This window comes from Alloyangia pacifica, assembly GCF_020524285.1.
GTDB classification, from domain to species: domain Bacteria; phylum Pseudomonadota; class Alphaproteobacteria; order Rhodobacterales; family Rhodobacteraceae; genus Salipiger; species Salipiger pacificus_B.
In genome coordinates this window covers 55788-112158 of the sequence record NZ_JAIVKX010000001.1, presented here as the reverse complement: position 1 = coordinate 112158, position 56371 = coordinate 55788, and the positions used below count along the sequence as shown (strand labels likewise).

Genomic DNA, 56371 nt, shown 5'->3' with positions numbered 1-56371 from the left:
ACCTTCACCGGATAGGCATAGGCCGTCGAGATCGCGCCATTGTGGGCGATGTCCTCGTAGAGCTTGACGTGCATCAGCCCGTATTCCTCGAGCGCGTGCATCTTGCGGGTCTCGGTTTCGCGCGGTTCCAAAAAGCGCAACGGCTCGGGGATCGGCACCTGGTAGACGAGGATCTGCCCCTCCTCGAGCGGCTGCTCGGGGATGCGGTGGCGGGTCTGGATGACCGATGCCTCGGCGGTGTGCTCGGTGGTCTCGACCTCGGCGGTGCGCTCGAAGAACTTGCGGATCGAGACGGCGTTGGTGGTGTCATCGGCGCCCTGGTCGATGACCTTGAGCCGGTCCTCGGGGGTGAGGCAGGCGGCAGTCACCTGCACACCCCCCGTCCCCCAGCCGTAGGGCATGGGCATCTCGCGGCTGGCAAAGGGCACCTGGTAGCCCGGCACCGCCAGCGCCTTGAGCAGCGCGCGGCGGATCATCCGCTTGGTCTGCTCGTCGAGATAGGCAAAGTTGTAGGCCTGATCGGTCATGACTCGGGCTCCTCGCCGAAGAGATAGATTTCACCCCAGACGATCTCGTCGCCCAGTTCGGGGTCGCTGAAGGCTTCCAGCAGCCCCTCGTCCGGCGCGCCGTCCTCGTCGAGCGGCAGGTCCGAGGGGGCCGCGATCAGCTTGATGTCCTCGATGCTGCTCGCCACGCCGCCGCATTCCGCGACATGCTCCGAGAGCTGCACCTCGACCTCGGCCAGCGAATTGGCCGAGAGGCAGATCCACAGCACCGCCAGCACCGCGTCCTCGTCGACAGCCTCTTCGTCGTCCCCGAAGAAGGGACAGGGCGTGCCCGGCATGCGGACCACCTCGACCAATGCGCAGTACCAGTCCTGACCCTTGCCCAGCTCGGGCAGTTTCGCCCCGTGATATCCCTTGCTCATTCCGCAGCCTCCTTGACGCTTGCCATGCCCATCGCCTCTGCCCGCATCTTGCGGACCAGTTCCAGCTCGGACTGGAAGTCGACGTAGTGCGGCAGCTTGATGTGTTCGAGGAAGCCTGTCCCCTGAATATTGTCGGAATGTGCCAGAACGAACTCCTCGTCCTGCGCCGGGGCGCCGAGGTACTCCTCGCCCAGTTCCTCCCAGCGCAGCGCCCGGTCGACCAGCGCCATGGAGATCGCCTTGCGCTCGGTCTGGCCGAAGACCAGCCCGTAGCCGCGGGTGAACTGCGCGGGCTCGGTCTTCGATCCGGCGAACTGGTTGACGGTCTCGCATTCGGTGAGGGTCAGCTCGCCGATGCAGACGGAGAAGCCCAGCTCCGGCACCTCCATCTCGACCTCGACCGCACCGATGCGCAGCTCGCCGACGAAGGGGTGGTTGCGGCCGTAGCCGCGCTGGGTGGAATAGGCCATGCCCAGCACGAAGCCCTCGTCGCCGCGGGTCAGCGCCTGCAGGCGCAGCGGGCGGCCGGCGGGGTATTCCATCGGCTCGCGGGTCATGTCGGGGGGCGTGCCGTCAGAGCGCGGCTCGTCCTGGATCAGCCCGTCCTTGTTGAGAAACTCGGTGACCCGCGGCGTCGGCTCGCGGCGCGGCTCGGAGGTCCGCGCGCGGGGCGCCTCGCCCTCTGCTTCAAGTGCGAAGTCGAGCAAACGGTGCGTGTAGTCGAAGGTCGGCCCCAGCACCTGCCCGCCCGGCACGTCCTTGAAGGTCGCGCTGATGCGGCGGTCGCAGCGCATGGCGGTGGTTTCCACCGGCGCTGAATGCCCCAGCCGCGGCAGGGTCGTGCGGTAGGCGCGGATCAGGAAGATCGCCTCGATCAGATCACCGCGCGCCTGCTTGATCGCCAGCGCCGCGAGATCGGGATCGTAGAGCGAGCCTTCGGCCATCACCCGGTTCACCGCCAGCGCCATCTGCTCGCGGATCTGCGGCACGGTCAGCTCGGGAACGGTGGCATCGCCGCGCCGCTCCTCGGCCAGCCATTCATGCGCCGCGTCGATCGCGCGCTCGCCGCCTTTCACAGCCACATACATCAGAGCGCCTCCACTTTGGTTGTCCGCGGCAGCGCCGCCAGCCTGTCCCGCGCGGTGAAGTAGCAATCCCATCCCAGCGGGAAGAGCAGGCGGTTGCGCGCGAAGCCGTCGGTTTCGGGCAGGCTCAGCGCCGCCTCGGTCTCGATGCCGGGGCCGGTGAGCTTCATACCCGCGCTCTCCAGCGCCTCAACTTCGACGATCAGCGTCACCGAGCGGTCGGGGTATTCGGCGGTGCCGATGCGGTAGCGGTCCAGCGGCTTCAGCGCCTCCCAGCCGCCGAGGGCGAACATCGCCTCTTCGGCGGCCACGACCGGCGCGCCGATGTGAAAGGCGATCCAGCGCTTCAGCGCCTCACTGTCGCAGCCCGGGGCCAGGTGGATCGGCGTCTCGCGGTCGCAGAGGGTCAGCAGGAGCACCGCCGCCGCCGTGGAAATCCCCGGCGCCTCGGCACCCGCGACCGTCTCGATCTTGCCGGGCCGCGCCATGACCTCCAGCGCCGCGCGGAAGGCCCGCGCCGCCTGCACCGGGGCGTCGGCAAAACCGCCCGTGAGCACGTCGCCGTTCAAAACATCTGCCTGCATCATTCCCCCCGCACCATGGTGAAGAAGTCCACCTTCGTCGCCGCGGCCTTCGCCGCCCGGCCCTCGCGCCGCGCCGCTTCCTCGGCGGCCAGCGGCGCCAGCACCGAGCTCTGCATTTCGTCCGCACGCGCGCCCTGCATCAGCGCATCGACCAACGCGGCGCGCTCGGCATGGGCGCGGTTGCGGCCCTGCACATGCGCGTGCCCCACCTCGCCACTCGCCAGCCGCAGCGCGCAGCGGGTCACGGTCATCTCGCCGAGGTTGAAGGGCGCACCGGTGCCGCCCATGCGGCCGCGCACCATGACGCCGCCCGTTTCCGGCACGCGCAGCCAGTCGAAGCCGGGCAGCTCCGCGCTCTCGAGCAGCGCTGCCAGCCGCTGCGCCGGGGCGCGGGCCAGGAGGCCCATCCAGCCCCGCCGCGCGGCGATTTCCTGTTCAGGAGTTTCCATCTGGACACCTTGCCGATTTGTCTAGATAACTATACAACTATACATGTGATACGCCCAGCACCCCGAGTCGGGCAAGGGTTCATTGCATGAAGTTTCGGTGACAGAGGTTCCCTATGCCCCGCTCCCCCGTCTGGCACGCCATCGCCACCACGCTCGAAGCCGAGATCTCGCGCGGCCACTACCGCCCCGGCGACAAGCTCCCGACCGAGGCCGAACTGGCCACCCGCTTCGGCGTCAACCGCCACACGGTGCGCCACGCGCTGAAGGATCTCGGCGATCGCGGCCTCACCCACTCGCGGCGCGGCGCGGGCGTCTTCGTGCGCATGGCGCCGATGGACTACCCGATCGGCGGGCGCACCCGGTTCAGCCAGAACGTCCGCGCCTCGGGCCGCCTGCCCGACCGCCGCCAATTGCGCATGGAGACCCGCCCCGCCGACGAGGCCGAGGCCGAGGCGCTGCAGCTTGTCCCCGGCGAGGCGCTGCTGGTGCTCGAGGGTATTTCGCTGGCCGGCGGCGTGCCCATGGCGCATTTCGTCTCGCTCTTTCCGATCACCCGCCTGCCCGGTCTCGACGCGACCCTTCGCGAGGTGACCTCGGTCACCGAGGCGCTGCGCCGTCACGGCATCACCGACTACACGCGCGCGCAGACGCGGCTCACCGCCGAGCCGGCCTCGGCCACCCAGGCGCTGCACCTGAACCTGCGCGAAGGCGAGCCGCTGCTGCGCTCGTCCTCGATCAACCTCGGGCCGGACGGCGCCCCGGTGGAACAGGGGCACACCTGGTTTGCCGGGGACCGCGTGGCGCTGACGATCAACCACGAGGATATCGCTCCCGTCACGTCACGCCCATGACACAGACGCGGGGTAGAACCGCTTGAAACCCCAGAGCAGCCACGGCGGGTAACGAGCATGACAGCCCTTCTTCCCCCCTTGCGCCTGACCGGCGCGACCCTCCTGCGCGACGGCGCCCTGCAGAAGCGATCTCTGGTGATCGAGGACGGTGTGATCAGCAAGGGGCCGCGGCCCGAGGTTGACCTCTCGGGCTACCTCGTGCTGCCCGGCATCATCGACCTGCACGGCGACGCCTTCGAGCGCCATATCGCGCCGCGCCCCTCCGCCCCCTTCCCGATCATCGCCGGCCTGCGCTGGACCGACCGCGAGGCCGCCGCCCATGGCGTCACCACCGCCTGGCTGGCGCAATGCTGGAGCTGGGAGGGCGGCATGCGCGGCCCCGACTTCGCCGAAGAGGTGATGGCCGCCCTCGCCGCCTACCGCCCGCTGGCGCATACCGACCTGCGCCTGCAGATCCGCTGCGAGACCCATATGCCCGACACCCGCGAGCGCATGCTCGCCGCGATCCGCGCGCATGGCGTGGATTACGTGGTGTTCAACGACCACCTGCCCGAGGCGCTCGAGGTGGCCGACCGCGATCCGCACCGCCTTGCGCTCTGGGCCGAACGCGCCGGCGAGACGCCCACAAGCTTCGTCGCGCGCCTGCGCGAGGCCCGCGCCCGCTCGCGCGACGTGCCGCGCCACCTCTGCGCGCTCGCCGAGACCTTCGACAGCCACGACATCCGCTACGGCAGCCACGACGACCCCGACGGCGACACCCGCGAGTACTACCGGCTGATCGGCGCCCGCATCGCCGAGTTCCCCACCACCGTCAGCGCCGCCAAGCTCGCCCGCGCCTTCAACGACCCGGTGCTCATGGGGGCGCCCAACGTGGTGCGTGGGCGCAGCCAGGCGGGCAATGTCTCGGCCCAGCACCTGATCGCCGCCGGGCTCTGCGACGCGCTTGTGTCCGATTACCACTACCCCTGCCTTGCCGAGGCCGCCTGGACGCTGGTCGACAAGGGGCTGAAGACGCTGCCCGAGGCCTGGGCGATGATCTCGACCACCCCGGCCGAGATCATGGGGCTGGTCGACCGTGGCAGCCTCGCGCATGGCAAGCGCGCCGACTTCGTCGTGATCAACGAAGACAGCCGCGCCATCGAGGCGACGGTGAGCGGCGGACGGCTGACCTACCTCGCCGGCGAGGCCGGGGCACGGCTGGTCTCGGCGATGCAGGGCCAGCGCATGGCGGCGGAATAGCGCGCGCCCCGGAAAACCCCGGAAACGGCGGCCTTAAACGGTTGTTCACCCCTCCTGTCGTATGCCCCGGACAGCCGCCGCACCGCCGCGGCGGCTGTCCGGAGATCAGCTCCCCAGGAGGTCGTCCCATGCCACCGAAGCTGCGGCCACGGCGCCACTCTCTCATCCGTGCTCTCCCAGCAGCGCTCGGACTTGTCCTTGCCGCGCTGCTGGTCCCGCACCAACTGCACGCCGAAGGCCGGATCAGCATCATCGTCAACGACCCCGAGAATCCCTTCTGGGCGGCGGAGGGCGAGGTCGCCAGCACCACGGCGGCCGAGCTGGGCTACCGCGCCGTGGTCACCGCGCATGAGGGCAACGCGCTGATAGAGGGCGCGAAAGTCGACAGCGCGATCGCCGCCGGGGTCGACGCGATCATCCTCGATCCGGCCGATGCCGAGGGTTCCACGGCCTCCGTCGCCCGGGCCGGGGCCGCCGGCGTGCCGGTGTTCGTCGTCAATTCCGGCCTGGCCCGCAGCGGTCTCGCCGTGGCGCAGCTGCTGTCCGACAACGCCCAGGGCGCCGAGCTCGGGGCGCGCCGCTGGCTGGCAGAGATGGGCGAGCACGCCGCCTACATCGAACTGCTCGGCGCCCCGGGCGACCCGAACGCCGCCATCCGCTCGAACGCCTATACAGCGGTGCTCGGCGCCGCGCCGGGCCTCAGCCGGGTCGCCGCCGTGGCCGCCGACTGGAGCCGCGACCAGGGCTACGAGCAGACCCGCAAGCTGCTCGCCGAGCGCCCCAGGGTCACCGGCATCCTCGCCGGCAACGACGAAATGGCGCTCGGCGCGGTCGCCGCCCTGAAAGAGGCCGGGCGGCTCGACAGCGTCACCGTCGGCGGCTTCGACGGCACGCCCGAGGCGGTCGCCGCCGTGCTGGCAGGCGAGCTCGCCTATACCGTGCTGCAACCCGTCGCGCGTTTTGCCGACGAGGCCGTGCGCCAGGCCGATCACTACATCCGCACCGGCACGCCGCGCGAGCATCGAGAGATCCAGCTCTTCGACTGCCAGCTGATCGACCGGGAGGCCGCCGCGCGGATGCGCGCGCCCTTTGTCCTCGGCGAGTGACGCCCCGGGCGAACGAGCCGCGCCGGAATTAGGCGCTTGTTCAGGCTTTCGTGGTTGAAAGTCCTCATCCGGCGGGGCCGCCCCCCGATCTTCGCGAGCAACCACAGGAACACGCCATGCCCCGCCTGCGCAGCCTTTCGGTCGCCATCAAACTGCCCGCCCTGATGATCGCCATCGCCTTCGGCTGCCTGGGGGTCGCCGGCGCCATCGCCTACCGGGTCTCCTACGACCAGTTGATGCAGGAGGTGTCGTTCCGTCTCTCCGCCGTGCGCGACACCCGCGCCGCGCTGCTCGAGGACTGGTTCGACGACAAGCTCGAGGCGCTTGGTGATTTCGCGAAGGAGCCGCGCACGGTCGAGGCGGCCAGCGGGCTGCTGAGCGCCTATCGCGGCCTCGGCCCCGACGCGAATGATCACCTGCGGCAATACTACGTCGACGAGAACCCGAACCCTCCCGAGGCCCGCGACGCCCTGGAAGAGGCCGGCGACACCACCGCCTACTCGCTCTTTCACAAGAAATTCCACGCCGCCCTGCGCAGCGAGGTCGAGGCGCTGGACCTGCGCGACCTGCTGCTCGTCTCCGCCACGGGCGAGGTCTTCTACTCCGTGCGCAAACAGGGCAGCTTCGCCATGACGCTCGAGGAGGACGGCGGCGCGCTCGGCGCGGCGGTCCGCGGCGCCCTGGCCGAAGGCGCTGCTTTCGGCTTCGGGGATTTCGCCCCGGACCCGGCCCTCGGCGGCGAAATCGCCGGCTATCTCGCCCTGCCTCTGGCGAACGAATGGGGCGATGTCACCGCGGCGCTGGTCTTCGAGCTCGACGAGGCGGAAGTCGCCTCGATCCTCGCCATGCCCTCGGCGCTCACGCCCACGACCCGCATCGCGCTGGTCGGTCCGGATTTCACCCGCCGCAGCAGCACCGACCTCGCCGGGCAGACCGGCGCCCTGGGCACCGCGGCGCCGGAGAACCCGGCCCTGGCCGCAGCGCTGGCGGGCGAGCGCGGCGTGACCGGGCTGACCCTGCCGGATGGCGCCAGCGTCACCGCCGCCTACCAGCCGGTGCTGTTCGGCGCTCCCGGGACGCCCGGCAGCACGACCTGGGCGCTGCTCGCCGCCGAGCCTGCCGAGGTGATCGCCGCCGGTCCGCGCGCCATGCTCGCAAAGCTCGCCCGCGCCGCCCTGCCGGCGCTGATCGTGGCGCTGCTGGTCGCCTGGCTCGCCGCGCGCAACCTTTCCCGTCCGCTGGGCCGGATCGCCGCAGCCGTGGGCGAGGTCGCGGCGGGCAAGCTTGACCGCGACGTCCCCGCGCAGCGCCGCGGCGACGAGATCGGCCGCATCGCACGGGCGCTCGACGCGCTGCGCGAGGATCTGCGGCAGAACCGCGATGACCTGGACTCCGGCGCCAGCGCCCGCGCCGCCATGCAGAGCGCGCAGTCGGACGTGGTCGAGGCACTGCAATCGGCGCTCTCCCGGCTCGCCGACGGCGATCTCGCCAGTTCCATCGCGCAGCAATTCCCCGAGGAATACGAACGGCTCCGCGCCGATTTCAACCGTGCCACCGACCGGCTGCAGCAGGCGATGATCGACGTGTCGCAGAGCGCCGAGGCGATCCACCATGACGTCGACCACATCGCCCAGGCCTCCGAGGACCTCGGCCAGCGCACGGAACGCCAGGCCGCCACCGTCGAAGAGACCGCCGCCGCGCTCGACCAGCTCACCGCCTCGGTCTCCGAGGCGGCGAAGAATGCCGCAGAGGTCGATGCCATCGTCGGCCAGGCCCGCGAGGGCGCCCAGGCAAGCGGCGTGGTGGTGCACGAAACCATCGAGGCGATCGGTGTCATCGAAGCCTCGTTCCAGCAGATCTCCGGCAATATCAAAGTGATCGACGACATCGCCTTCCAGACCAACCTGCTGGCGCTCAACGCCGGGGTCGAGGCGGCGCGCGCCGGGGATGCCGGGCTCGGCTTCGCTGTGGTGGCCTCCGAGGTGCGGCTTCTGGCGCAGCGCTGCTCCGAGGCGGCGAGCGAGATCAACACGCAGATCACCGCCTCCTCCGACCATGTGCAGAACGGCGTCCGGCTGGTCGGGCGCACCGGCGGCGCGCTGAAGGACATCATCGAGTCGATCCGCACCATCGCCGACCGGGTCAGCGCCATCGCCGAGTCGGCGCGCGAGCAGTCGACCGGCCTGTCGGAACTCAACAGCGCGGTGAGCGAGCTCGACATGACCACGCAGAAGAACGCCGCCATGTTCGAGCAGACCTCTGCCGCCAGTTCCGACCTGCGCTCCGCCGCAGAGGGGCTGCGGCAGAACGTGGGCAGGTTCACCCTCGGCCGCCGTGGCGAGAGCTGGTCGGAAGACGCGCCGCGCCACGACGCTCCGAAGGCCGCCTCCGCATGAAGCTGCGCGGCCTTACGCGCCGCTGCCGATCCACCGCCCCCGCCGCGACGGCGGCGGTTGACTGGCACAACCCCGGCGCGCCATGCGCCGGGTCAGGCGGGCTCAATGGTCGCCCCCTCGTATGTCTCGAGAAACGCCTCCGCCGGCATTGCCCGGAAATCCGCCAGCCGCGCGCGCAGCACCTCGTGCGGCCAGTCCCACCAGGCCAGCGCGATCATCCGCTCGGCCAGCGCCGGCGCGAAGCGGGGGCGCAGCGGCTGCGCCGGCACCCCTGCGACGATGGTGTAGGGGGCGACGTCCTTGGTCACCACCGCCGAGGAGGCGACCACCGCGCCATGGCCGATGGTCACCTCCGGGCGCACCACGGCACCATGCCCGATCCAGGTGTCATGGCCGATGCAGGCGCGGCGCGCGTGGCGGGCGGCGAAGAAGTCCTCGTCGCGCCCGCTGTCGTCCCAGTAGTCCTCGGACCGGTAGAGGAAATGGTGCAGCGAAGCGTTGCCCATCGGGTGGTCGGTCGGCCCGATGCGGGTGAAGCTGGCGATATTGGCGAACTTGCCGACGGTGACATTTGCCAGGTCGGCGTAGCGGTCGCAGTAGGAATAGTCGCCCATCTCAACGCGGTTCAGCCGCGAGCCACGGCCGATTTCCACGTAGGCGCCCAGTTCCGAGCCGCTGACCTCGCAGTCCGGATGCAGGAAGGGGTCAGGTCCAAGACGCGGCATTCAAAGCCCCTTGATGAGTTTGCGGCGCAACCAGCCCGAGGCGCTGTCCATCGCCATGACCATGAGGATCACCAGGATGATGTAATAGGTCACCTCTTCCCAGTCCTTCTGGGTGATCATCGCCTGGGTCAGCAGCAGGCCGATGCCGCCGCCGGTGATCGCGCCGATGATGGTTGCCGAGCGGGTGTTGGATTCCAGGAAATAGAGCACCTGGCTGACCAGCACCGGCACGACCTGCGGGATCACCCCGAAGCGGTAGCGCTGCAGCGGTTTGGCCCCGGTCGAGGCGACGCCCTCGATCTGCTTGCCGTCGACATTCTCCAGCGCCTCCGAGAAGAGCTTGCCGAACGATCCGGTGTCGGTGAGCAGAATGGCCAGCGCGCCGGTCATCGGCCCCGGGCCGAAGGCGCGGCTGAGCACGATGGTCCAGATCAGCCCGTCCACCCCGCGCAGGAAGTCGAAGACCCGGCGGGTGGCGAAGCGCAGCGCCATGAGCGGCGCGAAGTTCTTCGCCGACAGGAAGGCCAGCGGCAGCGCGACCAGCGCCGCGCCCATGGTGCCGAGAAAGGCCATGAGAAGGGTCTCGAAGATCGCCCAGGCGACATCCTCGTGGCGCCACATGGCGTTGCCCCAGAAGTCCTGCCAGGCGCCTGCGAGATTGCCGCGCGCCGGGTCGATCTGCGCGCCGAAGAGGATCTCGCCCAGCCCGCGCCCGTGGTAGGGGCTGTCGAGGGTGAAGAAGAACAGCTCCCAGCCCGGGAAGTAGCGGAAGAGCTCGGTCTTCGAACGGGTCAGTGCCACGCGCGCGCCGTCGGTGGTGACCTGGAGGCGCGAGGAAGAGGTGGAAATCCAGTCCGGCAGACCGTCTTGCGGCAGGTTGCTGACGATGCTGCGGCCCTCGAGCCGCGCCTCGATCAGCCCGTAGCCGGGCACGTCCCAGCGGAAGCCGTTGCCGGGCAGCAGGATCACCTCCTGCCCGCCCTTCAGCGCGACGCGGACCGAGCCGTCGTCCTGCGCGGCCACCCAGTCCGGCGCGCGGCCCTCTGGGTATTCGCCCTTGCGCTCGCCCTCGATGGCGACCTCGAGGCCGCCGCCGCGGTTGTCGCGGGTGACATGGGTCTTGTAGCTCCAGGTGTCGGCGAGCAGCGTGCGGGCGTTGTCCCAGCGCGCCCGCTCGGCCAGCCCCGGCAGGTCAAAGGCGAAGAAGATATAGGCCAGGTACACGAGGACCAGGGCAGGCAGGCCGAAGGCGACGATCTTCTTGCGGCGGAAGACCCGGTCGGCAGAGGCGTAGAGCGCGGCGTCGGCCATCTCACTGGCCTCCTTTCTTGGACGAGATCATGGCGTTGCGCACATGGCTCGAAAGCTGATCGAAGACGACGATGGTCAGGAAAAGCAGCAGGAAGATCGCCGCCGCCTCGTCGAAGCGGCCCTTGCCCCAGGCCATGGCGTTGCGCAGCTCGTAGCCGATGCCCCCTGCGCCGACGAAGCCGAGGATCGCCGAGGCACGGATATTGATCTCGAAGCGCAGCAGCGCGTAGCTGAAGTAGTTGGGCGAGACCTGCGGCACCACGCCCAGCCACATGCGCTGCAGCCAGGTGGCGCCGACCGAGGAAAGCCCTTCGACGGGCTTGAGGTCGGCGTTCTCGTTGACCTCGGAGAAGAGCTTGCCGAGCGCCCCGGCGGTGTGCAGCGCGATGGCCAGCATGGCGGGCACCGGCCCGCCGCCCAGCACGAAGATCAGCACCAGCGCCACGACGATCTCGGGCACCGCGCGCAGGATGTCCATCAGGCGGCGGAAGACCGTGATCAGCCGCGGCCAGCGCGCCAGCCCCCGGGTCGACAGCAGCGAGAGCACGATCGCCCCGGCGGCGCCCAGCAGGGTCGAGACCGCGGCGATGTTGATCGTCTCGACCAGCGCCGGGAAATAGCGCAGCAGGTGGCCGGGCAGCCGGTCGAGCTTGGGCAGCGTGTCGGCGATCACGTCGGCCGGGAAGTCGAAGACCTGCGGCAGGCCGCTCCAGAAGCCGCCGGCGTTGCGCGAGTCGGCCAGCATGAAGCCGGAGATCATCAGCAGCGCGAAGATCGCGAGGGTCAGCCCGCCGTAGAGGCGCCTCTGCGCCATCAGGGCCAGGTAATGGCCGCGCGGATCGTGGGGGGCGTCTGGGGTCTGGGTCATCGGCGGGTCCTGCGGCGCGCTGAGCGGGCCGCGGCCGCGGCCCGGTCAGGCGGGAATTTCTGATGGGTGTGTCCCGAAGCAAGCTCGGGCGGGAAACCGAAAGGGACCCCGAGCGGCGGCGGGGTCCCCCAGGGTCTTGCGATCAGTTGATCTTCGAGCGGCGGGCCGCGACGATCGACTCGTACTCGGCGTGGGTCACCGGGATGAAGTCCTTGGCATCGCCCGCCGCCACGCCGTAGGCGCACTCGGAGTCTTCTTCCCAGAGGTTGGCGGTCAGTTCGGTGACGGCATCCTTGACGTCCTGCGGCAGCGCCTTGCGGAGCACGAAGGGACCCTCGGGGATGATGTTCGACTGCCAGATCTGCACCAGCTCGTTCATGTCGACGAGGCCTGCGTCCACGGCCTTGCGCAGCGCGCCCGAGTTGTAGCCGTCTTCCCAGTTGCCCTGGCCGTCGGCCCAGGTCACGCCGCCGTCGACGTCCCCGTTGTTCACCGCCACGATGGTCTGCTCGTGGCCGCCGGTGAACACGACGTCGCCGAAATAGCTGCCCGGGGTCATGTCGTAGCCGGCCGCCGCGATCTCGATCGAGGGGATCAGGTAGCCCGAGGTCGAGTTCGGATCCCCGAAGCCGAACTTCTTGCCCTGCAGGTCGTCGAGCGTGGTGATGCCGCTGTCGGCGCGGGCAAACCCGATCGAGTAATAGCCGATGGAGCCGTCGAGGTTCTGCTTGACCAGCACCGGCTCGACCGCCTCGGGGTCGGCGATATAGGTGCCGGCGTATGAGGAGGCGCCCATCCAGGCCGCGTCGATGGTGCCGCCGAGCAGGCCCTGCATCACGCCGTTGTAGTCGGCCGGGGTGAAGACCTTCACCTCGACCCCGAGGGCTTCGGCGATCTTGTCGGCGAAGCACTGGTTCGAGGTCATGCGGTCCTGGGCGTTCTCGCCGCCGAGGATGCCGAGGCGGAACTCGGTGATCTCCTGTGCCTGGGCGGCGCCCACGAGCACGGTGCTGGCCAGAGCGGCTGCGATCAGTTTCTTCATCTTCTGTCCCTCATGTAAGGAGTTGGGCCCGTCCCGATGGGCCCGGGTGATCAGACCGCGACTTCCGCAGCCCGAATTTCCGCCGCGACCACCGGGTCGCGGATCTCGGTGGAGGTGGCGTTCTCCGAAAAACCGGCGCCGGCCCCGTAGATGTCGCGCGCCACGCCGGTGGTCAGCTGCGCCGGGGTGCCGTCGAAGACGATGCGCCCGTCGCGCATGCCGATGACCCGGTCGCAGTAGCGCCGCGCCGTATCCAGCGTGTGCAGGTTGGCGATGACCATGCGGCCGTCCTCGTCGTGGATGCGGCGCAGGTCGTCCATCACCAGCTGGGCGTTCATCGGATCGAGCGAGGCGATCGGCTCGTCGGCCAGCACCACCTTGGGGTTCTGCATCAGCGCGCGGGCGATGGCGACGCGCTGCTGCTGGCCGCCCGAGAGCGCCTCGGCGCGCTTGGCCGCATGGGCCGCGATGCCGAGCCGCTCGAGAATGTCGATGGCGCGATGGATATCCTCGCGCGGGTAGAGGTTGAACATCGTGGCCAGCGAATTGCGCCTGGCCAGCGTGCCGTGCAGCACGTTCGACACCACGTCCATGCGCGGCACGAGGTTGAACTGCTGGAAGATCATCGCGCAGTCGGACTGCCACAGGCGCTTCTCGGAGCCCTTGAGCTGCAGCACGTCACGGCCCTCGAAGACGAGCTTTCCCTCGGTGGCATCGGTGAGGCGGTTCATCATCCGCAGGAAGGTCGACTTGCCGGCGCCGGAGCGTCCGATAATGCCGATCATCATCGGGCGGTCGACCGTGAAGCTCGCGTTGTCCACGGCGGTATTTGCGCCGAAGCGCTTCGTCAGGTTCTCGACGGTGAGCATGGTTCCCCCAGACTGTCCGAGGCGGCTTCTCGCCCCGAACCGTTGCGAGGCTGTGACGTCCCGGATTCGGTTGCGTGTCATTTCGGTGAAGCTTTCGTGACAGGCAGGCGGGACACTCAAATCCGGACCTTTGCCCCGGCGATGCGCCTGATTTTCCCGCGGAACGCGGCGATCCACGCCTGCCCCAGGGGCAATCCGGCACAAGAAGACTGACGCCGGGGCATTGCCCTCGCCCGGCAAGGATGGTCTATGTCCGTACAAAAGCCCGCACGAGACTGGAAACCGCACCGTGCCCACGACCCCACCCGTGACACCGACCCCCCTCACGCGCCTGACCGGCCTTCTGATGGTGCTGATCACCTGCCTCGTGATCGTGCAGGAATGGCACCTTTCCGGTCCTCTCGACTGGCTGGTCGTACCAGCGGTGACGCTGCTCGTCGGCCTGCTGACGCTGCAGGTCGCCCCCGGACGGCGACTCTTCGTCGTCACGGCGGTGCTGCTCGGCCTCGCGCTGGCCTGGCGCGTGGAAGACTGGCAGACGGTGCTGCTCAAGGCCTTTCACTCCGCCGCCTTCATCGCCGCCTTCTTCGCCGCGCTGGCCACGCTGCGCAGCGCCGCGCAGCAGGCGCGCTCGATCCGCGCCGCCGGGAATTTCCTTGCCCTGCAGCCGCCGGGGCGGCGCTACCTGGCCCTGACGCTTGGCGGGCAGGCCTTTGCGCTGCTGCTCAACTACGGCGCCATCGCGCTGCTCGGCAGCCTCGCCACCGCCGCCGCGCAGGACGAGCCCGACGCCGAGATCCGCGCCCATCGCACGCGCCGCATGCTGCTGGCGATCCAGCGCGGCTTCGTCGCTTCGCTGCCCTGGTCGCCGATGTCCTTCTCCGTCGCCATCACCACCTCGCTGATCCCCGGCACAAGCTGGGGCTCGGTGGTGCTGCCCGCGCTCGGCACCTCGGCGCTGATCACCCTGGCGGGCTGGGCGCTGGACACGCTGTTCAAGCCGAAGCTCTCGCAGCCGCTGACGCCGCGCGCCGCGCCCGAGGGCAGCTGGGCGCTGATGACGCCGCTGCTGGTGCTGCTCGGCCTGCTGGTGGTCTCGGTGCTGATCCTGCAATCGCTCACCGGGCTGCGGATCATCGCCATCGTGCTGCTGGTGGTGCCGCTCATGGCCGCGGTCTGGGTGCTGCTGCAGAGGCGCGAGGGCAATGCCCCGCTGCGCACCCGCGCCGCCGAGTTCGTCTTTCACGAGCTGCCCTCCTACCGCGGCGAGGTCACGCTGCTGATGATGGCCGGCTTCATCGGCACCGTCGGCGCGCCGCTGCTGGCGCCGCTGGTCAAGGCCTCGGGCTTCCACCCCGAGGACCTGCCGCCCGCGCTGGTGATGGTCAGCTTCGTCTGGATCATCCCGCTGCTCGGCCAGCTCGGCATGAACCCGATCCTCGCGGTCACGCTGATCGCACCACTGGTGCCGCATGCGGACCAGCTCGGAGTCGCGCCCGAGGCCGTGGTGGTGTCGATCACCGCGGGCTGGGCGCTCGGCGGCATCAGCTCACCCTTCACCGCCACGACGCTGCTCACCGGCAGTTTCGGCAACGTCAGCGCCCGCCACGTCGGTCTGCGCTGGAACGGCGGCTACATGCTGTGCATGCTCCTGCTGCTGTCGGCCTGGGTGCTAGTCCTGGGCTACCTGCTGCTCTGACCCTTCCCGCTCACCAATGAAAGACCGCTCATGACGCTCGCCACCACCCCGCCCATCTTCGACGGCCACAACGATCTCCTGCTGCGCCTGCTGGGTGGCGCGGTCACCGCGAGCGGCGTGACCAACGGCCTCGGCAGCGGCCACATCGACCTGCCGCGCGCGCAGACCGGCGGCTTCGGCGGCGGCTTCTTCGCCATCTTCGTGCCGAGCCCGGCCAAGTCCGGCGACGACATGGAGGCGATGAGCCGCCCGGAATACGACCTGCCGCTGCCCGAGATGGTCCCCCAGCCCGAGGCCCTGGCGACCACATGGCGCGGCGTCGAGGCCTTCGAGGCGCTGACGGAGGCGGGCGCCATCACCCCCTGCACCACCGCGGCCGAGATCGAGGCGGCGCTCGGCGGGCCGAAGATGGCGGCGGTGCTGCACCTCGAGGGCGCCGAGGCGATCGGCCCCGACCTCGAGGAGCTGCACGCGCTGCACGCCCGCGGGCTGCGCTCTCTGGGCCCGGTCTGGTCGCGCCCGACGATCTTCGGCCACGGCGTGCCCTTCCGCTATCCCTCGACGCCGGACACCGGCGCCGGGCTGACCGAGGCCGGCAAGCGGCTGGTCCGGGAATGCAACGCGCTCAAGGTGATGATCGACCTCTCGCACCTCAACGAGAAGGGCGTCGACGACGTCGCCAAGCTCAGCGACGCGCCGCTGGTCGCCACCCATTCCAATGCCCACACGGTGACCACCCACGCCCGCAACCTCACCGACCGGCAACTGGCGATGATCGCCGAGAGTGACGGCATGGTGGGCGTCAACTTCGCCTCGGCCTTCCTGCGTCCCGACGGGCGGATGGATCCCTCCTGCAGCCTCGACGTGGTGCTGCGGCACTTCGATCACCTGATCGAGACCCTGGGCGAGGACCGCGTCGGCTTCGGCTCGGACTTCGACGGCGCGACCGTGCCCGAGGGGATCACCGACATCGCCGGCCTGCCCAACCTGCGCGCCGCGATGACCGCCCATGGCTACGACGCGGCGCTGGTGGAAAAGCTCTGCCACGGCAACTGGCTGCGCGTTCTGCGCAAGACCTGGGGCGCGTAAGGCGCGGCTGAGGGCCCGCTTCTTCTAGGGTCAAATATCCCGGGGGTCCGGGGGCAGCGCCCCCGGCTCTCCTCTCTCCGGGCCGTGCCCCGGCCTTTCGCTGCGCGGGCGATGCCTCGCCCGAAAACCCGCCTCCCCCTTTCCCTCGCCGGCCCGTCTGCTAGGGTGCCCCTCACCTAGGGGGGTCCCGGCAAGGGGCTGAGATACTGCTGGCATCGATGCGGCGCAGTGACCCTTCGAACCTGATCCGGGTCATGCCGGCGAAGGGACAGGTGGAGCTGACCGCATGCCCTCGCCGGCCTCATTTTGGAGGCCGAGCCCTTGAACACCCCCGCCTCTGCGCCGCGTGCGCGCATCCCCAACCTGCTTACCATCGCCGGCACCGATCCCTCGGGCGGCGCCGGGATACAGGCCGATCTCAAGACCTTTTCCGCCCACCGCGCCTACGGCATGAGCGTCATCACCGCCGTGGTCGCGCAGAACACCCAAGGCGTGCGGGCGGTCGAGGCGCTGGCGCCGGCGTTCGTCGCGGCGCAGATCGACGCGGTGTTCGACGACGTGCGGGTCGACGCGGTGAAGATCGGCATGGTCGCCAACGCGGGCATCATCCGCGCCGTGGCGGACCGCCTGCGGGCGCATGGCCCGCGGAACATCGTCTTCGACCCGGTGATGGTGGCCAAGAGCGGCGACGCGCTGCTCGACCCCGAGGCGGTGGCAGCGCTGCGCGAGGAGCTGGTGCCGCTGGCGACGCTCATCACCCCCAACCTGCCCGAAGCCGCCGTTCTGCTCGAGCGCGGCGACGACTGGACCGCCGAGGAGATGGCCGCGGAACTGCCCGCGCTCTCCGCCATGGGGCCCGAGGCGGTGCTGCTCAAGGGCGGGCACCTGTCGGGCAGCCCCGAGAGCACCGACCTGCTGTGGTGGCAGGGCGCCACCCGCAGCTACAGCGCGCCACGCATCGCCACGAAGAACGACCACGGCACCGGCTGCACGCTCTCCGCCGCCATCGCCGCGCTGCTGCCACGCACGGCGCTGCCCGAGGCAGTGGCCGAGGCGAAACGCTACCTGCAAGGCGCGCTCAAGGCTTCGGACCAGTTGGAGGTGGGCGGCGGCCACGGGCCGCTGCACCATTTTCACGGGATCTGGGCCTAGGCGGCGCCCCAGGCGCGGGCAATCTCCCGCGCCGCTAGCGCGGGGTCGCGCTGGCCGCAGATCGCCGAGACCACGGCGACGCCCTGCGCCCCCGCGGCCTTGGCCTGCGCCGCGTGATGCGCCTTGAGCCCGCCGATGGCCACTGCGGGCACCAGGCTCGCCGCCACCTGTGCCGCGAGCCCCTCCCAGCCCACCGGCTGCTTGTGGTCGGGCTTGGTGGGCGTGGCAAAGACCGGCCCTGCGCCGACATAGTCGACAATCGCGGGATCGGCCGCCCGCGCCAACGCGGCGCTCTCCACTGAGAGCCCGAGCAGCATCTCCGGGCCGACCAATGCGCGCGCTTCGGCGGGGGTCATGTCGCCCTGCCCCACATGCAGCCCATCCGCACCGATCACCCGCGCGGCCTCGACATCGTCGTTGACGATCAGCAGCGCGCCCGAGCCCGCCAGCGCCGCCTTCAGCGCCCGTCCGGTCTCGATCATCCGCGCCGAATCTGCGTCCTTGTCGCGGAGCTGCACTATCGTCGCGCCACCTGCCACCGCCTGCCGCGCCGTCTCGACCATGCCGATCCCGGCGCAGAGGCCGGGATCGAGCACCAGGTAGACCGAAAGGTCGAAACGCTTCATGCCGCCTCGACCTCGAGCACCGTCACCTCGGCCCCGGCGTCCAGCGCCCCGGGCGTCAGCGCCTGCAGCGCGTCGAGGAAGCGCGGCGCGAAGCTGCCCGGACCCGAGGCCCCTTCGTGTGCTTGCCTGCCCGCCACGGCGTAATGCGAGAGCGCCGCGACCGTGGCCTCGAACGGGTCGCCGCCGAGCCCGACATAGGCCCCGCAGAGCCCGGTGAGCGAACAGCCGAGCGCGGTGTTGAGCGGCATCCACGGCGAGCCTCCACCGATGCGCACGGCGCGCGCGCCGTCGGTGACGAAGTCGGTCTCGCCGGTCACCGCCACCACGCCGCCGGTCTGCCGCGCCAGCGCACGGGCCGCGGCCTCGGCGATCTCCACCCCGTCGCGCCCGTCGACGCCCTGACCCCGGCTCGCCTCACCGGCCAGCGAGAGGATCTCCGACGCATTGCCGCGGACCACCGTTGGCTTCAGCGCCAGCAGCTCCGCCGAGACCCGCCGCCGCAGCGCCGTAGCCTGGCAGGCCACCGGGTCGAGCACCCAGGGTTTGCCCGCCGCCTGCGTCCCGGCGATGGCCGCCTGCATGCCCTCGACGAAGGGGGCCGAAAGCGTGCCGATATTGACCGTCAGCGCATGCGCGATGCCCGCGAACTCGCCGGCCTCCTCGGCGTCCGAGACCATGGCCGGCGAGGCCCCCGCCGCCAGCAGCACATTGGCGGCGATGTTCATCGCCACGTAGTTGGTGATGCATTGCACCAGCGGGTTGGTGTCGCGCATTTCCTTCAGCAGCAGTCCGGATGTCATGCCTTGTCCTCCTCGGTCATCGGTACGTAAAGTTCTCCGCCCTCGCGGAATTTCTCGGCCATCTTCGCCATGCCCTCCTTCTGGGCCTCGGCGCGGATGTCGTGGCTGATCCGCATCGAGCAGAACTTCGGCCCGCACATGGAGCAGAAATGCGCCACCTTATGCGCCTCCTTGGGCAGGGTCTCGTCATGCATCGAGCGCGCGGTGTCGGGATCGAGCGCGAGGTTGAACTGATCCTCCCAGCGGAACTCGAAACGGGCGCGGGACAGCGCATCGTCGCGGATCTGCGCCGCCGGGTGGCCCTTGGCGAGATCGGCGGCATGGGCGGCGATCTTGTAGGTGATCACCCCCACCTTCACGTCGTCGCGGTCGGGCAGGCCGAGGTGCTCCTTGGGCGTCACGTAGCAGAGCATCGCCGTGCCAAACCAGCCGATCATCGCCGCGCCGATGCCGCTGGTGATGTGGTCATAGCCCGGCGCGATATCCGTGGTGAGCGGCCCGAGCGTGTAGAACGGCGCCTCGCCGCAGGTCTCGAGCTGCTTGTCCATATTGGCCTTGATCTTGTGCATGGCCACATGACCCGGCCCCTCGATCATCACCTGGCAGTCGTGTTTCCACGCCACCTGGCTCAGCTCGCCCAGCGTCTCCAGCTCGGCGAACTGCGCCTGATCGTTGGCATCCGCAATGGAGCCCGGGCGCAACCCGTCGCCTAGGGAGAACGAGACATCATAGGCCCGGGCGATCTCGCAGATTTCCTCGAAGTGCTCGTAGAGGAAGCTCTCGCGGTGGTGGTGCAGACACCATTTGGCCATGATCGAGCCGCCCCGGCTGACGATCCCCGTCACCCGGTTCACCGTCATCGGGATCATGTGCAACCGCACCCCGGCGTGGATGGTGAAGTAATCCACCCCCTGCTCGGCCTGCTCGATCAGCGTGTCGCGGAACACCTCCCACGTCAGGTCCTCGGCGATGCCCCCCACCTTTTCCAGCGCCTGGTAGAGCGGCACCGTGCCGATGGGCACAGGACTGTTGCGCAGGATCCAGTCGCGGATGTTGTGGATGTTTCGGCCCGTGGAGAGGTCCATGACCGTGTCGGCGCCCCAGCGCGTCGCCCAGACCATCTTCTCCACCTCCTCGGCCATCGAGGAGGTCACCGCCGAGTTGCCGATATTGGCGTTGATCTTCACCAGAAAGTTGCGGCCGATGATCATCGGCTCGAGCTCGGGGTGGTTGATGTTGGCGGGGATGATCGCGCGGCCCCGGGCGATCTCGTCGCGCACGAACTCCGGCGTCACGTGGTCGGGGATGGAGGCGCCCCAATCCTGCCCGTCACGCGCGAGCTGCGCCTTGGCAGCCCTGCGCCCGAGGTTTTCGCGGATGGCGACGAACTCCATTTCCGGCGTGACGATCCCGGCGCGGGCATAGGCCATCTGGGTGACAGCCTTGCCGTCTTTGCCCCGGCGCGGCGCATGGCGGACGGGAAACTCGGGCACCAGACGCGCGCCTTCGGCAAAGCCGTTGTCCTCGGGCTTCACGTGGCGGCCATCGTAGCTCTCGGTGTCGGCGCGGGCGCGGATCCAACCCTCGCGCAGGCGCGGCAGACCGCGGTCGATGGCGATCTCGGCACCGGGATCGGTGTAGGGCCCGGAGCTGTCATAGACGGTGACCGGCGGCTCACCGGCCGAGGGGTGCAGGTCGATCTCGCGCATCGGCACGCGGATTTGCGGGTGCTGCGTGCCGGCATGCCAGACGCGGCGCGAGGCGGGCAGCGGCCCGCAGGTGACTGTGGGGGTCTTGTCACCTTTGGTGACGGTCGGGGGAAGGTCTTTCATCGGTCGGAGCCTCCAAGCTCGAAGCGGTGGAGACCCAGTTCCGGTGCGTGAATGGGGTGGCATCGCTGCGGCGAGGACGCGGGTGCGCCCCGCTTGTCCTACCCGCAAGATCCGAGGCCCAGAGCCCCCGGCAACGCCAGTGCACCATCCCTACGCCAGTATGAACTGGATCAGGTTCGTCGGGTCACTGCGCTGCGCGGACGCCAGCAGAATCTCAGCCCCTTGTCGGGACCCCCCGGGTGAGTGGCGCCACCCTGCGGCGAGTCGGTCGGGGCGTCAAGGTGGGGTCCGGGCTCGGCCCTCGGAGGACGGCACGGCCCAACCGGGTATCACCCGAAAGATGAAAAGGTTGCCGGGCTCGCTCCGAACCACGCAGACCGCAGGGCTCGGCCCTCCCGGAAACACGAAGGGCGGCACCTTTCGGCGCCGCCCCCTTTTCAGAATGCATGACGACGAGGCCGCTCAGACCGCCTCGAGCGCGGCCTTCACATCGTCGGGGGCGCCCACGTTGCGCAGGGCGGCGCTGCGCTCGATGCGCTTGACCATGCCCGAGAGCGCCTTGCCCGCGCCGATTTCCCAGAACTCGGTGACGCCCTGCGCCACCATGTATTCCACCGACTCGCGCCAGCGCACCGAGCCGGTCACCTGCTCGACCAGCAGCTCGCGGATGCGGGCGGGGTCGGTCACGGACCCGGCGATCACGTTGGCGACCAGCGGCACGCTCGGCGCCTTGATCTCGACCTCGGCCAGCGCGCCGGCCATGACCTCTGCGGCGGGGGCCATCAGGGCGCAATGGAAGGGCGCGCTCACCGGCAGCAGCAGCGCGCGCTTGGCGCCCTTCTCCTTGGCGATGTCGAGCGCGCGCTCGACCGCGGCCTTGCTGCCCGAGATCACCACCTGCGACGGGTCGTTGTCGTTGGCCGCGGCGCAAACCTCGCCCTGCGCGGCCTCTTCGGCCACGGCACGGGCGGTCGCCAGGTCGAGGCCGAGCAGCGCCGCCATGGCGCCCTCGCCCACCGGCACCGCCTGCTGCATGGCCTTGCCACGGGTGCGCAGCAGCTTGGCCGCATCGCCGACGCTCAGCGCGCCGGCAGCGGTCAGCGCCGAGTATTCGCCCAGCGAGTGACCTGCGACGAAGCTCGCCGCGCCGATCTCGATGCCCTCGGCCTCGAGCGCGCGCATGGCGGCCAGCGAGGTCGCCATCAGCGCCGGCTGGGCGTTCTGGGTCAGGGTGAGCGTCTCGATGTCGCCCTCCCAGATCAGCGAAGAAAGGCTCTCGCCCAGCGCCGCGTCCACCTCGTCGAACACGGCTTTCGCCGCCGGGTAGGCCTCGGCCAGCGCCTTGCCCATGCCGATGGTCTGCGCCCCCTGTCCGGGGAAAATGAAGGCTCGCGTCATGATCGTCTCTCCTAAGGCTCGCGCAATCGGGTTTTGGCGCGCAGTCCTACCGCCAAGCGCCCGCTCGCGCAACGCCCCCGGCGTGCCGGCACATGGGCTTCTTCTCTTTCGAAATCCGCCGGGGGAGCCGCGCGCCTGCGCGGCGGGGGCAGCGCCCCCGGAAGGCCCCATGGCCCGAAAACTGCACCACGGCACCTTGGTATGAGACGCCGCTTCGGCGTAAGAGGGACACAGCGGTCCGCTCCCCGCGCCGCCCAACAGGAGAAAGACACCGCGATGACCCTGCTTCGACGCACCGTTCTGGCCACAGCCGCCGCGCTGGCACTGACCCCGGCTGCCGCGTTCGCCCAGGAAACCCAGGCCAGCCAGGACGCCCCCATCAAGATCGGCGAGATCAACCATTTCAAGCGCCTCGCGGCCTTTGCCGAGCCCTACCGCAAGGGCATCGAGCTGGCGGTGCGCGAGATCAACGCCGAGGGCGGCGTGCTGGGCCGGCCATTGGAATTCATCTTCCGCGACGACCAGGGCGACCCCGCCGAGGCGGTGCGCATCGCCGAGGAGTTGATGACCCGCGACGGCGCGGTCATGCTCACCGGCACGATCCTCAGCAACGTCGGCCTGGCGATCAGCTCCTTCGCGGCCGAGAAGCAGTACGTCTACCTTGCCTCGGAACCGCTGGCCGACACGCTGGTCTGGGGCTCGGGCAATCCCTACACCTTCCGCCTGCGCACCTCGACCTGGGTGCAGGCGGCAATGCTGGCGGAGCAGGCGGCGACCACCGACGCCATCCGCTATGCCACCATCGCGCCGAACTACGCCTATGGCACCGAGGCGGTCGAGGCGTTCAAGGCCAACCTCAAGCGGCTCAAGCCCGAGGTCGAGTTCGTCGCCGAGCAATGGCCGCCGCTGTTCAACATCGACGCCGGCGCCGAGGCGCAGGCGCTGGAACGCGCCAAGCCCGACGCGATCTACAACGTCACCTTCGGCACCGATCTTGCCAAGCTGGTGCGCCAGGGCGGCGACCGCGGTCTCTTCGACGGGCGTGACGTCTATGGCCTGCTGACCGGCGAGCCGGAATACTTCGAGCCGCTCGGCGACGAGGCCCCCGAGGGCTGGTTCGTCACTGGCTACCCCTGGTACGACTTTGCCGAAGACACCCCCGGCGGGGCGTTCGTCGCGGCCTACGAGGAGATGTTCGGGGAGACCCCGAAGAATGGCAGCAACGTCGGGTATCTGACCGCCCTGTCGGTCGCCGCCGCCATCGAGAAAGCCGGCAGCACCGAGACCGAGGCGATCCGTGCCGCCTTCGAGGATCTCGACATCCCCGACACCCCCGTCGGCCCGCTGCACTACCGCGCGCTCGACAACCAGTCGACACTGGGGGCCTTCGTCGGCACCACGGCGCTGAACGATGAAGGCGAAGGCGTGATGGTCGACTGGGAGTACAAGGAGCCGATGCCCTACATGCCCTCGGATGACGAGATCCGCGAGATGCGGCCCGCCGAGTGAAACCGGGGCGGAGAGGCCAAGCCGCCTCTCCGCCGCCCTGCGGTCCTCGCACGGATCGACCGCCCACCACGTCGCGCCGCCGAGCGGCCACGACGGCTCTCCTTGGCCACGCGCCCGTGCCGCCCTAGCCCCAACTCCCGACAGTCGAGCATACCTGCCCCATGGCCTTCTATATCGCCCTGTTCCTGACCGGCCTTGCCAATGCCGCGGCGCTCTTCCTCGTGGCCTCGGGGTTGTCGCTGATCTTCGGCGTGACGCGGATCGTCAACTTCGCGCATGGCTCCTTCTACATGCTCGGCGCCTTCATTGGGGTGACGCTGATGCAGGTGCTGCCGGGCGCGGTGGGCTTCTGGGGTGCAATCGCGCTGACCGGGCTTGCCGTGGGGCTGATCGGCGCGCTGGTCGAGATCGTCGTGCTGCGCCGCATCTACCGCGCGCCCGAGCTTTTCCAGCTTGTCGCCACCTTCGGCGTGATCCTCGTCATCCAGGATCTGGCGCTGATGATCTGGGGCGCCGAGGACCGGCTCGGCCCGCGCGCGCCCGGCCTGCGCGGGGTCTGGCGCATCTTCGGCGAGCCGGTGCCCAAGTATGACATCGCGCTCATCGCCATCACCCCGGTCATCCTGCTGGCGCTGTGGTACCTGATCACCCGCACCCGGCTGGGCATTCTGGTGCGGGCGGCGACGCAGGACCGCGAGATGGTCGGCGCGCTCGGGGTCAACCAGGCGTGGCTCTTCACCGGGGTCTTCGGGCTCGGCTCGGCGCTGGCCGGCTGGGGCGGCGCGCTGCAACTGCCGAAGGGCGGCGCCGATCTGCTGATGGATTTCAACATCATCGGCGCGGTCTTCGTGGTGGTGGTGATCGGCGGCATGGGGAGCCTGCCCGGCGCCTTCATCGCGGCGGTGCTGATCTCGGTGCTCAATGCCTTCGGCGTGGCCTTCCTGCCGCAATCGACGCTGGTGCTGATGTTCGTCGTCATGGCGGCGGTGCTGATCGTCCGCCCCTACGGCCTGCTGGGCCGCGAGGAGGTGGCGGGCGAGCACGGGCAGGTCGGCGCGCCCGAGACCCCGATCCGCCCCTACGGCCCGCGCGGCATGGCGCTGACGACCCTGCTGCTGGCGCTGCTCGCCGCGCTTCCGGGCTTCGCCGAGCCCTTCGTGCTGACGCTGGTGATCGACATCGTGGTCTTCGCCCTCTTCGCCGCCTCGCTGCATTTCATCCTCGGCACCGGCGGCATGGTGAGCTTCGGCCACGCCGCCTTCTTCGGCGGCGGTGCCTATGCGGCGGCGCTGCTGGTCTTCCATACCGAGACGCCGATGGAGCTGGCCTTCCTCTTCGCGCCGCTCGCCGCAGGGCTGCTGGCGCTGGCGATCGGCTGGTTCTGCATCCGCCTGTCGGGGGTCTATTTCGCCATGCTGACGCTGGCCTTCTCGCAGCTCGTCTGGTCGCTGGCCTTCCAGTGGCGCAGCGTCACGCGGGGCGATGACGGGTTGATCAATATCTGGCCGGCGGACTGGCTGAACGGCCCGCTGCCCTACTACTACTTCACGCTGATCCTCGGGGTTGGCGGCATCCTCACCCTGCGCCACATCATCCATTCCCCCTTCGGATACGCCCTGCGCGCCGGGCGCGACAGCCCGCGGCAGGCCGAGGCCATGGGCATCGACGTGCGCCGCGTGCAGCTCGTCGCCTTTGTGCTCGCCGGGATGATGGCCGGTCTGGCGGGCGGGCTCTTCGTCTTCTCCAAGGGCTCGGTCTTCCCCACCGAGCTGGAGATCGCCAAGAGCTTCGACGCGCTGATCGTGGTCTTCCTCGGCGGGGTGAAGACGCTGGCAGGCGGGGTGGTCGGCGCAAGTTTCCTGACCTCGGTCGAGCATTGGCTCACCCGGCTCGAGTACTGGCGGCTGCTGCTCGGGCTGGTGATCATCGCCCTGGTGATCCTGATGCCAGAGGGCATCGTCGGCACCCTGCGGCGGCTGGCCCTGCGGTTGCGGCGCTCGGACGAGGAGGTGTCGCGATGACCGAGATCCTCCGCGCCGAGAGCCTGCGCAAGAGCTACGACGGCTTCCTCGCCGTGGACGGGATCAGCTTCTCTGTCCGCGAGGGCGAGCTGAAGGCCCTCATCGGCCCCAACGGTGCCGGCAAGTCCACCTGCTTCAACATGCTCACCGGGCAGCTGAAACCCACCGCGGGCGAAGTCTACCTGCGCGGCGCCCGGATCACCGGCAGGCCGCCGCGCGAGATCTGGCGGATGGGCGTCGGGCGCACCTTCCAGATCACCGGCACCTACCGCTCGATGAGCGTGATCGAGAACGTGCAGATGGCGCTGATCAGCCACCACCGGCGGCTCTTCTCCTTCGGGCCGCGCGCCTGGAAGCTCTATCGCGGTGAAGCTCTGGAGTTCCTGCGCACCGTCTCGCTCGAGGATCAGGCCGACCGCCCCTGCTCGGTGCTGGCCTACGGCGACCTGAAGCGGCTCGAGCTGGCCATCGCGCTCTGCCACCGCCCGCGCCTGCTGCTGATGGACGAGCCGACGGCGGGCATGGCCCCCTCGGCGCGGATCGAGCTGATGCAGCTGGTGGCGGATATCGTCCGCGATCAGGGGCTGTCGGTGCTCTTCACCGAGCATGACATGGACGTGGTCTTTGCCCATGCGCATCACATCATGGTGCTGAACCGCGGCGCGCTGATCGCCGATGGCAGCGCCGACGAGGTGCGCCGCGATCCCCGCGTGCAGGAAGTCTACCTGGGCGGCGGGACACTCTTCAAGGAGGCGGGCGATGCTTGAGGTTTCGGCGATCCACAGCTTCTACGGCAAGGCCCATATCCTGGACGGGCTGAGCTTTTCCGTGGCGCGCGGCGAGGTGGTCGCCCTGCTCGGGCGCAACGGCGCGGGCAAGTCGACGACGATGAAGTCGGTGATGCAGCTGGTGCCGCCCCGGGCGGGATCGGTGAGCTTCGAGGGCCGCGAACTGGTCGGCCTGCCCGCCTATCGCACCGCCAAGGCAGGTCTCGGCTACGTGCCCGAGGACCGGCGCATCTTTTCCGACCTGACGGTGCTGGAAAACCTCGAGGTCGGCCGCCAGCCGCCGCGCGAGGGCGCGCCGCACTGGACCGTCGCGCAGCTCTTCGAGCTGTTCCCCAACCTCGCAGAGCGGCGCAACAACCGCGGCAAGCACATGTCGGGCGGCGAGCAGCAGATGCTCAGCATCGCCCGCACATTGATGGGAAATCCGGCGCTGCTGCTGCTCGACGAACCCTCCGAGGGCATCGCCCCGGTGATCGTCGAGCAGATGGCGCGCAGTATCCTCACCCTCAAGGCCGAGGGGCTGACCGTGCTGATCTCGGAGCAGAACCTGCATTTCGCCCGCGCCGTCGCCGACCGGGCCATCATCCTTGAATCGGGCCGGAAAAAGTTCGACGGCACCTTTGAAACGCTCGAAAAACAGCCAGAAATCCGCGACACCTACCTCTCGGTCTAGAGTTGACGCCAAGTAGCGCCACATCGAGATTGCGATGCGGTGCCCGGCGGCCTACCTCTTGAAAAGAGGAAGGAGCGCTCATCTTGGCCCAGATGCCCAAAGCCCGCACCAGCGAAGATCATGGCTACCAGCTGCACGAGCAGGTCGGCTTCCTCTTGCGCAAGGCCTACCAGCGCAATTGTACCATCTTCTCCGACAAGATCGATGGCGCGCTGACCCCGATGCAGTTCTCGATCCTGCACCGGCTGGCCGAGGACGGGCCGATGTCGCAGAACATGCTGGGCCGCTCGGTGGCCATGGATGGCGCCACGACCAAGGGCGTGGTCGACCGGCTCAGCGCCCGCGGGCTGCTGCGCACCGAGCGCGATCCCAGCGACCGGCGGCGGCATCTCGTGTCGCTCACCGCCGAGGGGGTGCAACTGGTCAATGCAGCCACCGATGCCGCGATCGAGGTCAGCGCCGATGTGCTCGACCCGCTGAACAAGCGGGAACGCGAGACGCTGATCCGGCTGCTCGCCAAGATCGCCTGAGACCCCAGTACATTCAGCCCCCAGTAAATTCGGAAGCCCGGCGCCGAAGCGCCGGACCCTTCGGGTCGCAAGACCCCGCCTGTCAGGCCGTGGCCCGGTCGCCCTTCACCCGGCGCACCAGCCGCATGACCAGCACGTAGAAGCCCGGCACGAGGAAGATGCCGATCACCGTCGAGGCGATCATCCCGCCGATCACCCCGGTGCCGATGGCATTCTGCGCCCCGGCGCCTGCCCCGCTGGCCGTGGCCAGCGGCACCACACCGAGGATGAAGGTCAGCGCGGTCATCAGGATCGGCCGCAGGCGTAGCTGCGCCGCCTCCTTGGCCGCCTGCGCGATGGTCCGTCCCTGCCGCCGCAAGTCCTCGGCGAACTCGACGATCAGGATCGCGTTGCGCGCCGCGAGGCCGATGGTCGTCAGGATACCGACCTTGAAGTAGACGTCGTTCGACTGGCCGAACCAATAGGCCGCCAGCAGCGCCCCGAACAGGCCCACCGGCACCGACAGCATTACCGAGAAGGGGATCGCCCAGCTCTCGTAGAGCGCCGCCAGTGCGAGGAAGACCACGAGGCCCGAGATCGCGTAGAGCAGCGGCGCCTGCGCGCCCGATTGCTGCTCCTGGTAGGACAGGCCCGTCCAGGCCAGCCCGTAGCCGCCGTCCATGCCGTCGACCAGCTCCTGCATGACGTCCATCGCCACGCCCGAGCTGACATCGGCGCCCGGCGAGCCTGAGACCTCGATCGCTTGCGTCGCCGAGTAGCGTTGCAGCCGCGGCGCGACGGGCTCCCATTCGGTCTTCATGAAGGCCGAGAAAGGCACCATCTCGCCGTCGGAGTTCTTGGCGTACCAATCCATGATGTTCTCGGGCTGCATGCGGTGCGCCGCATCCGCCTGCACGATGACCGGCCGCAGCTCGGAGCCGAGGATGAAGTCGTTCACCTCGCTGCCCGAGAAGATCACCGAGAGCATCGAGTTGATCTCCGACAGGGTGAGGCCGAAACTCTCGGCCTTTTCGCGGTCGATGGAGATGCGCAGCGCGCTCTCGTCCTCGGTGCCCGACACACGCACGTTGGCGATCTCGGGGCGGCTGGCAGCCTCCGCCTCGAGCGCGTCGGCGGCATCCTGCAGTGCCTCGATGCCGTTGCCCGCCTGGTCGACGAGGTAGAACGAGAAGCCGCCGGTGTTGCCGAGACCGCGGATGGCAGGCGGCTGCATCACCATGATCTGCCCGGCGCGGCTGGAGGCGAATGCGGCGGTGGCCCGCGCCGCCACGGCGCTCGCGGACAACTCGGGATTGTCCTGGCGCGCCTCGAAGTCGCGCAGCTTGACGAAGACCATGGCCTGGTTCTGGCCAGAGCCGCTGAAGCCGAAGCCGAGGGAGGCAAAGGTGCTCTCCACCGCGTCGCCCTCCTGGTTCAGCAGGTAGTCCTCGACCTGCTCCAGCGTCGCCAGCGTCTGCTGGGTGGTCGCGCCCTCGGTGAGGTTGATCATGGTCATCAGCACGCCCTGATCCTCGGTCGGAATGAACGAGGAGGTCAGCCGCTCGTTGACCATCCACGCCCCGCCGAGCGCCGCCGCCAGCACCAGCAGCACCAGCGCGGGCATCTTCAGCGACCAGTCCACCGCGCGGCCGTAGCCCGCGGTGACCTTGGCGAGCCCGGTGTTGAACCAGCGCGCCGGGGGGAATTTCGCCGGGCCGTGCGCAGGCTTCAGCAGCCGCGCCGACATCGGCGGCGACAGGATGATCGCCATGACCAGCGAGAGCGCCATGGCCGCGACCATGGTGATCGAGAACTGACGGTAGATCACCCCCGTGGAGCCGCCGAAGAAGGCCATGGGCAGGAACACCGCCGCCAGCACCACGTTGATGCCGACCAATGCCGAGGTGATCTGGCTCATCGAACGCTTGGTGGCCTCGAAGGCCGAGAGCTTCTCCTCCTCCATCAGGCGCTCGACGTTCTCGACCACCACGATGGCGTCATCGACGAGCAGACCGATGGCCAGCACCATGGCGAACATGGTCAGCGTGTTGATCGTGTAGCCCGCCGCCATGAGCACGCCGAAGGTGCCGAGCAGAACCACCGGCACGGCGATCAGCGGCACCAGCGTGGCGCGCCAGCTCTGCAGGAAGATCAGCAGCACCGCGAGCACCAGCACGATCGCCTCGAAGAGCGTGTGGTAGACCTGCTCGATCGACAGCTCGACGAAGGGCGAGGTGTCATAGGCGGTGCGGAACTCCACCCCGTCAGGCAGCGCGGCGCTCAGCGTGTCGAGCTGCGCCCGCACCCGCGCCGCCGTATCCACGGCATTGGCCCCGGTCTCGAGGTTCACCCCGAAGCCCGAGGAATTGAGCCCGTTGAACCGCGAGTCGCCGCCGTAGTCCTCCTGCCCGATCTCGACCCGCGCCACGTCGCCGAGGCGCACCACGCCGCCCTCTTCGGACGACCGCAGCAGGATGGAATCGAACTCGTCCACGGTGGTGAGCTGGCTTTGCGCGGTGATCGTGGCGGTGAACTGCTGGCCCTGCGTCGTGGGCTGCTCGCCCAGCGAGCCGACCGAGACCGTGGAGTTCTGCGCCGAGACCGCGCTCACCACGTCCGAGGCGGTGAGCTGGTAGCGCGCCAGAGACAGCGGATCGAGCCAGATGCGCATGGCATAGCCCGAGCCGAAGCTCTGTACGCCGCCGACGCCCTCAGTCCGCTCGATCGGACCCTCGACGGTGGTGGACATGATGTCCCCGAGCTCGACCGTGCTATAGGTGCCGGTGGTGTCGACCAGCGCGCCGACCATGAGGATCGACGAGGACGACCGCGAGACGCTCACCCCCTGGCTCTGCACGGAGGTGGGCAGGCGGCTCTCGACCTGGCTGACCTTCGACTGCACGTCGTTCTGCGCGTCCACCGGATCGACGCTCTCGTCGAAGGTGATCTCGATCGACGAGGAGCCCTTGGAGGAGCTGGAGGTCATGTACAGCATGCCCTCCAGCCCGGTCATCGCATCCTCGATCTCGCGGGTCACCGAGTTCTGCACCGCCTCGGCGGTGGCGCCGGTGTAGGTGGCCGAGACGCGCACCGTGGTGGGGGCGATGTCGGGATACTGGCTGACCGGCAGGGTGACCACGGCCATCGCCCCGGCCAGCATGGTGAGGATCGCCAGCACCCAGGCGAAGACCGGGCGCGCAATGAAGAAATTTCCCATGTCGTCAGCCCTCGTTCCCCGTCTCCGCACCGGAAGACGGCGCCCCGCCGAAACTGTCGGGCGTGCCGTCGGCGCGGGTGACCACGCCGGTTTCGGAAATCACCACGTCGACCGGGCTGACCTCGGCGCCGCTCTGCAGGTTGCGCAGCCCGTCGACGATGAGCTGCTCGCCTGCCTCGACACCTTCGGTCACGATCCAGGCGTTGTTGTAGGTGCCCTGCGAGGTCAGCGAGCGCTTCTCGGCCTTGCCGTCCGTGTAAACGAAAGCGGTCAGCGCGCCGTCCGAGGCACGCGACGTGGCCCCCTGCGGCACGAGGATCGAGGTGGTGGTGCCGAAGGTCAGCTTCACGCGCAGGAACTGCCCCGGCAGGATGCCGCGGCGCGGGTTGTCGAAGCGCAGCCGCACCACCGAGGTGCCGGTGGTGGTGGAGACGCTCACCGGGGGCGAGACGAAAGTGCCCTGCCCCTCGAACTTCGTGCCGGTCTCGAGTTCCAGCTCCGCCTCGATCCGCTCGCCGCGGTTCAGCGACCCTTGGTCCAGCCGCTCGCGGGTCTGCTGCACCCGGGTGATGGATTCCTGCACGTCCACGTAGATCGGGTCGATCCGCGTCACCGTCGTCAGCGCGTCGTCCTGGTTGGCGGTGACCAGATCCCCGACCGAAACCTCCGGCAGCACGGCGATGCCGTCGATCGGGCTGATGATCTCGGTGCGCTCGAGGTCGAGCTTGGCGAGCTCCAGCGCCGCCTGCGCCGCGCTCAGCGTCGCCTTGGCCTGCATGACGTCGACCTCGGCCGTGTCCACGTCAGCGGCGGTCACGCCGGTGCCGACCAGCTTCTCGTAGCGCGAGAGCGTGGTCTCGGCGCTGCGCAATGCGGCCTCGGCGCCGGCGACCTCGGCCGCACTCGCGTCGACATCGGCCTGGTAGGTGTCACCGTCGATGCGGAAGAGCACGTCACCCTTCTTCACGTCGCTGCCGGGCTCGTAGAGAATCTCCGAGATCACCCCCGAGACGCGCGGCCGGATCGCCACTTCCTCAAAGGCAGTGGAGCGGCCCGGCAGGGTCACCGAATAGGGTACGTCGCTGGCCTCCAGCGTTATCACCCCGACCTCGCGGGCAGCGCTCGCGGCTTGGGCAGTGTCCGGAGAGGCATCCTGGGCATGCATCAGCTCGGCTTGGGGAAAGGTCAGCGCGAGGGCTGCGGCGAGGACGCGGACGGTCCGGGGGGTGCGGCTAGACGCCATCTTATTCTCCTTCGGTCGGACGCGCCGGCGATCGCCGCCTGCGCGAACCCTTGATACGCGGCTATGGTGACTTTCCGTCGCGACAATTCAAAGACCTTGGCTGACCTTTTTGTGATCCCCCAGTCGAAGGTCCCTGCCAGTCGGCGCCCCTGCCCCGATCCCCGGCTGAGTTCCATGCAAAGAAAAAGGGCGCGCCGCAGCCCGCCCCTCGCGATTGATATCTGCCGACCCTCAGCTCACCCGGCGCTGCCCGGCCTTGGCGACGACCCCGCCCGGCGCCTGCGCCTCGCGCCGCACCGGCTTGCGCGCCTGCGCCATCCAGGCGACGACCAGCATGATCACGATGCCCAGCGGCGGCAGCCCCCAGCCCATCCAGACCGACAGCGGGTTGCCCGCCATGATCACCTGGAAGGCCAGCGCCACGACGGTGCCGGTGCAGAAGACCAGCAGGCCCTGCTGGCCGAGCAGCCGCAGCGGCGCCGCCACCTTGCCTGCGCAAAACCGCGTCACCGCAGGCAGGCACGAGAGCACATAGGCCAGCGCCAGGATGTTGATCAGCCGCGGCAGCGCCACGAAGGTCTTGTCATGGGTGGTCAGGTGGAACGGAATGCCCGCCTGGTAGAGCCGCGCCATCTGGTGATTGATCACCGCGCCGAAGTCGGGGATGAACTTCCACGCCAGCACAAGCACGCAAAAGCCCAGGCAGGTCCAGAACAGCGGCCGCGAGACCGGCACGAAACGCTCGCCCCGGCGCATGGCAAGCCCGGTGAGCATGCCGATGGCGAACAGCAGCACCCAGCTGATCGGGTTGAAGAACCAGCCGCCCGGGTTGGGGAAGTTCGGCAGGTTGAGCCGCCAGAGCCCCGCCGCCATCCAGATCGCCAGCGCGGTCCAGAGCAGCGCCTTCGGCTTCCACAGCCCCAGCAGCAGCAGCCCCGGCGCAAAGAACAGCAGCACCGAATAGGCAGGCAGGATGTTCACGTACCCCAGCTGATGGGTGAGCGCGGCGATGCCGAACAGCGCCTCCTCGGGGTTGGAGAAGACCTGCCGCAGGTTGATCGTCTCGCGCAGCTCGGGGAGGTTGTAGATCCCCGCCCCTGCCGAGAAGATGGCGATCGCCCAGACCGTCATGATGATATGCGCCAAGTATAGCGTCCAGCTGCGCTTCCACATCGGCAGCACGCCGTTCATCAGACCGTTTTCGGCCCGCGCCTCGGGCGTCAGCCGCCCGGAGTAGGCCAGCGCCGCGGCAAGGCCGGACATGATGAAGAAGGCTTCGGCCGCATCCGAATGCGTGAAGTTGCGGATCGTCAGGTACTCGTAGGGGTTTCCCGGCACGTGGTCGATGAAGATCATCACCAGCGCCAGACCGCGGAAGGCGTCGATGCGCGCATCGCGCGGACGGCGCGGCGGCGCTGCCGCCTTCGCCGCCGGGAAGGAGACGAGCTTGTCTTCAGGCTGCGGCATGCTGTGCGCCCCTATCATGGCCCGGTTGCGGCAGCGGAGCCTGCGGATCGCCGCTCCAGCGGGCGTGGATCTCGCGGTAGCTGCGCACGACCGGAGCGGGCGCCAGCTCATCGGGGGTGATGAAAAGCTTGTGGGTCAGCGGGCGCGAGCTCCAGGAGATCAGCACCGGTGCAAACAGCATCGGCAGGCAGACCGGCAGCAGCCAGGGCACCAGATCGGGCGACAGCCAGGCGGTGACCGCCAGCGCCACGGCGCCGGTCGCGGTGATCCAAAGGCCCGCGCGGACGCCCTGCACGAGCGTCAGCTGGCCCTCGCCGCGCTGGCTGGACGGCCAGCCGCCGTCGCGGCCCGAAAGCACCTGCAGCACGGCCTTGGTCTGGTACATCAGCATGAGCGGCGCGATCAGCGAGGTCAGCAACACCTCGGTGATCACCGACCAGAAGGCCCGCATGACCCCGCCGAAGCCGCCGACCCGCCGGGTCAGTGCGCTTTCGATGAGGATGGCGAACTTGGGCATGATGAGCAGGCCGAATATGCCGATCATCAGCGCGATCATCTCCTTGGTGCGGTCGCTCGGGAAGACCGGGAACAGCAGGTGCGGCTCGGGGAAATAGTCCGGCGGCGGCGCTGTCACGGCGGCGATCACCGAGGCCACGAGAAAGCCGAACCACAGCAGCGACACCAGGTAGGAGAAGATGCCCAGCACGAAGACGAAGCGGCTCCAGGGTGCGAGGCCCGGCGCCAGCAGCAGCCGGATGTGCTGCAGGTTGCCCTGGCACCAGCGGCGGTCGCGTTTGGCAAACGAAAGCAGGTTTTCGGGGCCTTCCTCGAAGGAGCCGTCAATGCTGGCATCGACCTCGACCTTCCAGCCGGCACGGGCCAGAAGCGCCGCTTCGACATAGTCATGGCTGAGGATATGCCCGCCGAAGGGCGGCTTGCCCTGCAGCTCCGGCAGGCCGCAGCTCTCGGCAAACGCCTGAACGCGCACGATCGCATTGTGGCCCCAGAACGGGCCGGTCGCGCCCTGCATGCGGGCCAGGCCGCGGGTGAAGACCGGACCGTGGAAGGCGGCGGCGAACTGCATGGCGCGACCGAAGAAGCTGCGCCCGCCGACGATGCGCGGTAAGGTCTGCAGCAGGCCGATCTGCGTGTCCGCCTGCATGCGCGCAATCATCTCGCGGATCGCCGACCCTTCCATCAGGCTGTCGGCGTCGAGGATCACGGCAAGCTCGTAGGCACCGCCCGAGCGGCGGAAGAAATCCTCGATATTGCCTGCCTTGCGGCCGCGGTTGTCCTCGCGACGACGGTAGTAGATGCGCCCCTGCCCACCCGTTTCTTCGATCAGGCGCACGAAGGTGCGGCGCTCGGCCTCGGCATTTGCCTCGTCGCGCGTGTCCGACAGGATCGCCACATCCGCCGTCACCCCCGCAGCGATGATCGAGCGGTCCATCGCGGCGATGCGCGCGAAGGTGGCCACCGGATCCTCGTTGCAGATGGGCACCAGCACCACGGTGCGCGGCTGCGGCAGCTGCAGGTCAGCCTTGGCCGCCTTGCGCAGCGGTGCCAGACCCGACAGGGCCAGGGCCGCGCCCCAGGCGAGCCAGGCCGTGGTGACGAGGATCAATCCCGCGCGCACGAAGTCCCAGAGCTCGACGCCGTCCTGCAGCGCCACTTCGAGCAGCAGGCCCGTCGCCATGCCGGCGGCGACCAGCGCGAAAGCGGCAGAGAATAGTCGAGCGGCAACCGTCTTGCGGCTGGGCGAAGGCAGAACAGGCATTTTCAGGTCCTCAGGCCCGCTGGCCCGGCATCAGTATACGCGCAATCATCTCGCCGAGCGACACGCGCTCCGCGCGCGGCGCCTCGACCTCCTGGCGCGGCATCTCCATCGGTGCTTCGGGCGGGGCCCAATGCGGCATCTCGATTGCCCGCGCTTCGGCCACGTCTTGCTGTTTCATCGGTTCTGCATTCATTCCTTCACCCATTGATAAGTCCAGGTTTCGGTAAGCATACGACCATACCCTTTGAGCCCGGCCTTGAGTTCGGCGACCGCGCCATTCGGCGCAGAGACCTCCAGAACAAGACGCCATGTCTCGGTCCCCGAGATCCGGCTCACAACCGCTTCGGCAATCTCGCCGTTTGCGGCACTCACTTGTGGTTCAACTTCGGCGCCCGCGGGAAGTTCCCCCAAAGTGCCGCCTTCGAAGTCGATGACGAATTTCCGCCGATCGGTGTCCTGCTCGACCCCCGATACGCCGCCCCTGCCAACCCGCGTGCGCACCACGCGGGCCCGGTCGACGGCCCCGTCACCCAGCGGGGACATGCCCCAGTGCAGGCGATAGGAGAATTCCAGCGCGTCCCCGGCCTTTGTTTCGGCCTTCGGAATCCAGAACGCGACGATATTGTCGTTGGCCTCGAGATTGGAGGGGATCTCGACCAACCGCACCGAGCCTTCGCCCCAGTCGCCAATCGGCTCCACCAGCAGCGTCGGACGCTTCTCGTAGTGGGCCTGGGCGTCGAGATAGTGCTCGAACTCGCGGGTGCGTTGCACGAGGCCAAAGCGCACCGGGCTGAGCGCGCCGAAATAGGAGCTGGCGAGCCGCGGCGGGTTGTTGAGCGGGCGGAAGAAGGTCTCGCCGCCCTGCGTGGTCAGCACCAGCGCCTCGCTGTCGTGCACCGCCGTGCGGAAATCGTCGAAATCGCCCATGTCGGGGCCGCCGTAGAGGAACATCGAGGTCAGCGGCGCGATGCCGAGCTGCTGGATGTCGTTGCGCAGGAAGAGCCGCGCGGTGACGTCGATCTGCGTGTCCTCGCCGGGACGGATCACGAAGCGGTAGGCGCCGGTGATCGAGGCACTGCCGAGCGCCGCGTAGACGGTGATGTGCTCGGCACCCGGGCCGGGACGTTCGAGCCAGAAGTCATTGAAGCGCGGGAATTCCTCGGCGCCCGAAAGGCCGGTGTTCACCGCCAGCCCGCGGGCGCTGAGCCCGTAGGTGTTGCCGCGGCCGAGCGCGCGGAAGTAGCTCGCGCCGAGAAAGGCCACCAGCTCGTCGAAGGTGTCGGCACGGTTCAGCGGGTTGTGCAGCCGGAAGCCGGCCACACCGGGCATCTCGGCGTCGGCGGGGATCTCCTGCTCGACGTCGGAGTAGTCGAAGTCGGAGGTCGAGAATTGCATCGGGCGCGCTTCGCCGTTCACCACCTCGTGCAGGCGCACGGGCTGCTTGAACAGCCAGCCGAGATGGAAGGCGTGCAGCCGGAAGGTGTCGTCGGGCAGGTCCTTCCAGCGAGCGTGCTCGGCATCGAAACGGATGCGCTGGTAGCCGTCGTAGTCGAGTTCCGCGAGGAACCCCTCGACCTGCTCCGGATCCTGCGGCTCGGACTTCGCGGCTTCGGCCATCTGCGCCGAGAGAATATCGAAGGAAAACGGTGTGGTCTCTGCCGGGGCGCTGTCCTCGGCGGCCGCGTCGACGGGCTCTTCTGCCGCCTCCTGCGCAGCAAGAGGCGTCGCGCTCAAGAGCGCGGGGACGGCGGCGGAGCCGGCAAGCTGGGCCAGAAACTGGCGTCGGTTTTGACGCGCCACGAACGCGCGTCCGGACACAACAGGACTAGGGATCGGAAACTTCCGCAAATGTCTGCTCCAAGGGGTGGTACTGGCCGGAAATGTGATATCGAGTACGGGAAAGACAACACCCCGTACTCTATGGGGTTCCCTCCAAAAGCGGGCTTTTGCTGCGCGGCGGCGAAACTCTGCCGAATCTCCGCACATGCTGCGCTTTCGAAGGCAATCCACTGGCGGATTGCCGCAGTTTCAGACGCTTGGCAAGCGGAGTTTCGCTCGCATTTCAACCGCCGCCAGTAAAATAGGCGAAATAAGAATGCACGGCGCGTGATCGGCGAGTCGATCCGCGGCCTCACCTAGGGGGCCGCCTCCGATGATCACCGCCTCCGCCCCATCGCGATGCGCGAGCTTCACCGCGCAAAGCAATGCGGCATCTAGCTTTTCCGGGTCATTCGAAAGACGCAGGGGATCGCCCTCGGCGAGATAGGTCCCGAGGTAGCGCCCGCCGGGCGCCGCATTGTCCATCAAATCGTCGATGCTTGTTTCCAAGGCGGGCGTGTGGGTCACCACGGCGAAGGCGCGCCCGCCCCGTGCCGCCGCGCGCGCCGCCGCGGCACCGATGCCGATGACCGGGCAGGCGAGCCGCGCCGCCAGCGCCGCCTGCCCCGGATCGCCGAAGGCCGAGACGATGACCCCGGCGATGCCCGGCGGGATCGCGGCACTCGCCACATGCGCCCCCGCCTCGGCGAGCGCCTCCGGGGTGGTGAGCAGCGGCGGGCCGGCCGGGGCGGTCCAGCCCTCGACCCGCGGCAGCACGCGCCCCGCGATGGCGCACATGGTGCGGGTCGTCGCCGCGTTGCTGTTGGGGTTGATCAGCAGCACGCGGGGCATCGCGCCGGTCTCAGCCAAGCTCGACCGTCGCCTCGATCTCGACCAGCGCATTGGCGGGCAGCGAGGCGACGTTCACCGCGGTCCGCGCATGGCGCCCGGCGTCGCCCCAGAGGTCGATGAAGAGCTGCGAGGCGCCGTTCACGATCAGCGGCCCGTCGCCGTAGCCCGGCGGCGCGGCGACAAAGCCGCCGAGCCGGACCACGCCGGTCACCCGGTCGAGCGAACCGGCGACGGCCTTGATCGAGTAGAGCAGGTTGAGCGCGCACATGCGCGCGGCCTCCTGCCCGGTCTTCACGTCGAAGCCGTCAGGCACCGGGCCGAAATACTTGGGCACTCCCTCCCACTCGCAGATCTGCCCCGACAGGAACAGCAGGTTGCCGCTGATCTTGCCGGGCAGGAACAGCGCCCGCGACGGGGCCGAGGGCGGCAGGGTCAGCCCCAGCTCGGCCAGCCTGGTTTCGATCTTGTCCATGTATCCTCCGTTGGAGCCCGCAGCGGACTCCGGGTTCAGGCGGGGTCAGGCCGCGACCTCGGCGCCCGCCGCGAGACGGCAGGCCAGCGCCAGCAACGAGAGATCAGAGCCGCGCGGCCCGATCAGCGACAGGCCGTAGGGGGCCCCGTCCACGCTGCCGGCCGGAAAGACCACCTGCGGCAGCCCCGCCAGCCCCGCGACGCAGAGCAGCCGCGAGGCGTCGTGGCGGAAGCGGTCGAAGACCTCCAGCGGCGGGTCGAGCCTGAAGGGCGCGTCATGCACCGCGGGGGCGAGGATCACGCCGGAGGGACCGAGCAGCGCCTCGACATGGGCGGCAAAGGCACGGCGCGCGGCCTGCCCGCCGGCGATCTCGGCCTCGGTCAGCGCCTCGGCGGCCTCGGCCCGCTGGTCGATGCCCCGTGCCAGCGGCATGCCGCTGCTGTGGATGAAGGGCAGCGCCCAGTCCCGCGCATCGGCTCCGACGGTGCGCAGGAAGGCCGTGTAGGCGGCGTCCACCCCCTCGGGGTAGACCCGCACTTCGCGCGACGGCAGCGCGCCGAAGCCCGCCTGCCAGACCGACAGCGCTTCCTCCCCGAGCTGCGCCAGCATGTCGACGGGCCGCAGGAGCTCGGGGGTGTCAGGCAACGGAAGCGTCTCGCCGTCCAGCAGCACCGCCATGGCGCGCAGCAGGGTCTCACCGTCGCGGGCGAAGAGCCCGCATGTGTCGTAGCTCGCCGCCAGCGGCTGCACGAGATCGAGCGGGATGCGCCCATGCGTCGGGCGGATTCCCCAGATGCCGCAGTAGCTGGCCGGAGCGCGAACCGAGCCGCCGGTGTCCGATCCGATGGCGATGTCCGCCAGCCCCCCGGCCACCGCCACGGCGGAGCCAGAGGAGGAGCCGCCGGGCATGCGATCCGGCGCGGCGGGGTTCACCGGCGTGCCGAAATGCGGGTTCATCCCGTACATCGACCAGGCCAGCTCGTCGGTATGGGTCTTGCCGACAAAGCGCGCCCCCGCCTCCAGCAGCTTCCGCGCGGCGGGCGCGGTCTGCCTGCGCACCGGGCTCGCCGCCAGCCGCAGCGGGCAGCCCGAGCCGGTGCGGTAGCCCGCGACGTCGAAAATGTCCTTCACCGCGAGCGTGAGGTCGGCCAGGGGGCCATCCTCCGCGCTCTCAACCGGCACCGGCTCATAGGGCATGAAGCAACGGTAGGGGTCGTGCTTGATCAGCATGCGGCGCCCGTCACTCCGCCGCGACGGCGGGCGCGGCCTTCACGCAGGCGACGCGGCGGCGCGGGGCGGGGCTGAAGACCGGCGGCAGCGCGGCGCGGCACTCGGCGGTCACATGCGGGCAGCGCGGCGCGAAGGAGCAGCTGTCGGGCTTGGTCTCCAGCGAGGGCGGCGCTCCGGGAATGGCGTTGAGCCGCGCGCCGCGTTCGACGTCGTGCAGGTTCGCCGCCAGCAGACCCTGCGTATAGGGATGCTGTGCCGACTTGATGATCTCCGATGTCGTGCCCTCCTCGACGATCTGACCCGCGTACATCACCGCCACGCGCTCGGAGATCTCCACCGCCACGCCAATGTCGTGGGTGACGAAGATCACCCCCATGCCGAACTCCTTCTGCAGCTCGCGCAGCAGCAGCAGGATCTGGATCTGCACCGTGGCGTCGAGCGCCGTGGTCGGCTCGTCGGCGAGCAGCAGCCGCGGCCGGCAGGCCAGCGCAAGGGCGATCATCACCCGCTGCCGCATGCCGCCAGACAGCTCGTGCGGGTAGTTGTGCAGCCGCCGGTTGGCAGATGGGATGCGCACCCGGTCGAGCATGTCGAGCGCGGTGGACATGGCGTCGGCCTTGCTGACTCCCTTGTGGCGCATCACCGACTCGGCGATCTGATGGCCGACGGTATAGACCGGGTCCAGCGCCAGCGCCGGTTCCTGGAACACCATCGAAACCTCGCCGCCGCGGAATTTCTGCAGCTTCTTGCCCGAGAGGCTCAGCACGTCGGTGCCGTTGACCTCAATCTTGCCCTCGATCTCGGTGCGCTTCGGCGGCAGCAGGCCCAGCAGCGCCTTCAACGTCACCGACTTGCCCGAGCCGGACTCGCCGAGCAGCGCCAGCGTCTCGCCCTGCTCCATGCTCAGCGAGACGTCGTTGATCGCGTGCACCGTGCGCTTGCCCTTGAAGCGCAGCGTGAGGTTCTGGATATCGAGCAGCTTGGTCACTTGCCCTCCTCCGATACCGGTGCGCTCGTGGGGGCGGTCTTGCTTGCGGTCCAGAAGACCTCGCGCTTCGCTTGCGTGCATTTGCCCGTGAAGATCATTGCGGCACCCCCTGCCCGGCTTTCGGATGACCCGAGGTTGCATCGTGAAGGTGGCAGGCCGCAAGGTGATCGGCATTGCCGGAAAGACCCATCAGCTTCGGCACCTTGGTCTTGCACACTTCGCTGGCAAAGCGGCAGCGGGTGTGGAAGCGGCAGCCCTTCGGCGGGTCGATCGGGTTCGGCGGATCGCCGGCCAGCGGCGGCTCCTGCGTGCGGTTGTCGGGATCCATCGAGGGCATCGCCGAGAACAGAGAGCGCGTGTAGGGATGCGCCTGCTCGCGCCAGATGCTGTCGACCGGCGCGACCTCGACCACCTCGCCGAGATACATCACGAGGATGCGGTCGGAGATGTAGCGCACCACGTTCAGGTCGTGGCTGATGAAGATGTAGGTGAGGCCAAATTCCTTGCGCAGGTCCGACAGCAGGTTCAGCACCTGCGCCTCGACCGACTTGTCGAGCGCCGAGACGGCCTCGTCCAGCACCACAAGCCGCGGCGACATGGCCAGCGCGCGGGCGATGTTCACCCGCTGGCGCTGGCCGCCCGAGAGCTCGTGCGGGTAGCGGTGGGCAAAGCGGTCCGGGTCGAGCCCGACGCGCGCCATCAGGCTGCGCGCCCGGCCATTGGGATCGTCGAGCCCCTGCACCTTGGCGCCGAAGGCCACCGAGTCCTCGATGGTCAGGCGCGGGTTGAGCGAGGCGTAGCTGTCCTGAAAGACCATCTGCACGTCCTTGCGCAGGTCCTTCAGCGACAGCCGCTCACCGAGCCCCTGCCCGTCGAAGATGATCTCGCCCTTGTCCTTCTCGATGAGGCCGATGAGCAGCCGCGCGGTGGTCGACTTGCCGCAGCCGGACTCGCCGACGATGCCCAGCGTCTCGCCCTTCTTCACCTCGAAGGAGACACCGTCCACCGCCTGCACCATGGCCTGCGTGCGGCCGAGGATGCCGCCACGGACGGGGAAGTGCTTTTGCAGGTCACGGACGATGACCAGCGGCTGCGCCGGGCCGCCCTTGTCGCGGCTCTCGGGGGCGGCGGTCTTGGGCTTGATGGCGGGAGACAGGTCAGTCGCGGACATTCATCGCGCTCCTCAGTCCGTCGCTCAGCAGGTTGAGGCAGAGCGAAGTGATAAAGATCATCACCCCCGGCAGCGCCGAGAGCCACGGGTTGATGTAGATGGCCGAGCGCAGCGTATTCAGCATCAGGCCCCACTCGGGCTCGGGCGGGCGCACGCCGATGCCGAGGAACGACAGGCCCGCGGCGAGGATCATGCACACCGAGGTCAGCGAGGTGGCGTAGACGAAGATCGGCGAGAGCACGTTGCCGATCACGTGCACGCGGATCACCGTCCAGGCGCTGGCGCCGGTGGCCCGCGCCGCGTCGATGTAGTCGAGCGCACGCACGCCCGAGGTCACCGCCTCGGCGACGCGGGTGATCGGCGGGATGAAGACGATGGTCAGCGACACGAGGCTGTTGACGATCCCCGCCCCCAGCGCACCGGAGATGGCGATCGCCAGCAGCACCGAGGGGAAGGCGAAGAACACGTCGACCACGCGCATGATGATGGTGTTGGTCATGCCGCCGACGTAGCCCGCGACGATGCCGAGCGCCGAGCCGATGAAGAAGGCCAGCACCACCGGCATGAGACCGATGAACAGCGTCAGCCGGCCGCCGTAGATCAGCCGGGCGAGCATGTCGCGGCCCTGCTCGTCGGTGCCGAGGATGTGTCCCTCGGTGCCGAGCGGCTTCAGGCGGGCGATCATCGAACCCTTGTAGGGGTCCGGAAGGCCCAGCCAGGGCGCGAAGATCGCCGAGAGGATCAGCAGCAGCACCACGCCGAGGCAGATCATCGAGACCGGGTCGCGCACCACGCGCGCGCCCACGCCGGACCAGTAGCCCTGGGGTTTCTCGACCTTGGCGTCCTGCATGCTGTCGGTTTCCGCAAGCGCCATGGGTCAGCTCCTCTTGATGCGCGGGTCGATCGCGGCCTGCGCCACGTCGACGATGAGGTTCATCGCCACGAAGAACAGGGCGAGGATCAGGATCGTGCCCTGCAGGAGCGGCAGGTCACGCTGGAAGATGGCGTTGGACAGCAGGAAGCCCGAGCCCGGCCAGTTGAACACGGTCTCGATGAGGATCGAGCCGCCGAGCAGGTAGCCCAGCTGCAGGCCCATGACCGACAGCGCCGTGGCGGCGGCGTTGCGCGCCACGTGGCGCAGCACGTCGCCGCGGCTCATGCCCTTGGCATAGAGCGCCTGCACGAAGTCCTGCGTCAGGATGTCCCCGGCCAATGCGCGCACGGTGCGCGCGACGATGCCGATGGGCACCACGGCCAGCGTCACGGCGGGCAGGATCAGGTGGCGCATGTGCAGCCAGTCCCAGGCCCAGCTCTGCGAGCCGCCCGGCCCCGCGCCCATCGAGGGCAGCCAGCCGAGGTTTACCGAAAAGATGATGACCAGCACGATGCCGAGCCAGTAGTTGGGCACCGACACGCCGGTGATCGACAGCGCGGTGACCGCGCGATCCAGCAGCGTGTCGCGGAAATAGCCGGCCAGAAAGCCGAGGAAGATGCCGATGGGAAAGGCGATGACCGCGGCGGAGACGGCCAGCAGCAGCGAGTTCTGCACCGCGCCGAAGACCTCCTGCGCGACCGGGCGGCCGGTGGCGATGGACTTGCCCATGTCCCCCTGCACGAGATTGCCGATCCAGATCGCGTATTGGATGGGCAACGGCTTATCGAGCCCGTAGGCGGCGCGCATGGCGGCCTGCTCCTCGGCGGTTGCATCGACGGGCATGATGGCGGTGAGCGGATCGCCGGGCGCGATCTGCACCAGCAGGAAACAGATGACCGACACCCCGAAGGCCACGGGCAGCACGAGGATGAGGCGGCGGAGGAAGTAGCTGAGCACGGGTAGGAGTCCCTGGCTTGAAGTGATCCCCCGCCGCGACCTGCGCGGCGGGGGCAAGAGCCTTGGCAGCGCTTACTCTTCGATCGTGATCGACGAGAAGTTCTGGTACCAGTTCTGGGCCTGCACGAAGCCCTTCACCTTCGGCGCCATGGCGCGCGGGGCGACGTCATGGGTGACCATCAGGAACAGCGCGTCGTCGACGTATTTCTCATGCGTCTTGCGCAGCACCTCGTCCTGGGCCTCGGGGTCGAAGGTGGTCTTGATCTGCTTGAACAGCTCCTGCATTTCCGGGTCGCTGTAGTGGCCCCAGTTGGTGCCGTTCGGCGCGATCAGGTTCTCGTCGAGGTGACGGATCAGCCCGGTGAACGGGTCCTGGATGAAGTAGGTGAAGTTGATCGACTGGGCGCCGTCCACCGACGGATCGGCCGCGCCGGCCCGCCACAGGTTGATCATCTGGTTCCACTCGACGACCATGAACTCGACGTCGATCCAGATCTCGGCAAGGCTTTGCTGGATGTACTCGTTCATCGGCAGCGGCAGCATCTGGCCCGAGCCCGACGGCGAGATCAGCGCCTTGACCGACAGGTGGTTGTCGGGGCCGTAGCCGGCCTCTTCCATCAATGCCTTGGCGGCGTCGAGGTCATATTTGACTTCGAACGTCGGGTTGCCGAACCACTGCGAGCTCGGCGGCAGGAAGCCCTTCGCCGGAACCATCAGGCCACCCAGCAGCGGCATCATGCCCTCGCGGTCGATGGCGAGGTTGGCCGCCTTGCGCACGCGGATGTCGTTCCAGGGCGACCCCTCGAGACGCGACAGGTGCCAGGTCCAGTTGTGCGGATAGGCGTTCGAGGAGATGACGAAGCCGTTGCCTTCCATCGCCGGGATGGTGTCGGGCGCCGGGGCCTCGATCCAGTCCACCTGACCGGACAGCAGCGCGGCGGAGCGGGCGTTGGGCTCGGGCAGCGGGATCAGCACCATCTTGTCGAGCTGCGGCACGCGGCTCTCATCCCAGTAGCCTTCGAAGGGCACCAGCTCGGCGCGCTCGCGCGGCACGAAGGTCTCCAGCTTCCACGGGCCGGTGCCCGAGGGGCTGCCGGCGACCTTTTCCCAGTCCTTGTCCATGGCTTCCCAGTTCGCCTTGGACGACATGAGGATCCAGGTCATCTGGTAGGGCAGCGTGGCGTCGGGCTCCTTGGTGGTGATCTCCAGCGTGTAGTCGTCCACCGCCTCGTAGGAGGCCACCGCCGGGATCCGCGACTTGCCCTGCGCGGCCTGGCGCGGGTCGTACTGCTCGGAGGTCTCGTCGAGAATCTTGTCGAGGTTCCACACCACATCCGCGGCGGTGAACGGCGCACCGTCGTGGAAGGTCACGCCTTCGCGCAGCGTGAAGGTCCATTTGGTCTTGTCTTCTTCGTCCACCGACCATTCGGTGGCGAGCCCGGGGATCAGCACGGACGGCTTGTCGGCGCTGGTGAGATCCCATTCGATCAGCGAGTCGTAGACCGTGTAGCCCATGAAACGCATGCCTTCGCCGCCCTGGTCGGTCTGACCGGTGGTGAGCGGAATGTCGGCCGCGGTCATCCCGACCCGCAGCGTGCCTTGCGCCAGTGCGGCGCTGGCCATGGTGGCGGCGACGGCGAGCGCCGCGATGCCTGCTTTCAGACGAAGCATTGGAACCTCCGAGTTATCCCTGTTTGCGGTCCGGCATTTCTTGGCGACCGGCCCTGCCGACATTTGACGACAGGTCCGGATCAAAATCAGGTGACGCGGCGGCGCGGGGCGAAACACGGGCCGGAAACGGGAAAAATCGCCCACAAAAAGTGCATGCAAAATCGATACGCTTAGGAAAGAGGCGCAGAGCGATCATATTTGTACGAACAAATTCCGTTAATTTGCCTAGACAAGACCCGTTGCGGATTAGTCTCACGCACAGGTGGAAAGGGGGTAGTTACACTCGCGTAAGCTTTGGCTTCCTCAAACTTGCCGCGTAATTATCGTGCATACGCGCCTCGAAAGCCGAAACATGCCGAAGATCGATTTGCGAAACCTGAATAGACGACACCTTCTGGCGGGAATTGGCTCGCTGCTTGCAACAGGTCTCCCCGCCCAGGCCGCCTCGCTCGATGCGACGCAGTGCTGGCGCCTGTGGCGCGCCCGCTTTCTCCAGCCGGACGGGCGTGTGGTGGACGATCTTCAGAGCGCCACAAGCCATTCCGAGGGCCAGGGCTACGGCCTGCTCCTGGCGCAGGCGCATGGCGACGAACGAAGCTTCCGCAGCATCGAGAGCTGGACCTCGCACAACCTCGCGATCCGGCGAGACACCCTCATGGCCTGGCAATGGGTGCCGCGCCGCCGGGACAATATCAAGGACTGGCACAACGCCACCGATGGCGATCTCTTCCGTGCCTGGGCCCTGCTGCGCGCCGCGCGGGACAGCGGCTGGGGAGAGTACCACGACAAGGCGATGGCCATCGCCCGCGACATCTCGGCGCTCTGCCTGGCGCCTGACCCGCGCGCGCCCGGCGAGCTCTTGCTCAAACCCGGCGCCGAGTCCCGGGCGACGCCCGAGCGGGTGCTCTTCAACCCTTCCTACATCATGCCCCGCGCCCTGCGCGAACTGGGCTTCGCCGCCGGAGACGAGCGACTGATCCGCGCCGCCGACCACGGCGAGACGGTGCTCGCCGAACTCGCGCGCGAGCCGGTGATGCCCGACTGGATCGACGTGACGCGCGAGGGCTTTGCGCCGCCGCAGGAGCATGAGCTGCGTTCGAGCTACGATGCGCTGCGGGTGCCGCTCTATCTGAGCTGGTCCGGCCGCGGCGGCAACCCGGCGGTGCGCCAGGTGCTTGATATGCTCGAAAGCGCCGGGACGGCGGGCAAGCTCGCGGTGAGTGTCGATGCCGCGGGCCGCGTGCGCGACGAATCCGACTACGCGGGGTATTTCGCTCTCGCCGCGCTCGCACGCTGCGAGGCGCTGCCGGAGCCGACGACGCGCGACAGCGCGCAATCCTACTACCCGGCCACTCTGCAACTTCTCGCCGCTCTCGCGAAACGTGAACACAGGCCCTGCTGATCGCCCTGTTCTAGCCACAAAGCGGCGCGATAGAGCCTGCCATACGCACCGGAAGAAGATTGCGCCCCCCAATGGCTTGATCCTTCCGGGTGGCTGAGTTGTAGTGCCCGAAGACACAGGCCAAGAACCGCGAGTTGTTTATGAAGTACACCCGACTTTTCATCGGCATCGCCGCGATTCTCGTAACGCTCTGGGTGATCATCGGCGAGCAGATGACCGCCGCCAGCGCCAACGCCGTGGTGAACGCGCCCGTCGTGACGCTGCGCAGCCCGATCGCCGGCGATTTGCAGCTGCAGAACCACGCGCTCGGGGCGCGGCTGTCGCGCAATGAATTACTCGCCACGATCAACGATGCGCGCGCCGACACCGACCGTCTCAACGATCTGCAGCTCGAGCTTGAAACGCTGGACGCCGAAAACAACCGCTACCAGGCGGCGATCTCGGCCCTGAGCCGCGAGCGCGACGCGCTGGCGCAGCGCACCGAGACGTTCACGAACGCCCGCCTTGCCGAGCTCGAGGCCGAGCTGGCCGAGGCCCGCGTCCGGCGTGACCTGCTCGAGAGCGGCGCGGCGCAGGAGGACGCCACCGCCCTGGCCGACGCGGTCGCCGTCGAGGGCAGCCGCCGCCCCGGCGAGCCGAACACCCGCAATCTGGCCCTGTCGCATGCCCGTGAGCGCGTCGAAACGCTGCAGATCGCGCGCGACGCGCTGCAGGACGGCGTCTTCCTCGGCGACGGCTACAACGACGCGCCCTTCTCCGAGCAGCGCCGGATCCAGCTCGACTCGCAGATCGCCGACCTAGGGCTCGCGCGGTCCGAGACCAGCGCGCGCCGGGCCGCGCTGGAGCGGCGCCTCACCCGCGCCCGCCAGGTCCAGGGCATGCGGTCGCGCGCCGAGCTGCGCACCCCCTCCAGCGATATGCTCTACTGGGAGACCCTGCAGGCCGACACCGCCAACGTGCAGCGCGGCGATCCGCTGCTGCGGCTGGTGGACTGCGGCCAGAGCATCGTCACCCTGTCGGTGACCGAGCGCGTGTTCAACACGCTGCGCGTCGGGCAGGACGCCAGCTTCCGCTTCAGCGGCCAGTCCCGGGTCTATCCCGCCACGGTCGGGCGGCTCGCCGGCAGCGGCGCGCGCACGGTCTATGCCAACCTCGCGGTCGCGCCGAGCGAGAAGCACCTCGAGCGCTACGACGTGACCCTGCTGGTTCCCTCGCTGAACGCCGACTCCGAGCTCGGCTGCGCCATCGGCCGCACCGGCCGGGCCTTCTTCGACGGGCGCCCGCTCGACATCTTCCGCGGCTGGTTCGGCTGAGGTGGCCCCCTTCCCCCACCTCGGAGACCTCGGCTCGAGCGGCGCCTACCTGCTGCTCGTGGCGGGCATCGGGCTGGTGCTGCCCTTCGTCGTGGACCCCGAGCGGACCCGCGACCGCGCCATCCTTTTCGCCGCCGCCTTCTTCTTCGCGGCGCGCTACGCCTGGTGGCGCGGGGCCGAGACGCTCGCCCCCTTCGGCCTGACTCTCGACGCCGCGCTGAGCTACATGCTCTACGCGCTCGAACTGCTCACGCTGATCGGCTCGCTCAGCGCCTTCGTGATCCTCGCGCGGACGCTCAGTCGCAGCGAGGAGGTCGACACGCACGCGAACTGGTGGGGCGACGACGAGCCCAAGGTGGCGGTGATGATCGCCACCTACAACGAGGACCGCGACATCCTCGAGCGCACCATCATCGGTGCCAAGTCGCTGCGCCACAAGAACAAGGAAGTCATCATCCTCGATGACAACCGGCGCGACTGGCTGCGCGACTACTGCCTCGAGCAGAAGGTGCGCTACATGCGCCGCCCGGACAACAAGGGCTCGAAGGCGGGTAACATCAACCATGCGCTCGACCGGCTGGCCGAGGATCCGCAGCCGCCACAGTTCATCGCGGTGCTCGACGCCGATTTCGTGCCGCACCGGGGATTCCTGTCGCGCTGCCTCGCGCTGTTCCACGACCCGGACGTCGGGCTGGTGCAGACGCCGCAGCACTTCTTCAACGCCGACCCGATCCAGCACAACCTCGGGCTCAGCGCCTCCTACCCGGACGAGCAGCGCTTCTTCTTCGATCACATGCAGGCCTCGCGCGATGCCTGGGGCATCGCGATCTGCTGCGGCACCTCCTCGATCTGCCGCTTCGACGCGGTGCGCGCCATCGGCGGTTTCCCGACCGAGAGCATCACCGAAGACTTCATGCTCACCATCACCCTGCAGAGCCAGGGCTGGCGCACCGTCTACCTCAACGAGCCGCTGACCGAGGGGCTCGCACCGGAGGGGCTCAAGGAGTACATCACCCAGCGCGCCCGCTGGTGCCTCGGCCTGATGCAGATCGCCCGTTCCTCGGTGGGCCCCTTCTCGGACGCGAAGCTGCGCCTGCGCGACCGCTGGAGCGTCATCGACTCGGTGTTCTTCTGGGCCACCAGCTTTCCGTTCCGCATCGCCGCCATCATATTCCCGCTGCTCTACTGGTTCTTCGGGATCACCGTGGTCGACGCACGGCTCGCCGACGTGCTGGTCTATTTCGGCCCCTACTACGTCTGGGTCACCATGGTGATGAACCTGCTGTCGCGCGGGCTGATGATCCCGGTGTTCCACGACGTCAGCCAGCTCATCGGCGCCATCCCGATCACCCGCGCCGCCTACACCGGGCTGTTCCGGCCCAAGGGCCACAAGTTCTCGGTGACCGCCAAGGGCGGCGACCGCTCGAAGGTGGTGGTGCAATGGCGGCTGATGGCGCCCTTTGCCATTGCCCTGATCCTGAGCATCGCGGGGCTGTTCCTCGGCATCTTCAGCGATCGTTTCGCGATGAACGACGCCGGCGACGGCAAATGGGTGATCCTGTTCTGGACGCTCTACAACCTGATCGTCCTGTCGGTGACCTGCTTCACCTGCGTCGAGCTGCCCCGATCCGAGACCCATATGGCCGACAAGCCCGAGCGGGTGACCTTCACCGCCGCCGGCGAGACCCAGGAGCTCTGGCTGTCGTCGCTGACGCTCGACACCGCGCGGCTGCGCGGCAAGCCCTACCCGCCGCAGACCCGCGGCATGCTGCACCTGCCCGACGTAGGCAACCTAGAGGCCTATGTGATCGCGCCCACCACCGATGGCGCGCGCCTGCAGCTGGTGCCGACCGAGGAACAGCGCGAGGCGCTCTTCGTGCGCTTCTACGCCGAGGGCGATGCGCCCGGCGTGGTCAGCACGCGCACCTCGGCGGTGATCGCCGACATCGCGCGGCGCATCAGCTTCGGCCTGCCGGGCTGAGCGCCCGGCCGCATTCGTGGAAGGTCTGCCCCTGCAAGGTCAGCGCGGGGACGGTCTGTTCGGGGGCGACCAGCCCGCGGAAGATCAGAAGGTGTTGACCGAGAAGCCGATGAAATACTCCGCGGCCTCGAACCGGTAGCCGATGCGCAGGCTCACCGGCCCGTCGTAGTGCTTGCTCACCGCCAATGTCGTCTCGCTGTAGCTGTCGCTGCCGCCGGTCGAAACCTCGGTGCCGAAGCCCGAGTCGCCCCAACCTGACGAGGCCAGCAGGAACCAGCTGTTGTCGATGCTGCTGACCTCGGCGAGGTAATAGAACGAGCCCCAGTCGGTCGGCATCCAGCGATCGAGCGAGGCGCGCACGCCGATCTCGTACTCGTCTTCTTCGCCGTCGTTGTAGACACCGCCGAGGGCCGGCCCGACCTTGAAGTTCGCACCGAAAGGCGTGTCGAAGCCATAGAGCACGCTGCCGACCACCGAGTAGCCGCCGTCCCAGTGGCTGACCACGCCGCCGTAGTTGAGCCGGTTGCGGGTCACCGCCAGCACCGCACCTGCGGTGGTATTGGCCTGCTCGATCTGCACGAAGGTGCCGTCTGCAAGCGCGGCGAGCGGGGTCAGGGCAAGCGCTGCCGCGCCGAGGGAAGCGGTGATCTTCATGGCTGGGTCCGTTTTCTGAGGCTGCTCTCCGGATCTTTGCCCGGCTTGCGCCGAGCTTTGCAATGCAAGCCCGGCGATGCAAGAGGCAGGGGCCTCCCGCGATGGCAAAGCCGCCCACGCAGGCACCGCAAACGGCAACGGGGCGGAGGTTTCCCCCCGCCCCGTGTAAATCTTCCGAGCGCCTCAGAGCGCAGCGGGCATCACGCGCCTTCGAGCGCTGGTCGGGTCACGCGCCTTCGAGCGCGATCGCGATGCCTTGGCCGACGCCGATGCACATGGTCGCCAGCGCCTTCTGGCCGGGCTTCAGCTCCAGCGCGGCGGTGCCGGTGATGCGGGCGCCGGACATGCCGAGCGGGTGGCCGAGCGCGATGGCGCCGCCGTTGGGGTTCACCCGCGGGTCGTCATCGGCAATGCCCAGATCGCGCAGCGTGGCGATGCCCTGCGAGGCGAAGGCCTCGTTCAGCTCGATCACGTCAAAGGCGTCCTGCGTCAGGCCGAGACGGGCCATCAGCTTCTTCGACGCCGGCGCCGGGCCGAAGCCCATGATGCGCGGCTCGACGCCCGCCGTGGCCCCGCCGACGATGCGCGCGATCGGGGTCAGCCCGTGCGCCTTCACCGCCGCTTCCGAGGCGACGATCAGCGCCGCGGCGCCGTCGTTCACGCCCGAGGCGTTGCCCGCCGTCACCGAGCCGCCGTCGCGGAACGGGGTCGGCAGCTTCGCCAGTTTCTCCAGCGAGGTCTGGCGCGGGTGCTCGTCGCTGTCGACGACCAGCGGATCGCCCTTGCGCTGCGGGATGGTCACCGGGGTGATCTCCTGCGCCAGACGGCCATTCGCCTGCGCCGCCGCCGCCTTCTCCTGCGACCGCATCGCGAAGGCGTCCTGATCCTCGCGCGAGATGCCGAACTGCTCGGCCACGTTCTCGCCGGTCTCGGGCATGCTATCGACGCCGTATTGCGCCTTCATCAGCTTGTTGACGAAGCGCCAGCCGATGGTGGTGTCGTAGATCTCGGCATTGCGCGAGAAGGCCGAGCTGGCCTTCGGCATCACGAAGGGCGCGCGCGACATGCTCTCGACCCCGCCCGCGATCGCAAGCTCGATCTCGCCCGCCTTGATGGCGCGCGCCGCCGCGATGATCGCGTCCATGCCCGAGCCGCAGAGGCGGTTGAGCGTGGTGCCCGGCACGGTCACCGGCAGCCCCGCCAGCAGCGCGGACATGCGCGCGACGTTGCGGTTGTCTTCGCCCGCCTGGTTGGCGCAGCCGAAGTAAACCTCGTCCACCGCCGACCAGTCGATGTCGTGCTTGGCCATCAGCGCCTTCAGCGGGATGGCCCCGAGGTCATCGGCGCGGACCTGCGAAAGCGACCCGCCGAAGCGGCCGATGGGCGTGCGGATGTAGGAACAGATATAGGCTTCGGTCATCTCAGAGCTCCGGGCAGATGAGGTCGCCAACCTCACCCTCGACATGCAGCGGGGCACCGGTCAGGGCCTGCAACTCGTCGAAGGAGATGGCGGGGATCTTCTCGCGCAGGACGAACTTGCCGCCCTCCACGTCGACCACCGCCAACGAGGTGTAGATGCGGGTCACGCAGCCGACGCCGGTCAGCGGCAGCGAGCAGCTTGCCACCAGCTTGGGAGCGCCCTTCTTGGTGACGTGGTCGGTCAGCACCGCCACGCGCTTGGCGCTCTGCACCAGGTCCATCGCGCCGCCGACGGCCGGCACGCCGCCCTTGCCGGTGGACCAGTTGGCGAGGTCACCGTTCTGCGCGATCTCGTAGGCGCCGAGGATGGCCACGTCGAGATGGCCGCCGCGCACCATGGCGAAGCTGTCGGCATGGTGGAAGAACGCGGTGCCCGGCTTGATGGTGATCGCCTTCTTGCCGGCGTTGATGCAGTCCCAGTCCTCTTCGCCCGGCTTCGGCGCCTCGCCGAAGTCCAGCACGCCGTTCTCGGTGTGGAAGATCGCCTGCTTGCCCTCGGGCTGGAACTTGGCGACCATCTCGGGGAAGCCGATACCGAGGTTGACGTAGGCGCCGTCCTCGATGTCCTGCGCCGCGCGCCAGGCGATCTGGGCGTTGCTCAGCTTGATGGCAGAGATGTCGGTCACGGTATCGCTTGCAGTATCGCTCATGGGTAGACAGCCTCCGCCCGGTTCAGCTCTTCTTCCTGTGCGGGCTTCGCCACCTCGACCACCGAGCCGACGAAGATGCCCGGGGTGATGACGTGCTCGGGATCGATGCCGCCCAGCGGGACGATCTTCGAGGCCTGCGCGATGGTGTGGGTCGCGGCCATGGCCATCACCGGGTTGAAGTTGCGCGCCGCCATCCGGTAGGTCAGGTTGCCGTGCGGATCGGCCAGTTCGGCCTTGATCAGCGCGAAGTCGGCCTTGAGCCAGCGCTCGCGGACGTAGTGCTTGCCCTCGAACTCCTCGGTCGGCTTGCCCTCGGCCAGCTCGGTGCCGTAGCTCGTGGCGGTGTAGAAGGCGGGGATGCCCGCGCCACCTGCCCGGATACGCTCGGCGAGCGTGCCCTGCGGCACGATCTCAAGCTCGATCTCTCCGGCGAGGTAGGCCTCGGTGAAGACCCGCGGGTCCGCCGAGCGCGGGAAGGAGCAGATCAGCTTCTTCACCCTCTTCTGTTCGATCAGCGCAGCGAGGCCGACGTGGCCGTTGCCCGCGTTGTTGTTGACGACGGTCAGGTCCTTGGCGCCGTGGTCGATCAGCGCGTGGATCAGCTCGATCGGCGCGCCGGAGCCGCCGAAGCCGCCGATCATCACGGTCGCGCCATCGGGAATGGCCGAAACGGCCTCCGCGGCGCTGGCGATGGTCTTGTCCATGAAATCCTCCTTGGGGCGCGTATCGCCCTCGGCGCCTGAAATATGACCTGGGCGGAACAGGAACCACGAATTTCGTGCGCATATTGACATTTGTTCATATGCCGAGAGAAATCGTGCGCATGTTGAACAAACCGACCGATTTCATCGCCTCACTGGCGAAGGGCCTGCAGGTGATCGAGTGCTTTCGCGCCGAGACTCCCCGGCTGTCGATCGCGCAGGTGGCCGAGTCCACCGGCCTCGACCGCGCCACGGCCCGGCGCTGCCTGCTGACGCTGCACCGGCTGGGCTACGCCGATTACGACGGCAAGTTCTTCCAGCTCACCCCGCGCATCCTGCGGCTCGGCATGGGGGCGCTGGCCGCCCTGCCCCTGCCGCAGCTCGTGCAGCCCTGGCTCGACCAGCTTTCGGAGCAGATCCACCAGTCGAGCTCGGTGTCGATCCTCGACGAGACCGAGATCGTCTACCTCGCCCGCGCGGCACAGCAAAAGGTGATGAGCATCGGCCTGATGCCCGGCTCGCGGCTGCCCGCCCATTGCACCTCGATGGGCCGGGTGCTGCTGGCCGCCCTGCCCGAGGCCGAGATGCGGACGCTGCTCGAGCGCTCGGACCTGACGCCGCGCACCCCGCGGTCGCTGACCGATCCGGCGGAGATCGCCGCGCGCATCGCGCAGGTGCGCGCGCAGGGCTTCGCGATCATCGACCAGGAGGTGGAGATGGGGCTGCGCTCCATTGCCGTGCCGCTCTACAACGCGCACGGAAAGGTGGTGGCGGCGCTGAACACCGGGCTTCCGGCGATGCAGGCGGAGCCGGAGGAGCTGGCGCAGGACTACCTGCCGGCGCTGCTGAAGGTGCAGGCGGGGCTGCGCCGGGTGCTGCCCTGACGCCCGTCATCTCGGCGTAGATACTCACCTCGGCGCAGGCAGCAGGGTACCAACGTGAGCATCAGGACACCGACGAAAGCCGGAGGCAGCGATACCGGCCGGGCACGAAAAAGGGGCGAGGGTTTCCCCCGCCCCGATTTCATGAGTCGGTCCTGTGGAACCGCGTCGGTCAGTTGTCTTCGATGCTCAGCGCCACGAAGCGCGGATCACCGCCGCGGCGCACCAGCAGCAGCAGCGACTTGCGGCCGGCGTCCTTCGCCTCGGTGACCTTGTCTTCGAGGTCCTCGATGCTGAGCACTTCGGCCTGGCCGGCCTCGGTGATCACGTCGCCGGCGCGCAGACCCTTTTCATAGGCTTCCGCGGCGGGATCGACGTCGGTGACGGCCAGGCCCTTGGCGGTATCCGCAAGGCCAAGCTCGGCACGCAGCTCAGCGGTGAGCGGCGACAGCGTGAGGCCCATCAGGTCGCGGGTCTCCGGGGCTTCCGGCGTCGCCTGCTCCTGCGAGGCGGGCACGGTCTGAGCGGTTTCCTCGCGGCGGCCGAGCGTGACGAGCAGCGTCTCGGTGTTGCCGTTGCGGTTGACCACCACGCGGACCGACTTGCCGACCTCGGTGTTGCCGACGATGCGCACGAGCTGGCGGGTGTCGGTGACCGGCTTGCCGTCAAAGGAGACGATCACGTCACCCGACTTCATGCCCGCGTCCATTGCCGGGCCATCCGGCACGTCCGAGACCATGGCGCCCTCGGCGGACTCCAGACCCAGCGCCTCGGCCATGTCCGGGGTCACGTCCTGGATGCGCACGCCGAGCCAGCCGCGGCGGGTCTCGCCGTATTGCTTGAGCTGGTCGACAACCTTGGTCACCACGTTCGACGCCATCGAGAAGCCGATGCCGATCGAGCCGCCGTTGGGCGAGAGGATCGCGGTGTTCACGCCGATCACGTCGCCGTTCATGTTGAACAGCGGGCCACCCGAGTTGCCGCGGTTGATCGCCGCGTCGGTCTGGATGTAGTCGTCATAGGTGCCCGAGAGCGCGCGGTTGCGGGCTGAGACGATGCCGGCCGAGACCGAGAAGCCCTGGCCGAGCGGGTTGCCCATGGCCATGACCCAGTCGCCGACCTTGGAGTCGTCGGAGTTGCCGAACTTCACAAAGGGCAGCGGCTCGTCGGCCTCGACCTTCAGCAGGGCGATGTCGGTGTTGGGGTCGGTGCCCACCAGTTCCGCGTCCAGCTCCTTGCCGGAGAAGAACTCGATGGTGATCTCGTCCGCGCCCTCGATGACGTGGTTGTTGGTGACGATGTAGCCGTCTTCCGACACCACGAAGCCCGAGCCGAGCGCCGAGGAGCGGCGCGGACGGTCGCCTTCGGGGCCGGGGTTCGGGTTCTGGAACTCGCGGAAGAAATCCTCGAAGGGCGAGCCCTCGGGCACGATGCCCTGCGGGCCGGTACGGCCTGCGACCATGGTCGACGTGGTGATGTTCACCACCGAGGGGCTGACCCGCTCGGCGAGCGACGAGAAGCTGGAGGGCGCGCTCTGCGCCTGCGCCATGATCGACTGCGAGACGATCATGAACATCGAGACGGTGGCCAGCCAGATCAGGCGCACCGGGCGCGACCCCTCTCTCATTGCAAGATTTTCTGGTTTCACAGGGAACTCCTTTTGTTCGGCACTCGCCGCACGGGGCCGCACGGCGGGCTGCCTCCTCATGAACAAGCGTAACATAGGAGGTTTTTGCGGCCACCAAAGAAAAGGTTTCAAGCTTTCAAGCCCATGTGACAGGCCGGTGAAAAACCATCCATGCAGAAATGCAATCGGCGCCTGCCAGGCCGGGGCATTCCCCCGGGAATATCGGCGCTACCCGCCGAAACTCCGGGCGATCCACAGCAGCACTACCCCGGTCACGACGGTCACGAGCCCCAGCGTCCGGCGCGTCTCCAGCGGCATCTGCCGCAGCGCCTCGAGCATGCGCTCAACAAGCGAAGGGGCCAGTGCGTACACCAGCCCCTCGATCACGAGGACCAAA

Annotated in this window: 50 protein-coding genes and 2 riboswitches (2 of these 52 only partly in view); of the genes, 16 read left to right on the top strand and 34 right to left on the bottom strand. The window is 68.6% G+C overall.

The annotated features are described in order from the left end of the window. The 5 genes in view from LC039_RS00520 to phnG are tightly spaced (each overlapping or abutting the next) and all read right to left on the bottom strand, a layout consistent with a single transcriptional unit that may run on beyond the window. A protein-coding gene (locus LC039_RS00520) for an alpha-D-ribose 1-methylphosphonate 5-phosphate C-P-lyase PhnJ (RefSeq protein ID WP_226621107.1) crosses the window boundary here: on the bottom strand, positions 1-527 show its 5' portion. The gene continues 343 nt to the left of window position 1, outside the view; only the first 527 of its 870 coding nucleotides appear in the window; it begins with the start codon at positions 525-527; its stop codon lies off the left edge, out of view. Next, positions 524-928, bottom strand: a complete 405-nt coding sequence (locus LC039_RS00515; protein WP_226621106.1) for a hypothetical protein — start codon at positions 926-928, stop codon at positions 524-526. The genes LC039_RS00520 and LC039_RS00515 overlap by 4 nt, the downstream gene beginning before the upstream one ends. After that, positions 925-2016: a carbon-phosphorus lyase complex subunit PhnI gene (locus LC039_RS00510; protein WP_226621105.1), complete on the bottom strand. Its 1092-nt coding sequence runs from the start codon at positions 2014-2016 to the stop codon at positions 925-927. Before LC039_RS00510 ends, LC039_RS00515 begins: the two co-directional genes overlap by 4 nt. Beyond that, the gene (gene phnH / locus LC039_RS00505; protein ID WP_413463803.1) at positions 2016-2597 is read right to left on the bottom strand and encodes a phosphonate C-P lyase system protein PhnH; all 582 of its coding nucleotides are present in this window, start codon (positions 2595-2597) and stop codon (positions 2016-2018) included. Before phnH ends, LC039_RS00510 begins: the two co-directional genes overlap by 1 nt. Further along, on the bottom strand, positions 2597-3046 hold the full coding sequence (gene phnG / locus LC039_RS00500; RefSeq protein ID WP_226621104.1) for a phosphonate C-P lyase system protein PhnG: 450 nt from the start codon (positions 3044-3046) through the stop codon (positions 2597-2599). Before phnG ends, phnH begins: the two co-directional genes overlap by 1 nt. 113 nt (positions 3047-3159) lie before the next feature. On the opposite strand from phnG, the gene phnF reads away from it, so the two are divergent. The 4 genes from phnF to LC039_RS00480 all read left to right on the top strand — a co-directional run bounded on the left by phnF (position 3160) and on the right by LC039_RS00480 (position 8638). After that, positions 3160-3897, top strand: a complete 738-nt coding sequence (phnF, locus tag LC039_RS00495; RefSeq protein ID WP_226621103.1) for a phosphonate metabolism transcriptional regulator PhnF — start codon at positions 3160-3162, stop codon at positions 3895-3897. Positions 3898-3954: 57 nt separating this feature from the next. After that, on the top strand, positions 3955-5136 hold the full coding sequence (locus LC039_RS00490; RefSeq protein WP_226621102.1) for an alpha-D-ribose 1-methylphosphonate 5-triphosphate diphosphatase: 1182 nt from the start codon (positions 3955-3957) through the stop codon (positions 5134-5136). Positions 5137-5264: 128 nt separating this feature from the next. After that, complete coding sequence (locus LC039_RS00485; protein WP_226621101.1) at positions 5265-6242, top strand: substrate-binding domain-containing protein; 978 nt, start codon at positions 5265-5267, stop codon at positions 6240-6242. Positions 6243-6358: 116 nt separating this feature from the next. Continuing rightward, positions 6359-8638, top strand: a complete 2280-nt coding sequence (locus LC039_RS00480; RefSeq protein WP_226621100.1) for a methyl-accepting chemotaxis protein — start codon at positions 6359-6361, stop codon at positions 8636-8638. Between the two features lie 92 nt (positions 8639-8730). Here LC039_RS00480 and LC039_RS00475 read toward each other — a convergent pair whose 3' ends face one another. The 5 genes from LC039_RS00475 to phnC form a co-directional block, all read right to left on the bottom strand. After that, complete coding sequence (locus LC039_RS00475) at positions 8731-9363, bottom strand: chloramphenicol acetyltransferase (RefSeq protein WP_226621099.1); 633 nt, start codon at positions 9361-9363, stop codon at positions 8731-8733. Next, entirely contained in the window at positions 9364-10674 is a 1311-nt protein-coding gene (gene phnE / locus LC039_RS00470) for a phosphonate ABC transporter, permease protein PhnE (RefSeq protein ID WP_226621098.1), read from the bottom strand. A gap of 1 nt (position 10675) precedes the next feature. Then, entirely contained in the window at positions 10676-11542 is an 867-nt protein-coding gene (phnE, locus tag LC039_RS00465) for a phosphonate ABC transporter, permease protein PhnE (RefSeq protein WP_226621097.1), read from the bottom strand. Between the two features lie 142 nt (positions 11543-11684). After that, a complete protein-coding gene (gene phnD / locus LC039_RS00460; protein ID WP_226621096.1) occupies positions 11685-12584 on the bottom strand; it encodes a phosphonate ABC transporter substrate-binding protein in 900 nt (299 codons plus the stop codon). A gap of 50 nt (positions 12585-12634) precedes the next feature. Continuing rightward, on the bottom strand, positions 12635-13453 hold the full coding sequence (gene phnC, locus LC039_RS00455; protein WP_226621095.1) for a phosphonate ABC transporter ATP-binding protein: 819 nt from the start codon (positions 13451-13453) through the stop codon (positions 12635-12637). A gap of 307 nt (positions 13454-13760) precedes the next feature. Between phnC and LC039_RS00450 the strand changes: the two genes are divergently transcribed. The 3 genes from LC039_RS00450 to thiD all read left to right on the top strand — a co-directional run bounded on the left by LC039_RS00450 (position 13761) and on the right by thiD (position 17393). Beyond that, the gene (locus tag LC039_RS00450; protein ID WP_226621094.1) at positions 13761-15152 is read left to right on the top strand and encodes a hypothetical protein; all 1392 of its coding nucleotides are present in this window, start codon (positions 13761-13763) and stop codon (positions 15150-15152) included. A gap of 30 nt (positions 15153-15182) precedes the next feature. Beyond that, positions 15183-16241 carry a dipeptidase gene (locus LC039_RS00445; RefSeq protein WP_226621093.1) on the top strand — a complete coding sequence of 353 codons (1059 nt, stop codon included), beginning with the start codon at positions 15183-15185 and terminating at the stop codon, positions 16239-16241. A 168-nt stretch (positions 16242-16409) separates the two neighbouring features. Further along, positions 16410-16528, top strand: a riboswitch (TPP riboswitch). A gap of 34 nt (positions 16529-16562) precedes the next feature. Continuing rightward, the gene (thiD, locus tag LC039_RS00440; RefSeq protein WP_226621092.1) at positions 16563-17393 is read left to right on the top strand and encodes a bifunctional hydroxymethylpyrimidine kinase/phosphomethylpyrimidine kinase; all 831 of its coding nucleotides are present in this window, start codon (positions 16563-16565) and stop codon (positions 17391-17393) included. Here thiD and thiE read toward each other — a convergent pair. The 4 genes from thiE to fabD all read right to left on the bottom strand — a co-directional run bounded on the left by thiE (position 17390) and on the right by fabD (position 22049). After that, the gene (gene thiE / locus LC039_RS00435) at positions 17390-18019 is read right to left on the bottom strand and encodes a thiamine phosphate synthase (protein ID WP_226621091.1); all 630 of its coding nucleotides are present in this window, start codon (positions 18017-18019) and stop codon (positions 17390-17392) included. The genes thiD and thiE overlap by 4 nt on opposite strands. After that, complete coding sequence (thiM, locus tag LC039_RS00430; RefSeq protein ID WP_226621090.1) at positions 18016-18819, bottom strand: hydroxyethylthiazole kinase; 804 nt, start codon at positions 18817-18819, stop codon at positions 18016-18018. Before thiM ends, thiE begins: the two co-directional genes overlap by 4 nt. Beyond that, positions 18816-20651 (bottom strand): phosphomethylpyrimidine synthase ThiC, encoded by a 1836-nt coding sequence (gene thiC, locus LC039_RS00425; RefSeq protein ID WP_226621089.1) that lies wholly within the window; start codon positions 20649-20651, stop codon positions 18816-18818. Before thiC ends, thiM begins: the two co-directional genes overlap by 4 nt. A 129-nt stretch (positions 20652-20780) precedes the next feature. Continuing rightward, a riboswitch (TPP riboswitch) is annotated at positions 20781-20899 on the bottom strand. A 214-nt stretch (positions 20900-21113) separates the two neighbouring features. Then, positions 21114-22049, bottom strand: coding sequence for an ACP S-malonyltransferase (gene fabD, locus LC039_RS00420; protein WP_226621088.1), 936 nt, complete (start codon positions 22047-22049; stop codon positions 21114-21116). A gap of 276 nt (positions 22050-22325) precedes the next feature. Between fabD and LC039_RS00415 the strand changes: the two genes are divergently transcribed. From LC039_RS00415 to LC039_RS00395, 5 genes are all read left to right on the top strand, one after another. After that, the gene (locus LC039_RS00415; protein WP_226621087.1) at positions 22326-23558 is read left to right on the top strand and encodes an ABC transporter substrate-binding protein; all 1233 of its coding nucleotides are present in this window, start codon (positions 22326-22328) and stop codon (positions 23556-23558) included. Between the two features lie 161 nt (positions 23559-23719). Further along, on the top strand, positions 23720-25579 hold the full coding sequence (locus LC039_RS00410) for an ABC transporter permease (RefSeq protein ID WP_226621086.1): 1860 nt from the start codon (positions 23720-23722) through the stop codon (positions 25577-25579). Further along, positions 25576-26346 (top strand): ABC transporter ATP-binding protein, encoded by a 771-nt coding sequence (locus LC039_RS00405; protein ID WP_226621085.1) that lies wholly within the window; start codon positions 25576-25578, stop codon positions 26344-26346. Before LC039_RS00410 ends, LC039_RS00405 begins: the two co-directional genes overlap by 4 nt. Then, complete coding sequence (locus LC039_RS00400) at positions 26339-27040, top strand: ABC transporter ATP-binding protein (RefSeq protein WP_226621084.1); 702 nt, start codon at positions 26339-26341, stop codon at positions 27038-27040. Before LC039_RS00405 ends, LC039_RS00400 begins: the two co-directional genes overlap by 8 nt. 83 nt (positions 27041-27123) lie before the next feature. Continuing rightward, positions 27124-27570 carry a MarR family winged helix-turn-helix transcriptional regulator gene (locus tag LC039_RS00395; RefSeq protein ID WP_226621083.1) on the top strand — a complete coding sequence of 149 codons (447 nt, stop codon included), beginning with the start codon at positions 27124-27126 and terminating at the stop codon, positions 27568-27570. Positions 27571-27652: 82 nt separating this feature from the next. On the opposite strand, the gene LC039_RS00390 is transcribed toward LC039_RS00395, so the two are convergent. The 14 genes from LC039_RS00390 to LC039_RS00325 form a co-directional block, all read right to left on the bottom strand. Then, positions 27653-30766: a multidrug efflux RND transporter permease subunit gene (locus tag LC039_RS00390; RefSeq protein ID WP_226621082.1), complete on the bottom strand. Its 3114-nt coding sequence runs from the start codon at positions 30764-30766 to the stop codon at positions 27653-27655. 4 nt (positions 30767-30770) lie between these two features. Then, on the bottom strand, positions 30771-32009 hold the full coding sequence (locus tag LC039_RS00385; protein WP_226621081.1) for an efflux RND transporter periplasmic adaptor subunit: 1239 nt from the start codon (positions 32007-32009) through the stop codon (positions 30771-30773). A 231-nt stretch (positions 32010-32240) separates the two neighbouring features. After that, positions 32241-33476, bottom strand: coding sequence for an OpgC family protein (locus tag LC039_RS00380; RefSeq protein WP_226621080.1), 1236 nt, complete (start codon positions 33474-33476; stop codon positions 32241-32243). After that, positions 33463-35253 (bottom strand): glucans biosynthesis glucosyltransferase MdoH, encoded by a 1791-nt coding sequence (gene mdoH / locus LC039_RS00375; protein WP_226621079.1) that lies wholly within the window; start codon positions 35251-35253, stop codon positions 33463-33465. Before mdoH ends, LC039_RS00380 begins: the two co-directional genes overlap by 14 nt. Before the next feature lie 10 nt (positions 35254-35263). Further along, positions 35264-35431: a hypothetical protein gene (locus tag LC039_RS00370; RefSeq protein WP_226621078.1), complete on the bottom strand. Its 168-nt coding sequence runs from the start codon at positions 35429-35431 to the stop codon at positions 35264-35266. Between the two features lie 11 nt (positions 35432-35442). After that, positions 35443-37086 carry a glucan biosynthesis protein gene (locus LC039_RS00365; RefSeq protein WP_413463804.1) on the bottom strand — a complete coding sequence of 548 codons (1644 nt, stop codon included), beginning with the start codon at positions 37084-37086 and terminating at the stop codon, positions 35443-35445. A gap of 195 nt (positions 37087-37281) precedes the next feature. Beyond that, the gene (locus LC039_RS00360) at positions 37282-37941 is read right to left on the bottom strand and encodes an aspartate/glutamate racemase family protein (protein ID WP_226621076.1); all 660 of its coding nucleotides are present in this window, start codon (positions 37939-37941) and stop codon (positions 37282-37284) included. After that, positions 37934-38395 (bottom strand): RidA family protein, encoded by a 462-nt coding sequence (locus LC039_RS00355; protein ID WP_226621075.1) that lies wholly within the window; start codon positions 38393-38395, stop codon positions 37934-37936. The genes LC039_RS00360 and LC039_RS00355 overlap by 8 nt, the downstream gene beginning before the upstream one ends. Positions 38396-38440: 45 nt before the next feature. Next, the gene (locus LC039_RS00350; RefSeq protein ID WP_226621074.1) at positions 38441-39625 is read right to left on the bottom strand and encodes an amidase; all 1185 of its coding nucleotides are present in this window, start codon (positions 39623-39625) and stop codon (positions 38441-38443) included. Positions 39626-39635: 10 nt separating this feature from the next. Further along, complete coding sequence (locus tag LC039_RS00345; protein WP_226621073.1) at positions 39636-40613, bottom strand: ABC transporter ATP-binding protein; 978 nt, start codon at positions 40611-40613, stop codon at positions 39636-39638. A 94-nt stretch (positions 40614-40707) separates the two neighbouring features. After that, positions 40708-41784 carry an ABC transporter ATP-binding protein gene (locus LC039_RS00340; RefSeq protein ID WP_226621072.1) on the bottom strand — a complete coding sequence of 359 codons (1077 nt, stop codon included), beginning with the start codon at positions 41782-41784 and terminating at the stop codon, positions 40708-40710. Continuing rightward, positions 41771-42658 (bottom strand): ABC transporter permease, encoded by an 888-nt coding sequence (locus LC039_RS00335; RefSeq protein ID WP_226621071.1) that lies wholly within the window; start codon positions 42656-42658, stop codon positions 41771-41773. The genes LC039_RS00340 and LC039_RS00335 overlap by 14 nt, the downstream gene beginning before the upstream one ends. 3 nt (positions 42659-42661) lie before the next feature. Next, entirely contained in the window at positions 42662-43615 is a 954-nt protein-coding gene (locus LC039_RS00330; protein WP_164195638.1) for an ABC transporter permease, read from the bottom strand. A 72-nt stretch (positions 43616-43687) separates the two neighbouring features. Further along, positions 43688-45286 carry an ABC transporter substrate-binding protein gene (locus LC039_RS00325; protein WP_226621070.1) on the bottom strand — a complete coding sequence of 533 codons (1599 nt, stop codon included), beginning with the start codon at positions 45284-45286 and terminating at the stop codon, positions 43688-43690. 352 nt (positions 45287-45638) lie between these two features. On the opposite strand from LC039_RS00325, the gene LC039_RS00320 reads away from it, so the two are divergent. The 3 genes from LC039_RS00320 (at position 45639) to LC039_RS00310 (ending at position 49982) form a co-directional block, all read left to right on the top strand. Beyond that, complete coding sequence (locus LC039_RS00320) at positions 45639-46688, top strand: glycosyl hydrolase family 8 (protein ID WP_226621069.1); 1050 nt, start codon at positions 45639-45641, stop codon at positions 46686-46688. A 140-nt stretch (positions 46689-46828) separates the two neighbouring features. Then, positions 46829-48001, top strand: coding sequence for an HlyD family efflux transporter periplasmic adaptor subunit (locus LC039_RS00315; RefSeq protein WP_226621068.1), 1173 nt, complete (start codon positions 46829-46831; stop codon positions 47999-48001). Between the two features lies 1 nt (position 48002). After that, positions 48003-49982, top strand: coding sequence for a glycosyltransferase (locus tag LC039_RS00310; RefSeq protein ID WP_226621067.1), 1980 nt, complete (start codon positions 48003-48005; stop codon positions 49980-49982). Positions 49983-50066: 84 nt separating this feature from the next. On the opposite strand, the gene LC039_RS00305 is transcribed toward LC039_RS00310, so the two are convergent. The 4 genes from LC039_RS00305 to LC039_RS00290 form a co-directional block, all read right to left on the bottom strand. Next, positions 50067-50636 carry a hypothetical protein gene (locus tag LC039_RS00305; RefSeq protein WP_226621066.1) on the bottom strand — a complete coding sequence of 190 codons (570 nt, stop codon included), beginning with the start codon at positions 50634-50636 and terminating at the stop codon, positions 50067-50069. A gap of 226 nt (positions 50637-50862) precedes the next feature. Continuing rightward, on the bottom strand, positions 50863-52056 hold the full coding sequence (gene pcaF, locus LC039_RS00300) for a 3-oxoadipyl-CoA thiolase (protein WP_226621065.1): 1194 nt from the start codon (positions 52054-52056) through the stop codon (positions 50863-50865). Position 52057: 1 nt separating this feature from the next. Next, positions 52058-52765 (bottom strand): 3-oxoacid CoA-transferase subunit B, encoded by a 708-nt coding sequence (locus LC039_RS00295; RefSeq protein WP_264179403.1) that lies wholly within the window; start codon positions 52763-52765, stop codon positions 52058-52060. Next, positions 52762-53469 carry a 3-oxoacid CoA-transferase subunit A gene (locus LC039_RS00290; protein ID WP_226621064.1) on the bottom strand — a complete coding sequence of 236 codons (708 nt, stop codon included), beginning with the start codon at positions 53467-53469 and terminating at the stop codon, positions 52762-52764. The genes LC039_RS00295 and LC039_RS00290 overlap by 4 nt, the downstream gene beginning before the upstream one ends. Before the next feature lie 119 nt (positions 53470-53588). Here LC039_RS00290 and LC039_RS00285 point away from each other — a divergent pair, with 119 nt between their 5' ends. After that, positions 53589-54350, top strand: a complete 762-nt coding sequence (locus LC039_RS00285; protein ID WP_226621063.1) for an IclR family transcriptional regulator — start codon at positions 53589-53591, stop codon at positions 54348-54350. 169 nt (positions 54351-54519) lie between these two features. Here LC039_RS00285 and LC039_RS00280 read toward each other — a convergent pair whose 3' ends face one another. Beyond that, positions 54520-55974, bottom strand: a complete 1455-nt coding sequence (locus tag LC039_RS00280; RefSeq protein ID WP_226621062.1) for a DegQ family serine endoprotease — start codon at positions 55972-55974, stop codon at positions 54520-54522. Between the two features lie 228 nt (positions 55975-56202). Further along, positions 56203-56371, bottom strand: partial view of a DUF2065 domain-containing protein gene (locus tag LC039_RS00275; protein WP_226621061.1) — the 3' portion only. 32 nt of this gene lie beyond the right edge of the window; only the last 169 of its 201 coding nucleotides appear in the window; the start codon falls outside the window, past its right edge; the stop codon is at positions 56203-56205.

Excerpts from the sequence above, each read along its gene's own strand:
- phnF (WP_226621103.1), top strand. The coding sequence starts at position 3,160 with ATGCCCCGCTCCCCCGTCTGGCACGCCATCGCCACCACGCTCGAAGCC.
- LC039_RS00295 (WP_264179403.1), bottom strand. The coding sequence starts at position 52,765 with ATGAGCGATACTGCAAGCGATACCGTGACCGACATCTCTGCCATCAAG.
- LC039_RS00380 (WP_226621080.1), bottom strand. The coding sequence starts at position 33,476 with ATGCCGCAGCCTGAAGACAAGCTCGTCTCCTTCCCGGCGGCGAAGGCG.
- phnD (WP_226621096.1), bottom strand. The coding sequence starts at position 12,584 with ATGAAGAAACTGATCGCAGCCGCTCTGGCCAGCACCGTGCTCGTGGGC.
- LC039_RS00290 (WP_226621064.1), bottom strand. The coding sequence starts at position 53,469 with ATGGACAAGACCATCGCCAGCGCCGCGGAGGCCGTTTCGGCCATTCCC.
- LC039_RS00390 (WP_226621082.1), bottom strand. The coding sequence starts at position 30,766 with ATGGGAAATTTCTTCATTGCGCGCCCGGTCTTCGCCTGGGTGCTGGCG.
- LC039_RS00305 (WP_226621066.1), bottom strand. The coding sequence starts at position 50,636 with ATGAAGATCACCGCTTCCCTCGGCGCGGCAGCGCTTGCCCTGACCCCG.
- LC039_RS00315 (WP_226621068.1), top strand. The coding sequence starts at position 46,829 with ATGAAGTACACCCGACTTTTCATCGGCATCGCCGCGATTCTCGTAACG.
- LC039_RS00350 (WP_226621074.1), bottom strand. The coding sequence starts at position 39,625 with ATGCTGATCAAGCACGACCCCTACCGTTGCTTCATGCCCTATGAGCCG.
- LC039_RS00285 (WP_226621063.1), top strand. The coding sequence starts at position 53,589 with ATGTTGAACAAACCGACCGATTTCATCGCCTCACTGGCGAAGGGCCTG.
- fabD (WP_226621088.1), bottom strand. The coding sequence starts at position 22,049 with ATGACGCGAGCCTTCATTTTCCCCGGACAGGGGGCGCAGACCATCGGC.
- LC039_RS00445 (WP_226621093.1), top strand. The coding sequence starts at position 15,183 with ATGACGCTCGCCACCACCCCGCCCATCTTCGACGGCCACAACGATCTC.
- LC039_RS00410 (WP_226621086.1), top strand. The coding sequence starts at position 23,720 with ATGGCCTTCTATATCGCCCTGTTCCTGACCGGCCTTGCCAATGCCGCG.
- LC039_RS00325 (WP_226621070.1), bottom strand. The coding sequence starts at position 45,286 with ATGCTTCGTCTGAAAGCAGGCATCGCGGCGCTCGCCGTCGCCGCCACC.
- phnH (WP_413463803.1), bottom strand. The coding sequence starts at position 2,597 with ATGCAGGCAGATGTTTTGAACGGCGACGTGCTCACGGGCGGTTTTGCC.
- LC039_RS00510 (WP_226621105.1), bottom strand. The coding sequence starts at position 2,016 with ATGTATGTGGCTGTGAAAGGCGGCGAGCGCGCGATCGACGCGGCGCAT.
- LC039_RS00370 (WP_226621078.1), bottom strand. The coding sequence starts at position 35,431 with ATGAAACAGCAAGACGTGGCCGAAGCGCGGGCAATCGAGATGCCGCAT.
- LC039_RS00280 (WP_226621062.1), bottom strand. The coding sequence starts at position 55,974 with ATGAGAGAGGGGTCGCGCCCGGTGCGCCTGATCTGGCTGGCCACCGTC.
- thiE (WP_226621091.1), bottom strand. The coding sequence starts at position 18,019 with ATGAAGCGTTTCGACCTTTCGGTCTACCTGGTGCTCGATCCCGGCCTC.
- pcaF (WP_226621065.1), bottom strand. The coding sequence starts at position 52,056 with ATGACCGAAGCCTATATCTGTTCCTACATCCGCACGCCCATCGGCCGC.
- mdoH (WP_226621079.1), bottom strand. The coding sequence starts at position 35,253 with ATGCCTGTTCTGCCTTCGCCCAGCCGCAAGACGGTTGCCGCTCGACTA.
- LC039_RS00340 (WP_226621072.1), bottom strand. The coding sequence starts at position 41,784 with ATGTCCGCGACTGACCTGTCTCCCGCCATCAAGCCCAAGACCGCCGCC.
- phnE (WP_226621098.1), bottom strand. The coding sequence starts at position 10,674 with ATGGCCGACGCCGCGCTCTACGCCTCTGCCGACCGGGTCTTCCGCCGC.
- LC039_RS00405 (WP_226621085.1), top strand. The coding sequence starts at position 25,576 with ATGACCGAGATCCTCCGCGCCGAGAGCCTGCGCAAGAGCTACGACGGC.
- LC039_RS00490 (WP_226621102.1), top strand. The coding sequence starts at position 3,955 with ATGACAGCCCTTCTTCCCCCCTTGCGCCTGACCGGCGCGACCCTCCTG.
- LC039_RS00485 (WP_226621101.1), top strand. The coding sequence starts at position 5,265 with ATGCCACCGAAGCTGCGGCCACGGCGCCACTCTCTCATCCGTGCTCTC.
- thiC (WP_226621089.1), bottom strand. The coding sequence starts at position 20,651 with ATGAAAGACCTTCCCCCGACCGTCACCAAAGGTGACAAGACCCCCACA.
- LC039_RS00475 (WP_226621099.1), bottom strand. The coding sequence starts at position 9,363 with ATGCCGCGTCTTGGACCTGACCCCTTCCTGCATCCGGACTGCGAGGTC.
- LC039_RS00480 (WP_226621100.1), top strand. The coding sequence starts at position 6,359 with ATGCCCCGCCTGCGCAGCCTTTCGGTCGCCATCAAACTGCCCGCCCTG.
- LC039_RS00320 (WP_226621069.1), top strand. The coding sequence starts at position 45,639 with ATGCCGAAGATCGATTTGCGAAACCTGAATAGACGACACCTTCTGGCG.
- phnE (WP_226621097.1), bottom strand. The coding sequence starts at position 11,542 with ATGACCCAGACCCCAGACGCCCCCCACGATCCGCGCGGCCATTACCTG.
- thiM (WP_226621090.1), bottom strand. The coding sequence starts at position 18,819 with ATGACATCCGGACTGCTGCTGAAGGAAATGCGCGACACCAACCCGCTG.
- LC039_RS00400 (WP_226621084.1), top strand. The coding sequence starts at position 26,339 with ATGCTTGAGGTTTCGGCGATCCACAGCTTCTACGGCAAGGCCCATATC.
- LC039_RS00385 (WP_226621081.1), bottom strand. The coding sequence starts at position 32,009 with ATGGCGTCTAGCCGCACCCCCCGGACCGTCCGCGTCCTCGCCGCAGCC.
- LC039_RS00415 (WP_226621087.1), top strand. The coding sequence starts at position 22,326 with ATGACCCTGCTTCGACGCACCGTTCTGGCCACAGCCGCCGCGCTGGCA.
- phnG (WP_226621104.1), bottom strand. The coding sequence starts at position 3,046 with ATGGAAACTCCTGAACAGGAAATCGCCGCGCGGCGGGGCTGGATGGGC.
- LC039_RS00355 (WP_226621075.1), bottom strand. The coding sequence starts at position 38,395 with ATGGACAAGATCGAAACCAGGCTGGCCGAGCTGGGGCTGACCCTGCCG.
- LC039_RS00515 (WP_226621106.1), bottom strand. The coding sequence starts at position 928 with ATGAGCAAGGGATATCACGGGGCGAAACTGCCCGAGCTGGGCAAGGGT.
- LC039_RS00335 (WP_226621071.1), bottom strand. The coding sequence starts at position 42,658 with ATGGCGCTTGCGGAAACCGACAGCATGCAGGACGCCAAGGTCGAGAAA.
- phnC (WP_226621095.1), bottom strand. The coding sequence starts at position 13,453 with ATGCTCACCGTCGAGAACCTGACGAAGCGCTTCGGCGCAAATACCGCC.